57 protein-coding genes, 1 tRNA gene and 1 other RNA gene (1 of these 59 running past the window's edge) are annotated in these 57,671 nt (G+C 31.7%); 19 read left to right on the plus strand and 40 right to left on the minus strand.

The window, feature by feature from the left end:
• Positions 1-153: 153 nt before the first annotated feature.
• Entirely contained in the window at positions 154-2,373 is a 2,220-nt protein-coding gene (locus HZC47_08940) for a peptide transporter (protein ID MBI5681006.1), read from the minus strand.
• Between the two features lie 29 nt (positions 2,374-2,402).
• Positions 2,403-4,649, minus strand: coding sequence for a peptide transporter (locus HZC47_08945; GenBank protein MBI5681007.1), 2,247 nt, complete (start codon positions 4,647-4,649; stop codon positions 2,403-2,405).
• Between the two features lie 118 nt (positions 4,650-4,767).
• Between HZC47_08945 and HZC47_08950 the strand changes: the two genes are divergently transcribed.
• Positions 4,768-6,159: a glycosyltransferase family 39 protein gene (locus HZC47_08950; protein ID MBI5681008.1), complete on the plus strand. Its 1,392-nt coding sequence runs from the start codon at positions 4,768-4,770 to the stop codon at positions 6,157-6,159.
• Positions 6,160-6,232: 73 nt separating this feature from the next.
• Here HZC47_08950 and wecB read toward each other — a convergent pair whose 3' ends face one another.
• Complete coding sequence (gene wecB / locus HZC47_08955) at positions 6,233-7,309, minus strand: UDP-N-acetylglucosamine 2-epimerase (non-hydrolyzing) (GenBank protein ID MBI5681009.1); 1,077 nt, start codon at positions 7,307-7,309, stop codon at positions 6,233-6,235.
• Between the two features lie 51 nt (positions 7,310-7,360).
• Here wecB and HZC47_08960 point away from each other — a divergent pair, with 51 nt between their 5' ends.
• Positions 7,361-8,305: a glycosyltransferase family 2 protein gene (locus HZC47_08960; GenBank protein MBI5681010.1), complete on the plus strand. Its 945-nt coding sequence runs from the start codon at positions 7,361-7,363 to the stop codon at positions 8,303-8,305.
• Between the two features lie 8 nt (positions 8,306-8,313).
• Here the strand turns inward: HZC47_08960 and HZC47_08965 are convergent, their stop codons facing one another.
• From HZC47_08965 to HZC47_09000, 8 genes are all read right to left on the minus strand, one after another.
• Entirely contained in the window at positions 8,314-9,060 is a 747-nt protein-coding gene (locus tag HZC47_08965; GenBank protein MBI5681011.1) for a class I SAM-dependent methyltransferase, read from the minus strand.
• A gap of 4 nt (positions 9,061-9,064) precedes the next feature.
• Entirely contained in the window at positions 9,065-10,243 is a 1,179-nt protein-coding gene (locus HZC47_08970; protein ID MBI5681012.1) for a glycosyltransferase, read from the minus strand.
• A 27-nt stretch (positions 10,244-10,270) separates the two neighbouring features.
• Entirely contained in the window at positions 10,271-11,179 is a 909-nt protein-coding gene (locus HZC47_08975; protein ID MBI5681013.1) for a flippase-like domain-containing protein, read from the minus strand.
• Between the two features lie 32 nt (positions 11,180-11,211).
• Positions 11,212-12,852, minus strand: a complete 1,641-nt coding sequence (locus tag HZC47_08980; GenBank protein MBI5681014.1) for a glycosyltransferase family 39 protein — start codon at positions 12,850-12,852, stop codon at positions 11,212-11,214.
• Between the two features lie 218 nt (positions 12,853-13,070).
• A complete protein-coding gene (locus HZC47_08985; GenBank protein MBI5681015.1) occupies positions 13,071-14,762 on the minus strand; it encodes a glycosyltransferase family 39 protein in 1,692 nt (563 codons plus the stop codon).
• Positions 14,763-14,802: 40 nt separating this feature from the next.
• The gene (locus HZC47_08990; protein MBI5681016.1) at positions 14,803-16,275 is read right to left on the minus strand and encodes a hypothetical protein; all 1,473 of its coding nucleotides are present in this window, start codon (positions 16,273-16,275) and stop codon (positions 14,803-14,805) included.
• 136 nt (positions 16,276-16,411) lie between these two features.
• Positions 16,412-16,942 carry an inosine/xanthosine triphosphatase gene (yjjX, locus tag HZC47_08995; GenBank protein ID MBI5681017.1) on the minus strand — a complete coding sequence of 177 codons (531 nt, stop codon included), beginning with the start codon at positions 16,940-16,942 and terminating at the stop codon, positions 16,412-16,414.
• A 27-nt stretch (positions 16,943-16,969) separates the two neighbouring features.
• Positions 16,970-17,422 (minus strand): phosphopantetheine adenylyltransferase, encoded by a 453-nt coding sequence (locus HZC47_09000; protein ID MBI5681018.1) that lies wholly within the window; start codon positions 17,420-17,422, stop codon positions 16,970-16,972.
• A 108-nt stretch (positions 17,423-17,530) separates the two neighbouring features.
• On the opposite strand from HZC47_09000, the gene HZC47_09005 reads away from it, so the two are divergent.
• The 8 genes from HZC47_09005 (at position 17,531) to HZC47_09040 (ending at position 28,441) form a co-directional block, all read left to right on the plus strand.
• A complete protein-coding gene (locus tag HZC47_09005; GenBank protein MBI5681019.1) occupies positions 17,531-19,093 on the plus strand; it encodes a radical SAM protein in 1,563 nt (520 codons plus the stop codon).
• A gap of 209 nt (positions 19,094-19,302) precedes the next feature.
• Positions 19,303-20,418: a pyridoxal phosphate-dependent aminotransferase gene (locus tag HZC47_09010; protein MBI5681020.1), complete on the plus strand. Its 1,116-nt coding sequence runs from the start codon at positions 19,303-19,305 to the stop codon at positions 20,416-20,418.
• A 93-nt stretch (positions 20,419-20,511) separates the two neighbouring features.
• The gene (locus HZC47_09015; protein ID MBI5681021.1) at positions 20,512-21,090 is read left to right on the plus strand and encodes a cupin domain-containing protein; all 579 of its coding nucleotides are present in this window, start codon (positions 20,512-20,514) and stop codon (positions 21,088-21,090) included.
• Between the two features lie 50 nt (positions 21,091-21,140).
• On the plus strand, positions 21,141-21,551 hold the full coding sequence (locus HZC47_09020; protein MBI5681022.1) for an acyl-CoA thioesterase: 411 nt from the start codon (positions 21,141-21,143) through the stop codon (positions 21,549-21,551).
• A 26-nt stretch (positions 21,552-21,577) separates the two neighbouring features.
• Positions 21,578-23,227 (plus strand): AMP-binding protein, encoded by a 1,650-nt coding sequence (locus tag HZC47_09025; protein ID MBI5681023.1) that lies wholly within the window; start codon positions 21,578-21,580, stop codon positions 23,225-23,227.
• A 347-nt stretch (positions 23,228-23,574) separates the two neighbouring features.
• A complete protein-coding gene (locus HZC47_09030; protein MBI5681024.1) occupies positions 23,575-24,477 on the plus strand; it encodes a cation transporter in 903 nt (300 codons plus the stop codon).
• A 134-nt stretch (positions 24,478-24,611) separates the two neighbouring features.
• Complete coding sequence (locus tag HZC47_09035) at positions 24,612-27,176, plus strand: cation-translocating P-type ATPase (protein MBI5681025.1); 2,565 nt, start codon at positions 24,612-24,614, stop codon at positions 27,174-27,176.
• A gap of 86 nt (positions 27,177-27,262) precedes the next feature.
• Positions 27,263-28,441, plus strand: coding sequence for a PLP-dependent aminotransferase family protein (locus HZC47_09040; GenBank protein ID MBI5681026.1), 1,179 nt, complete (start codon positions 27,263-27,265; stop codon positions 28,439-28,441).
• A 275-nt stretch (positions 28,442-28,716) separates the two neighbouring features.
• Here HZC47_09040 and HZC47_09045 read toward each other — a convergent pair whose 3' ends face one another.
• Positions 28,717-29,211 (minus strand): hypothetical protein, encoded by a 495-nt coding sequence (locus HZC47_09045; protein MBI5681027.1) that lies wholly within the window; start codon positions 29,209-29,211, stop codon positions 28,717-28,719.
• A 162-nt stretch (positions 29,212-29,373) separates the two neighbouring features.
• On the opposite strand from HZC47_09045, the gene HZC47_09050 reads away from it, so the two are divergent.
• Positions 29,374-29,844, plus strand: a complete 471-nt coding sequence (locus HZC47_09050; protein MBI5681028.1) for a VOC family protein — start codon at positions 29,374-29,376, stop codon at positions 29,842-29,844.
• Positions 29,845-30,059: 215 nt separating this feature from the next.
• Positions 30,060-31,115 (plus strand): RDD family protein, encoded by a 1,056-nt coding sequence (locus HZC47_09055; protein MBI5681029.1) that lies wholly within the window; start codon positions 30,060-30,062, stop codon positions 31,113-31,115.
• A gap of 8 nt (positions 31,116-31,123) precedes the next feature.
• On the opposite strand, the gene HZC47_09060 is transcribed toward HZC47_09055, so the two are convergent.
• From HZC47_09060 to HZC47_09105, 10 genes are all read right to left on the minus strand, one after another.
• Positions 31,124-31,208 (minus strand) — tRNA-Ser (locus tag HZC47_09060).
• 98 nt (positions 31,209-31,306) lie between these two features.
• Positions 31,307-31,622, minus strand: an RNA gene (ffs, locus tag HZC47_09065) — signal recognition particle sRNA.
• 271 nt (positions 31,623-31,893) lie between these two features.
• A complete protein-coding gene (locus tag HZC47_09070; protein ID MBI5681030.1) occupies positions 31,894-32,289 on the minus strand; it encodes a CBS domain-containing protein in 396 nt (131 codons plus the stop codon).
• Positions 32,267-33,184 carry a 2-phosphoglycerate kinase gene (locus HZC47_09075; GenBank protein ID MBI5681031.1) on the minus strand — a complete coding sequence of 306 codons (918 nt, stop codon included), beginning with the start codon at positions 33,182-33,184 and terminating at the stop codon, positions 32,267-32,269. The genes HZC47_09070 and HZC47_09075 overlap by 23 nt, the downstream gene beginning before the upstream one ends.
• A 526-nt stretch (positions 33,185-33,710) precedes the next feature.
• On the minus strand, positions 33,711-34,379 hold the full coding sequence (locus HZC47_09080; protein ID MBI5681032.1) for a metallophosphoesterase: 669 nt from the start codon (positions 34,377-34,379) through the stop codon (positions 33,711-33,713).
• 75 nt (positions 34,380-34,454) lie between these two features.
• A complete protein-coding gene (locus HZC47_09085) occupies positions 34,455-34,982 on the minus strand; it encodes a DUF2096 domain-containing protein (protein ID MBI5681033.1) in 528 nt (175 codons plus the stop codon).
• The gene (locus HZC47_09090) at positions 34,979-35,245 is read right to left on the minus strand and encodes a DUF749 domain-containing protein (protein ID MBI5681034.1); all 267 of its coding nucleotides are present in this window, start codon (positions 35,243-35,245) and stop codon (positions 34,979-34,981) included. Before HZC47_09090 ends, HZC47_09085 begins: the two co-directional genes overlap by 4 nt.
• A 298-nt stretch (positions 35,246-35,543) precedes the next feature.
• The gene (gene hdrB / locus HZC47_09095; protein MBI5681035.1) at positions 35,544-36,467 is read right to left on the minus strand and encodes a CoB--CoM heterodisulfide reductase subunit B; all 924 of its coding nucleotides are present in this window, start codon (positions 36,465-36,467) and stop codon (positions 35,544-35,546) included.
• A gap of 12 nt (positions 36,468-36,479) precedes the next feature.
• Positions 36,480-37,322, minus strand: a complete 843-nt coding sequence (hdrC, locus tag HZC47_09100; protein MBI5681036.1) for a CoB--CoM heterodisulfide reductase subunit C — start codon at positions 37,320-37,322, stop codon at positions 36,480-36,482.
• Between the two features lie 146 nt (positions 37,323-37,468).
• On the minus strand, positions 37,469-37,984 hold the full coding sequence (locus HZC47_09105; protein MBI5681037.1) for a CDP-alcohol phosphatidyltransferase family protein: 516 nt from the start codon (positions 37,982-37,984) through the stop codon (positions 37,469-37,471).
• A gap of 128 nt (positions 37,985-38,112) precedes the next feature.
• On the opposite strand from HZC47_09105, the gene HZC47_09110 reads away from it, so the two are divergent.
• Positions 38,113-38,844: an archaeosine tRNA-ribosyltransferase gene (locus HZC47_09110; protein ID MBI5681038.1), complete on the plus strand. Its 732-nt coding sequence runs from the start codon at positions 38,113-38,115 to the stop codon at positions 38,842-38,844.
• Positions 38,845-38,864: 20 nt separating this feature from the next.
• Here HZC47_09110 and HZC47_09115 read toward each other — a convergent pair whose 3' ends face one another.
• Positions 38,865-39,431, minus strand: coding sequence for a methyltransferase domain-containing protein (locus tag HZC47_09115; protein MBI5681039.1), 567 nt, complete (start codon positions 39,429-39,431; stop codon positions 38,865-38,867).
• Between the two features lie 153 nt (positions 39,432-39,584).
• Between HZC47_09115 and HZC47_09120 the strand changes: the two genes are divergently transcribed.
• Positions 39,585-39,809 (plus strand): hypothetical protein, encoded by a 225-nt coding sequence (locus tag HZC47_09120; GenBank protein ID MBI5681040.1) that lies wholly within the window; start codon positions 39,585-39,587, stop codon positions 39,807-39,809.
• A gap of 30 nt (positions 39,810-39,839) precedes the next feature.
• Here HZC47_09120 and HZC47_09125 read toward each other — a convergent pair whose 3' ends face one another.
• Together HZC47_09125 and HZC47_09130 are read right to left on the minus strand one after the other, a co-directional pair.
• Positions 39,840-40,784 (minus strand): DNA adenine methylase, encoded by a 945-nt coding sequence (locus HZC47_09125; protein MBI5681041.1) that lies wholly within the window; start codon positions 40,782-40,784, stop codon positions 39,840-39,842.
• A gap of 21 nt (positions 40,785-40,805) precedes the next feature.
• Positions 40,806-41,615, minus strand: a complete 810-nt coding sequence (locus HZC47_09130) for a diphthine synthase (protein ID MBI5681042.1) — start codon at positions 41,613-41,615, stop codon at positions 40,806-40,808.
• A gap of 139 nt (positions 41,616-41,754) precedes the next feature.
• Here HZC47_09130 and HZC47_09135 point away from each other — a divergent pair, with 139 nt between their 5' ends.
• Both HZC47_09135 and HZC47_09140 read left to right on the plus strand, forming a co-directional pair.
• A complete protein-coding gene (locus tag HZC47_09135; GenBank protein ID MBI5681043.1) occupies positions 41,755-42,777 on the plus strand; it encodes a class I SAM-dependent methyltransferase family protein in 1,023 nt (340 codons plus the stop codon).
• Between the two features lie 60 nt (positions 42,778-42,837).
• Positions 42,838-43,383, plus strand: a complete 546-nt coding sequence (locus HZC47_09140; protein MBI5681044.1) for a hypothetical protein — start codon at positions 42,838-42,840, stop codon at positions 43,381-43,383.
• Positions 43,384-43,453: 70 nt separating this feature from the next.
• On the opposite strand, the gene mtnA is transcribed toward HZC47_09140, so the two are convergent.
• The 11 genes from mtnA to HZC47_09195 all read right to left on the minus strand — a co-directional run bounded on the left by mtnA (position 43,454) and on the right by HZC47_09195 (position 52,648).
• Positions 43,454-44,383, minus strand: a complete 930-nt coding sequence (gene mtnA, locus HZC47_09145) for an S-methyl-5-thioribose-1-phosphate isomerase (GenBank protein MBI5681045.1) — start codon at positions 44,381-44,383, stop codon at positions 43,454-43,456.
• Positions 44,384-44,435: 52 nt separating this feature from the next.
• On the minus strand, positions 44,436-45,287 hold the full coding sequence (locus tag HZC47_09150) for a radical SAM protein (protein MBI5681046.1): 852 nt from the start codon (positions 45,285-45,287) through the stop codon (positions 44,436-44,438).
• 48 nt (positions 45,288-45,335) lie between these two features.
• Positions 45,336-45,887 carry a methanogenesis marker 17 protein gene (locus HZC47_09155; protein MBI5681047.1) on the minus strand — a complete coding sequence of 184 codons (552 nt, stop codon included), beginning with the start codon at positions 45,885-45,887 and terminating at the stop codon, positions 45,336-45,338.
• A gap of 13 nt (positions 45,888-45,900) precedes the next feature.
• Positions 45,901-47,130 carry a methanogenesis marker 15 protein gene (locus HZC47_09160; protein MBI5681048.1) on the minus strand — a complete coding sequence of 410 codons (1,230 nt, stop codon included), beginning with the start codon at positions 47,128-47,130 and terminating at the stop codon, positions 45,901-45,903.
• A complete protein-coding gene (locus HZC47_09165; GenBank protein ID MBI5681049.1) occupies positions 47,123-47,569 on the minus strand; it encodes a methanogenesis marker 5 protein in 447 nt (148 codons plus the stop codon). Before HZC47_09165 ends, HZC47_09160 begins: the two co-directional genes overlap by 8 nt.
• A complete protein-coding gene (locus tag HZC47_09170; protein MBI5681050.1) occupies positions 47,566-47,949 on the minus strand; it encodes a DUF2111 domain-containing protein in 384 nt (127 codons plus the stop codon). Before HZC47_09170 ends, HZC47_09165 begins: the two co-directional genes overlap by 4 nt.
• A gap of 45 nt (positions 47,950-47,994) precedes the next feature.
• The gene (locus tag HZC47_09175; protein ID MBI5681051.1) at positions 47,995-48,423 is read right to left on the minus strand and encodes a methanogenesis marker 6 protein; all 429 of its coding nucleotides are present in this window, start codon (positions 48,421-48,423) and stop codon (positions 47,995-47,997) included.
• Positions 48,407-49,939, minus strand: coding sequence for a methanogenesis marker 3 protein (locus tag HZC47_09180; protein MBI5681052.1), 1,533 nt, complete (start codon positions 49,937-49,939; stop codon positions 48,407-48,409). The genes HZC47_09175 and HZC47_09180 overlap by 17 nt, the downstream gene beginning before the upstream one ends.
• Positions 49,940-49,951: 12 nt before the next feature.
• Complete coding sequence (locus HZC47_09185) at positions 49,952-50,938, minus strand: methanogenesis marker 2 protein (GenBank protein ID MBI5681053.1); 987 nt, start codon at positions 50,936-50,938, stop codon at positions 49,952-49,954.
• An 8-nt stretch (positions 50,939-50,946) separates the two neighbouring features.
• Positions 50,947-52,041, minus strand: coding sequence for a DUF2117 domain-containing protein (locus tag HZC47_09190; GenBank protein MBI5681054.1), 1,095 nt, complete (start codon positions 52,039-52,041; stop codon positions 50,947-50,949).
• 97 nt (positions 52,042-52,138) lie between these two features.
• A complete protein-coding gene (locus HZC47_09195; GenBank protein ID MBI5681055.1) occupies positions 52,139-52,648 on the minus strand; it encodes a ribonuclease VapC in 510 nt (169 codons plus the stop codon).
• Positions 52,649-53,052: 404 nt separating this feature from the next.
• Here HZC47_09195 and HZC47_09200 point away from each other — a divergent pair, with 404 nt between their 5' ends.
• Positions 53,053-53,577 (plus strand): molybdenum cofactor biosynthesis protein MoaB, encoded by a 525-nt coding sequence (locus tag HZC47_09200; protein MBI5681056.1) that lies wholly within the window; start codon positions 53,053-53,055, stop codon positions 53,575-53,577.
• A 61-nt stretch (positions 53,578-53,638) separates the two neighbouring features.
• Here HZC47_09200 and HZC47_09205 read toward each other — a convergent pair whose 3' ends face one another.
• On the minus strand, positions 53,639-54,169 hold the full coding sequence (locus HZC47_09205) for an orotate phosphoribosyltransferase (protein ID MBI5681057.1): 531 nt from the start codon (positions 54,167-54,169) through the stop codon (positions 53,639-53,641).
• A 291-nt stretch (positions 54,170-54,460) separates the two neighbouring features.
• Positions 54,461-54,727: a PRC-barrel domain-containing protein gene (locus HZC47_09210; GenBank protein ID MBI5681058.1), complete on the minus strand. Its 267-nt coding sequence runs from the start codon at positions 54,725-54,727 to the stop codon at positions 54,461-54,463.
• A 313-nt stretch (positions 54,728-55,040) separates the two neighbouring features.
• On the opposite strand from HZC47_09210, the gene HZC47_09215 reads away from it, so the two are divergent.
• Together HZC47_09215 and HZC47_09220 are read left to right on the plus strand one after the other, a co-directional pair.
• Positions 55,041-55,226, plus strand: a complete 186-nt coding sequence (locus HZC47_09215; GenBank protein MBI5681059.1) for a hypothetical protein — start codon at positions 55,041-55,043, stop codon at positions 55,224-55,226.
• A gap of 90 nt (positions 55,227-55,316) precedes the next feature.
• Positions 55,317-55,799 carry a hypothetical protein gene (locus HZC47_09220; protein ID MBI5681060.1) on the plus strand — a complete coding sequence of 161 codons (483 nt, stop codon included), beginning with the start codon at positions 55,317-55,319 and terminating at the stop codon, positions 55,797-55,799.
• A 239-nt stretch (positions 55,800-56,038) separates the two neighbouring features.
• On the opposite strand, the gene HZC47_09225 is transcribed toward HZC47_09220, so the two are convergent.
• Together HZC47_09225 and HZC47_09230 are read right to left on the minus strand one after the other, a co-directional pair.
• Entirely contained in the window at positions 56,039-57,637 is a 1,599-nt protein-coding gene (locus HZC47_09225; protein ID MBI5681061.1) for a sodium/solute symporter, read from the minus strand.
• 13 nt (positions 57,638-57,650) lie between these two features.
• A protein-coding gene (locus HZC47_09230) for a hypothetical protein (GenBank protein ID MBI5681062.1) crosses the window boundary here: on the minus strand, positions 57,651-57,671 show its 3' end. The gene runs 186 nt beyond the window's last position; only the last 21 of its 207 coding nucleotides appear in the window; the start codon falls outside the window, past its right edge; its stop codon occupies positions 57,651-57,653.

Here is a 57,671-nt window from a genome sequence, read left to right on the forward strand (position 1 = left end):
ATGGGTGCATTATTGGTGCTGGTAATTGTAGCTGGAATGTGGATATTTGATATTTCCAAAACAGTTGCAGAAAATGTGAACACGGTAGTGGATACTGCAAAGAATTCTGCAATTAATAAAATGTAGCCCCATATTTTTTTTCAATTTTTGATATTACCCGTTAGTTTTCCATATTGTAACATGTTTATTGGAATATATTGGTTTGAAATTTGTTGAATTCCTCTTTTCAATCACTAATTTTGTAAATAAAGATTTTTCAAACTGTTTATCTAAAACTACTGAATTTCCGTTATCTATATTCAATATAACACAAAATTTACTATTTTTATCAAGATAATATGTTTTTGTTTTATTATTTTCTATTATTGTTACACAATACGGTTTAACACCATTCCATTCAGCAGTATATGTATTCAAATCTATATTTATTCCGTCACTGGTTTTTAAAGTGTTATTATCTTTAATAATTTCTCCAAATGAATAAATAGGATCTCCTGGTTGTTTATTTTCAAAATCCCATTCACCAAATGAGAATATCCACCATCCATCATCAATCATTTTATCACAAGTTACAAGAACAAAGGGAACAGGATTATTAGGATGCGTGTACTCAATTATATTTGCAGCGATTTTTTGGTTTAAGTGGTAGTTATGAGTAAGTGTTTTCATAGCTAATTCTTTATTCTGGCCTAATATTATATTTAAAATTTCAATGCTTTTGGTACTATTCTCTGTGTAATTATAGAGAGTTAAATAAGCTAAATCTCCACTTGTAGCTAACATTCTAAAAATTCCCAGGGATAAACTTTCATTATTAGTTGAAAGAGCTTTATCTATCCAATATTCTCTTGAAGTGCTTGGAGATAAATTTTTATAGGAATATGCACTATCAAATTCGCGTATGGGTAATGTTTCAACATACCCTAATCTCCCATCCAAAACAACGGGACGATCTGCAATAGCAGCAAAGAAATGGCCATATACCCAGCTGGATATGATGACAGTATCATTAGAAGTGTCATTATTAATCCATAGAGCACTATCCCATAAATCATCATTCATTCGAGGAACTAAATTGGTAGACGCGTCATATATGGCCAAAAAGCTGAATGCGCAGATTATAATGATAAAAGATAAGGATAATAGTTTATTCAGATTTTTTTTATTAAACTGATCAAAGAATTCTGTAATAATCCCCACAGTTATTCCTGAAATTATTACTAATGGAGGGATTAAAAGAATTATGAACCTAAAACCTTCTGTTAATGCAAAAATACCAGTTATGGTCCAAAATAATAAAAATAAATAAAAAAACCAGCTCATTTTTTTTAAGAAATGTTCCTTTAATTTATCATTTATTAAAATTCTAAATATTAAAAAAATACCAAAAATAGAAATTCCCGATAATAAATAGCCTAAACCTCCTATTGCCGCTTTTATTGATGGAGGTTGTAGTTCAGTTATAAAAATGTATATATCTGGCCATGGACCCCATACTCCCTGATTTCCAGCTAATTTTACAAATTCTAAAACCCCGAAAACTAATTTAATAATGTTTAAAAAACCAGTGAAAATACAAATTAAAAAAATAGAACCAAAGATAAATATTCCGGATATGTAAGCGATTTTTTTAATGTTTTTACCTTTAATTTTGCTCCAAATCATATAAAAAATGCAAAAAAGAGATATTATATAAAAAAGGTATTGCCATCCATTCCATGCTGTGGCAAAAAGGAACATAGAAAACGCCGATAAGCAAGCAAAAACCATATTTTTCTTAATATTCTCACTTTTAAAGGCCTCAAAGAAGAATAGGATAATAAGAAGAGGAAATAAAACATTAAACATATCTGTATCAAACCAACCCGGAACACTCCTTACAAAATAAAGAGAGGAAGTAACAGCTAAAATTCCTGCAGCTATCCCTCCGTAATCATTTGTAAGTCTGCTCACGATTAAATAAGCGAGAACACCACATATGGGTGCTATAAATGCAGGTAACCAGAAACAGACGGTTAGTAGAGGGATGGCGGCGAATAAATTCACTATTTTGTAGATTAATGTTGTAATGTAAACTATTAGTGGCGGATAATCTAGGGGAACGCCGGGGGGGTAGTATGAATGTAAATCCCATTCTTTGTTATCTACTACTTTATCTCCTAAATAGCCGTGTTCTATGTAGTTTTTGGTTAATCGGTAATTATAATAAGAATCCATATCATACATATATAGGAGATTATTTTGATCCTCAAAAAAAGATTTTTCATTATCTGGAACTCCTGGAAGGTTAGCAGAATCTATCCTAAAGAAGAATCCAACACAGAAAATTATTAAAACTGCTGCAAACTTTATAATAAATTCTTTATTAGACATTTTATCCTCTTAAATCTAATAATGTAGCATTATATGGGTTTCCATACGGTTACATAGTTATTTTCATAAATTGATTTAAAATATGTTGAATTGCTCTTTTCAAGCACTGTTCTTGTAAACAGGGAGTTTTCAAATTGTTTATTCATTACAATTGACTTTTTTTTGTCCATAAGTAATATTACACATATGTCGCTATTTTTATTCATATGGATTTTTTTAACTTTACCTTGCTCAATAGTAATAACACAATAGGGTATTTCACCATTAAACGTTGTTTCGTTTTTTATGATATCCATAGAGATTCCATCACTGCTATTTAGATAATTGTTGTCAATTTTGATGTCACCAATGGAATATAAATAGTCTACATTTTTAGATTGCAGAGTTCCTGAATTAAAAATTAAATGCCCTATATTGGCCATTCCGTTGGTTGTAACAAGTATGAATGGCCGAGGATTATCTGGGTGTGTATAATTTAATGTCTTGTTTATTTGGGTTTCATTTAAATGATATTTTGTTTTAAGAACATCGCGGGCTGTTTTTTTATCCACTCCCAGTATGTTGTTTAGTATTTCAATGCTTTGGGTTGTGTTTTGAGTGTATTCATCTAAAGTTAACCATGCTAAATCGCCGCTTGTAGCTAACATCCTAAAAATACCGACTGATAAACTTTCATTGCTAGTTGAAAAAGCATTATCTATCCAGTATTCTCGAGAAGTGTTTGGAGAACGACTGCCAAATGTAAAAACAGGGTCATAAGATCTGATGGGCAATGTTTCAATATATCCAATTCTACCATCAAAAACAACAGGATGATCAGCAATTGCTGTAAAAAAGTGCCCATAGCTCCATTGAGATATTATTACGGTGTCTTGGGGAATATTACCATTTATCCATTCTGAAGCATTCCACAAATTATCATTTGCACTGGGAGTTATCGATGTGTCCTTTTGAATGTTTATAATCGCTGGAAGAGTAACTAAAATCAAAATAGATAATGAAATAACTCGGATGGTGTTTTCATTTTTAAATATTTTAAACCTTTTAATGTTTTTGAGCATACCAACATATTCAACACAAATTCCAACCATAATTCCAGAACTTATAATAAGTGGAGGTAAAAGTAGCATAATAAATCTTGAGCCTTTTAAAAGGGATAAAATCCCCGCTATGGTCCATAATACTAAAAATGAATAGAAAAACCAGTCCATTTTATTTAAAAAGCGCTTTTTAAGATCTTTATTTATTAAAATTCTAAAAATCCATAAAAGCCCGAAAATACCTCCAAAAAGGGCAAATCCTGCCCCTGAAATCACTTCTTCAATGGTGGGAATTGCAAGCTCAGAAACAGAGCTATAAACATTGGGCCACGGATATAACTGGCTTTGAGCACCATATAATTTTATAAACTCTAATGGGCCTAATAAAAGTTTAATAATATTTAATAGGCCTGTAAAAACAATTACTAATAAAATAGTAATGATAATAAGTGTTCCAAGACTATAAACTAAGATTTTTACGTCATGTCCTTTTATTTTACACCATATGGTGTAAAAAATGCTAAATAACACAATCAAATAGAAGAAATACTGCCACCCGTTCCACGCAGTTGCAAAAAGAAACATGGAAAAAGCAGATAATGCAGCGAAAAATATTTGCATTTTATTATTTTTGCTTTGCAAGGATTCAATAAAAAACCATGTAATTAAAAGAGGGAAAATAATATTGAACATATCAGTATCAAACCATCCAGGTAATGTTCTGATAAAATAAAAAGGAGCAGTAACAGTTATAATTCCTGCAGCAGCAGCTCCGTAATCATTTGTAAATCTACTAACAAAAAGATAAGCAATAAGTCCTGCAAGAGGCCCAATAAATAATGGAATCCAGAAACAGACTGTAAGCAAAGGTATATTAGCAAATATGTTTATTAATTTGTATATAAATGCTGTTAAATACACAATAAATGGGGGATAATCCATGGGCACGCCAGGAGGATAATAAGAATGCAAATCCCATTCTCTTCCATTTTTTATTGTATCTCCCAAATAACCGTGTTCAATATAGTTTTTTGTCAATCGGTAATTGTAATATGAGTCTAACTCATACATGTATGGTAATCCATTTTGATCTTGATAATAATCTTTTTGATCGTCTGGAATTCCTGGAAGATTTACAGAATCTACTCTAAGGATAAATCCCACCGAAAAAATGATTAAAATAATTGCAACTGAAGTTAGTGCTGATCTTTTATTTAGATGGTTATTTTGTGGCATTTTATCTTAAACTGTTTTTGCTTGAAATTAGTTATGTATAATGTTATTATATCATGATACAAATCTTATTTATTCAAAGTTAGCATTATAAATAAATAAATTTTAGGATAAGGTGGATATGTCATATAATGGATTAATAAGGAAGTTATTAGATCTTGATTGGACTAAAATGCCAAATATGCTTATATTGGTGTTATTATTTTTCATATCACGAACTCCTTTCTTGAATTTGGGATTTGGGACAGATCCTGATGCTTGGCGAATTGCTATTTCTGCTTTTAATTTGAATTATTTCCATATTTATCAAACGTCGAGATTTCCAGGGTATCCAGTTCCAGAATTTTTCAATTCATTAGTTATCAATCACGGCTGGTTTGCTACAAACAGCTTAACAATGTTATTGGCACTGATTTCTGTTATTGGATTTGCAATGATTTTAAAAGAGCTTAATATAAAAAATAAAGGGTTATTAGTAATCACATATGCATTTTTACCAGTTATATGGATAAACAGTACTAACACTATGGATTATATGTGGGCCGCTGCGTTCATTATGTTTGTATGGTATTTTATCATTAAAAAACAGTATGTATTGGCAGGTTTGATGATGGGTTTAGCAATAGGGTCCAGAATAACATCAATTATATTAATTTTTCCATTTATATACCTTATTTTAAACGATAACAATGAAAAAATTAGAAAAATAACTTATTTTCTGATGAGTATGAGTATAATGGCATTAATCTTGTTTTTGCCATTGTTAATTCAATATGGGCTTGGCTTTTTAAGTTATTATCCAACATCTGTGGGTACGAGCAAAATTTCAGAAGATTTGAATCAATTAGGGTTAATTGCATTGTTATGGGGAATATTGATTTTTTTGATTTCAACTGGAAATTTAGTGGATAAAGTCCGAAAAAATGATAAATTTTTCATATTTCTATTATTTGTGGTGTTTTTAGTTTCTATTATGTATATTGGGGCCCCTTATGATGCAGGATATCTTATTCCTGCTATTCCATTTGGGCTTGTACTTTTAAGTAGTATAAGTAAAAGGAAATTATTTACAATATTCTGCGCACTTCTTTTATTAAATTCATTTATTTCATTTGAACTTTCAAATGGAACAGCACCCACAATTAAAGAGGGTTTAGTACTAAAAGATGCAGAAATCAGAGATAAATTGACAAATGTGATGGAGAGGATGGTAGAAAGTAATATAAGTGATACAATTATTATTTCGGCAGAATACATTCCAATATTGCTTTATTTGGATGAAAAATCTCAGGAAAATCCTGAATTTATTGAAATGAATAATGATAAAATGTATTGGAATCTTAAAAAAAATAGAAGTTATATATATTTACTTTCCAGTGATAAAATAAAATATTGGCAAAAGAAAGGTTATAAAATATATTATATGGGAAGTTCTGCAATGGAAATTACTAGATTAAATTATAATTATAGTTTAACTGATTATAATTGTTCAAACATATTCGCTTTTTATTGATAATTTAAATCTAAATCCAACATTATTTCCCATAATTAAGTTATTGCACATCTATTCGATAAATTGGGAGATTTCATTGATATTGCATTAAGATATTGACTATCTTTTTAGATGCATTTTTTTTAAGAGGTGCTTTAATGTTCTTCATTTTCTCCAATTTCCAGTTATTATTAAGTAAATCGCTTACAGAACTAATAATGTTTTTATAATTTGTTCCAACCAACTGAGTTTTTCCCATGTTTACAAGATATTCCCATTCTGTATTATCCCTTAAAATTAGGCAGGGAACATTTAAAATCGCTGATTCTTCTTGTATTCCTCCAGAATCAGTCATTACAAATTTAGAATTCTTTAATAACCATATAAATTCTTTATAACCAACAGGATCAATTTGTAATATATTTTCGCTAATTTCAATGTTATTATCTTCTATAATCTTTTTTGTTCTTAAATGCAAAGGAAAAACAACCTTTATTCTATTAGAAATTTGATTTACAGCTTTTATAATTTCTTTTAGTTTATTATATTCTGTATTTTCCTGTCTGTGAATTGTTAATAAGATATAATTCTCTTTTTCCAGATTTAATTCAGTTAATCTGTTTAAATTGAATAAATCCATTATTCTTAAACATGCATCAACTGATGTGTTGCCTACAAGATGAATTGCCTCTTTTTGGATTCCTTCAGCAGCCAAATTTTTGACAGCATTTTCATCTGGAGCAAATAAAATATCAGAACAGTGATCAACTAAAATACGGTTTATCTCTTCTGGCATTTTTTTATCAAAGGATCTACAACCTGCTTCAACATGTGCAATTTTGATATTAAGCTTTGAAGCTGTAATTGCACCTGCAAGAGTGGAATTTGTGTCTCCTTGAACAATTACCCAGTCTGGGTTTTCATTTAAAAGCACATTTTCAATTTCAATCATCATTTTCCCAGTTTGCATGGAATGAGTTCCTGAACCTACATTAAGAGAATAATCACAGTTTCTAAGGCCTAATTCTTCAAAAAAGATTTTATCCATGTTATAGGAGTAATGCTGGCCCGTATGGATAAGGATATGGTCGAATTCTTTATCAATTAATGGAATAATTGGGGAAAGCTTAATTATTTCAGGTCTTGTTCCAAGGATTGTTACAATCTTCATTATCATTTATTTAGAAAAAAAATATAAATAAGTCTTTCCCAACCATTTATCATGAAAATTTCAGTAATTATTCCTATGTACAATGAGGAAGAAAATGCTTTAAATACACTGGCCAGAGTGAGCGCTGTTTTGAAAGAATATGAAAATTATGAAATATTAGCAATAGATGATGGAAGTAAAGACCATACTTTTAAATTAGCAAGTGAATATGCATCACAAAATTCAAATATTAAAGTCATACAACATTCTGTAAATATGGGGATGGGAAAGGCAATTAGAACAGGATTTGATAATTCAAACGGAGATATAATTGTAACAATTGATGCAGACTTAAGTTATAAGCCTGATCATATCCCTAAACTCGTGAATGAACTTATAAACGATGAAACAATCGATATTATAGTTGGATCTCCCTATATGGAAGGGGGAGAAGTAAGTAATGTTCCACTTTTTAGATTATTTGTAAGTAAAGTAGCTAACAAATTTGTAGGCTTTTCTATGGCTGAAAATTTGAATACTGTAACTGGAGTCTTACGTGCTTATAGGAGAGAAGTAATAGATTCTCTGGAGTTAGAATCAAACAGTACCGATATTAATCTTGAAATTTTATCAAAAGCAATTGCAACAAGATTTAAAATTAAAGAAATCCCTGCATTACTCGAAGGTAGAGAATTAGGTCAATCAAAACTAAAATTTAGATCTAAAACCATTTCTCATATATTATTCTCTTTATATGAAAAACCAATGATACTATTTGGAGCAATTGGAATAATTTTACTGTTAATTGGAATGATAAGTGCATTATACTTGTTTTATCAATATTTAATTGGCACTTTAGACCCTACAAGGCCATTAATGCTTTTTATGGCGTTGATGGTAATTTCAGGCATACAAATATTGATTTTTGGATTTGTAGCAACTCAGATAAGCCTTCTAAAGCGTGAAATCTATATAATTCAGAAAGAAAATAGGCTAATTAAGAAAAAATTGAAATAATAACAAATCTATATTTTTTTAGATACTGCAATTATGTCTATACCGTGATCTTTATTTATAAATAGGGTATCGATTTTACAGGCATTTTGTATAATTGTACTGGCGGTCCTGCTTAAAAAATTGTTTTTTGGAGGATTAATTTTTGATTTTTGCATTTTTTCGGCGGGAGCACAAAGTCTATTTGCAAAAAATCGAATAATTGGAAATCCATAATCAAATACATCTTCAACTTTAAATTCTGCGGATTCAAGTTTATTTTTTAAATCTTCTTTGGAGTATCTTCTGTAATGCCCTCCAATTTCATCAGTATAATTCCACATATCTTGTCTATGTGGAACACTTAAAATGAGTAAACCCTCTTTTTTAAGCCAACTATTAAACAACTTTAATACTCTTAAGTCATCTTCTATATGTTCTAAAACCTCTAAACATATGATAACATCATATTTATGTGGTGGATTTAATTCAAGCAAATTTTCATTATATAAATTGATATTAGGCGCATTATTTCTTTTAATTCGTCTTTCAGTTGCCTTAATTGCTTCTGGTGATACATCTGTAGCATCTACTTTATATCCTAAATTAAGTAGTTTAAGCGTAAAAAAGCCATCACCGCAGCCGACATCTAATACATGTTTTGGAGAATCTGTTTCCAAGAAAGGCTTCAGTAAACTCATTTTATATTCAAGAAACGGTCTTGGGCCATCTACTTCAATTTTTTCCCAAGTAACATCCCATATTTCATTATTATTCAAATAATCATCTTCCTGCAGCGTTTTTATATAAATTTATTAACTTTTCTACTTTTATATCATTATCGAATTCTGTATTTATAATTTCAATGGATTTATCCGCGAATTTATTCCTTAAACTTTGATTTTTAACTAAAATTTGTACTTTTGAGATTAACTCTATTTCATTTTGGGGAGTTATAATAAATCCATTTTTGTTATTTATAACAATTTCAGGTATTCCTCCAACATTGCTTGCTACAATAGGAAGGCCACAGGCCATAGCTTCTATGACTACAAGAGGAGTACCTTCTGTATGTGATGGTAAAACAAAAATATCTGAGGACTGGTAATATTCATGAATATCAGATGGTGATATTTTTCCTGCAAATATAACATGGGTTTCTAAACATAATCGAGATGCTATCTTTTTTAGTTCATTGTTTTTGGGCCCTTCTCCTACTATCATAAGTTTTACATTTACATTTTTTTTATTTATTTCATGAAACGAATTCATCAGTTCAAATACACCTTTAAATGTGTCTAAATATCCCACAAACAGAATCAATATGTCTTTATCATTAACTCCATAATAATTTCTTATTTTTCTATTTTTTAGGGGAATAAATCTTTTTGTATCAATAGCATTTCTTAAAACTATTATTTTATCTTCTTTAATCTCTAATTTTTCCATTTTTTCTGATAGATCCATACTTACTGCAACTGCTTTATTGCAATTATTTAAAGAAAATCTAATCAACCTTTTAAAAAATGGATTATTTTCAAAATTAGTTATATCCATTCCATGGACTGTAATAAAAACTGGTTTTCTAACAATGTTTGCTACAATAACTCCTATAAGTCCAGTAGGTACAACAGAATGAGCATGAATAATATCAATATCTAACTTCTTTATTATCCACATCAAATTAAAAAATAGAGAAATGAGATATGTTACCAATCTGAAATTATCTATTAATCCTTTAAAATGCACAAGAGCTTTAAATTTTTTTGGTTTCATCCATCTAAATCTGTGAACATGAATTCCGTCCATAATTTCCTCGTAGGGTATTCCAGTATTATGTTGAGTGACTACATGAACTTCAAATCCTTTATTTACGAGCATTTTAGCATCATCAAATATAAATGAACCATAATAATCACCTTTATACTTTGGAAACATTGTTGGAACTAAACAAATTTTCATAATATTACCTTTTTAAGGATTAAATATTTATTTTTTTAGAAGTATAATAAAGCCAAATATGCCTGGAATAACAGTATATAAAATTTGTGAAGTCAATGAAACTAAAATAGCTAAAGTAGGAGATATGTTTATTAAACTAAAAAGGTACATGGTAACGGCTTCTAAGGAGCCTAATCCATTTATTGTAAATGGAATTAGAACTGCAATATTCATTAATGGAGCTACTGCTAAAATATATATAAAATTTATTTCTGCAGAAAAAGATAAGCATATCAAATAAAACTGAAAATATAACATTATCCATGCAAATAAAGATATTAATAACACTTTAAGTTTAATTTTATTGGAAACTGTAAATGAAGAAGCTAATTTTTTTTCATCTAAATTTACTTTAATAAATAGTGAGAACACTTTATTTAGTAAATTCCATGGTACTATCTTAGGATAAAAAATTATTAAATATAATAAAGCTGTGACAATAACTGAAAAAATTGAAAGAAAGTAAAGTTTAATTACAAATGCAGTTATACTGCCTAGAATAAATAGAGAAAATAAAGCCATTATTTTATCTAATATGCTGGAAGACAACATTTCTTCTTTAAAACCATGCCATTTATAACCATAATACGATTTTGCAATGTCTCCAGAGCTCCCTGGTAAAAAAATATTTAAGGCCATTCCCGCTAAATTTAGATAACATGAGTCTTTAATTGAAATTAACTTTTTATCTTTATTTAGAATTATCATCCATCGCCATGCTCTTAAAAGGATTCCAAATGGAATTAAAGCTAAAGCAAATAAAATTAAATAATTAATATTTTTAATACTTTGAAAAAATAATTGGAAATCCACAAATTTTAGCAGAAAAATTATTATTAATAATGAAATGGCGATTTTAACGATGTTTTTGTTTTTCAAAGCTTTTTTTAGTTTCATATTATCTTTTTTATAATTTAATTGCCAGTAACTTAACTTTTAGATTTTTTTTCATATATAATAACGTTTCCAAACTTTTTAATTTGTTGGTATGATGTTAAATTTAAAGATATCCCGTAGGAAAGGTAATAATAAGCATTATTACTTTCCAAATAGTTGTTAAATGAGATAATATCTTGTTGACTAAAATTATAGTTTTTTAAACCGCCATAGTATGTTTGATTATCCTTAAAAAGGGGCATCATTTTAACGTCAGTTTTAAGATACCATCCAAAATATGGCCAGGCATTAGAATAAACTGCCTTATTTTTGTAATTAGGATCATAATTCATCAACCATTGACTTGATAAATCTATATTTTCGTCCATTATTTTAAGTTTATAATTCTTATTTTGTATACCTGGTAAATAAGATGCTGTAGCTGAAAGAATCATAAAAATTAGAATTAGTGAAAGCACGTATGATGTCACATTTATATTTCTAATTTTAAATCCTATTTTGGCGTATATCTCACTCAAGCCCCATATTAAAAAATATGAAACTGCGGGGGCCATTGTAACGAAGTATCTGTTGTCTTTAATCACGAAAATACTGTGGAATATGAAGAAAGCCATGAACCAGGCAAAAAATAGCAAATGTAGGTCTATATCTTTTATATTTAAATTTTTTATTAGACTATAAAAAATATAACATATTGCAAAAAATAGGGATTCGCTCACCATGTAAAATGCTTTGCCAAATGTTCCAAGAAAAATCAATGTCATAATCATTAATATTAATAATTTAATTCGTGTATTCTTATTTTTAATATTAATTGCATTAAATATGTTTATTTTAAGCTTTGAATCTCCTTTTAATCTATTTATTGTATAAAGTATGGTACCTAACATAATAATAGATATAATTGCAATGCTTTGAGCACCAATATATGCTGGTGTTTTTTCAACAAAGTATAAAAGGTTAGGGTCATATGAAAAGTTTTCTGCAGAGATGGTTGTTGAAGTCAAACCAAAAAAACTGAGGAATGAATAAAGTGGATTGCCAAATACTTTATAAAAGAATATGAAAACAGGGATCAATAGTAGGAGGGATACACCAATTCCTATTATGGCATCTCTTTTTTCAACTGTTCTAATGTTAATAAAAATGTAGAGTGCTGCAGGGAATATTAGGAGTGCAGAGGGGTACCGTGTTAAGAAAGCTAGCATCATAAAAGGAAATGACAAATAAAAATATTTTGAATTCTTTTTAACAGCTAAAGCCATGAAATAGAATGCCCAGATTGTGAAAGAAACACTTGCAATGTCTGAAAGACCAAACCCAACAAAAGAAATAACAATTGGAAAAGTTCCATAGATTAAACTGCCTAAAAAGCTCTCCATGTAATTAAAACGGAGATTTAAAAGTAGGAATAATCCAACAACTCCAAAAATAAACAATGCACCATCAACAAAAAATATTGTTGAAACTGAAACATAACCTAATCTGAATAAAACAGATGTTAAAAAAGAGATAAGCGGGGGGCGGGTTAAATCAGAATAACCTATGGGCTGACCTGCAAATACAAGTGCATTTGACAGAAAATCATAAGTGTCCCATATTGGGCCAATATTCATCTGGATTTTCATCCGAAAGTAAGTTATTATGCTTATGATTATTACCAAAATGATCATTGAAATCAATGGATACTTATTTCTATTTATAATGTATGTGAATTTCTTATATTTATCTTCAAATTCTTTAGAATAGGTTTTCAAATGATCACCACTATCGGAGTTTATAATAAACTTACAATTCTTTTTATTTTGTGTATATAGTTTTAATTACTGGCTATTCTAATTATTCCATAAGTTAAATTTTAACAATTCTTACAACAGCATATTAAAATGTTTTAAGCTATTCTTCTATATATAATGACTTTTCCAAACTGTTTAATGGAGTAATAGTGAGTTAAATTAAGCCCCTGTCGGATAGAAAAATAATAATCGGCTTTATTATTATCTAATTCTTTGTTATATTGTATATTGTCTTGAGTTGTTATATTAAACTCTTTTACTCCCCCATAATATGTTTGATTATCTTTAAACACAGGCATTGGGTTTACATTAGTTTGTAGATACCAGCTGAAAGTAGGCCATAGATCTGAGTATATAATTTTATTTTTATAATTTGGGTCGTAATTTATAAACCATTCGCTTGCCAGTGATATTTCTTCATTTAAAACTTTAGTTTTGTTGTTGGCTTGATTTATACTGGGTAAAAAAGATGTAGTAGATAAAATTATGGTTATTGTTAAAACTATGGCGATTATTGGAAACGTTAAATTATTTTTTTTAATTTTTAAGGGTAATATGTTTGAAAGTTCACTCAAGCCCAATATTAAAAAATATGAAACCGAAGGGGCCATTACAACAAAATATCTATTATCCTTAATTGCAAAAACACTGTGGAATATAAAAAATGCCATAAACCAGGCAAAAAATAGCAAATGCATATCTAAATTTTTTATATTAAAGTTTTTAGATAAATTATATAATAAATAGCTCAAAATAAAGAACAAAATTTCACTAAACATATATGCTGTCTGATCGAAACTAAATATAAAAACAAATAACAGAACTATAAATAGTGTTAATTTTAATTTAGTGCCCATATTTCCTACATTAAATTCATTAGGCAACATTTTTTTGTTTTTAGATTTTTTTAATAATTTAAAAGCCCCATAGGTAAAAAAACAAAATCCAATGATTAATATAATAAAAAAATATTCAAATCCGATGAATAAAGGAAATTTTTCAATGAAAAAGAACAAATTGGGGTTGTATGCGGCACTTTCTGTCAAACGAGGGGTAGAAGTTGTAACAAAATTTGATGTAAATGGATATAATATATTGCTAAATTTTTGATAGAAAAAAATAAACACAGGAATGATGAGTAATAGTGATACAAGCATCCCAGTTAAAATATTTTTGATATTTTTGATTTCAGCTCTATTTATCAAGATATAAAGGAAAATAGGAAAGATTATAAGTGCATTGTTGTATCTGGTTAAAAAAGCTAGCATAGCTACGGGAAATACGAGATAAAAATATTTTGAATCTTTTTTAACGGCTAAAACCAGGAAATAAAATGTCCAAATGGTGAAAGAAACGCTTGCAAGGTCTGAAAATCCTGCACCCATAATTACAAGGACAATAGGAAAAGTAGCATATAGTAAAGCACCTAAAATACTTTCTAATTCATTAAAACGTAATTTTAAAAGATAATATAGTCCAATAACTCCGAAAAGATATAGTAATCCGTCCAGAATGAAAATTACATTTGTAGATACATAACCAGTCATAAATATAATGGAAATCAGAAATGAAAAAAATGGTGGTCTTGTTAAATCGGAATAGCCCATACCTTGCCCTGCAAAAACCAGCGCATTAGAAAGAAAGTCGCAGCTATCTGAAAATGGCCCGATATCGAGCTGAACCAACACACGGTAATATGCAATAATGCTTATAATTAGTATTAGGCTGGCTAATACTATATGGTCAGAATATTTACTGATTATTGTTAATTTAGATGAATTAAACATTTTAACCCTCAATATGAATATAAATTTCCTGTTGAATATATTAAGTGGTTATAGAATAAATTTTTAGACCTTTTATAGTCCCATTGGTCATTTCTTTATAAAATTTAGATAAATAAAAATTTTCGTTTGATTCGCCCCAAACCATGTAATAATTGATATTATTCTCTTCAATTTCAGTTTTTAATTTTGTATAATCATCCGTTTTTTTAGTCATTCCAAAATATTTAGTACCAGTATAAAATGCTATGCTATTGGATATTACCCAATTTTTATTAGATGCTAAATTACCATGTAAATTATTATCTTTTTTTAAGTTCACACTTAAATCATATATTTTTTCTCCGGCATTTAAATCTTGGATTAAGCCACTAATTGGCGTTATTATGAATGAAAGGATTAAAAATACTATTAAAATATTTTTTTGAGTTTTATTTAGAAAATTCATTTTAAACAGCAGGCTAAGTACATAACCTCCTGTAATTAATAATAAAATATCAATTAACCATAAATATCGTGTTTCAACAAAAATTAAGCTATATCCTCCAGAATATAATAATATGGTGGTTAATAAATAAATTATTTTGTTTTTGTCTAGAGTATTAGAACCTGATTTGAAAAGCAGTATAATTGCAGTAATTATAATTATAATTGAAAATATAGAAAATAATTCGAATATATTAATGATTTTAAGTATATTATCTAAAATAATTTTCATTTGAAACTTTAAATAATCCCATGATTCAAAAGGACTCCATGATTCCATTTTAAAGTAAGAAGGATCTTCCCATGAGCTAACTGCAGATTCATTTGGGGGTTTAACAAGGCCCATGTAGTAATCATAATGGCCATTTGACTCTGGACCTACAAAATTATAATTATATTCTCCTGCGGTTCCAATTGTTAGTTTATCATATTTATCACTAATTAAACCAATCCACAATCCGCTTACTGTAAAAAATATTAGCAAACCTAAAAAAAGATTTTTAAGTATGGTAGCATGTTTTTTTTTATTTTCACTTTGAAAATAAAAAAATAGATTAAATATAATAAAATGGGTTAAAAAGAAAGCTAAAGCGTAACTCTTACTTAAATAAGATAATGCTCCACTTAATCCGCATAAAATTCCCATTAATAGGTTATTACAGTAGTTAGGGCTAAATATGAAATATAGGTAATATACAATTGTGCATGTAATTAATAAATCAGGAGTAGTTATAAAAAATGAAAAATATAAGATTGTTGGGATTAGAGAGAATACTATTGCAGTTTTAATTGTTTTTTCTATTTCAAAATTGTTTATTAGTAATCTTATTCCAATTATAGTAAAAAATCCGGTGATCAAAGAGAGTATTTTCATTAAATAAACTGAAGATTGGGGACTTGAACTAAATTGTAATAATGGAATCAAAAGCCATGATAAAAGGGGACCCCAGTATCCATTAATTGCATTTATAAAGTCTCCATTAATATATTTTTGAGCAATAGTTATATAAGAAATACCATCAGAATTCAAAATATATTGACAACTGTTTATTAAAAGTAACCCAAAAAACAAATAAAAAATTAGAACAAAGAGTATATCACTATTATTTTTTAGTTTAAAGTTAATTATAGTCATTATATCACAGAACTTGTATTAAAGTTAATTTTTATTTATTAAAATAAATCCTCTCATTCATCCTTGGGATCATGGCCATTAAAACGCACTGCTCTGTATTTCCTGTTCGATCAAGCATTCCTTTTGAAAGATAACTAACAGCACCTGTTTTTTGCCCCAGTCTATCTACACCAGTTACTTTATCCATCACATCTCCCACTTCAACACCCTTTAAAACCTCTTCAATTACGTCAGGAGGATATTCAAAACCAGCACTTACTCCTAAAGTAATTTTTTCTCCATCAAATATAGCACACCACTGTAAATCAATGTAACCTGTTATTGAATTTGGTGTTTCCATTAAACCAGATTCAATACCTATACTCAAGTTAAAATCATCAGAGTATGCATTTTTTGCACGGTTTATAGCTCCTTGGATGGTTTCTTCCTTTCCAAATGGTTGATGGGGCACTTGGGAGTCTGCATCGACTGATACAATGTTTACTTTGCCATAAATTTTATTTAAAATATTTTTAGTAGCATTGGCTTTTACTGGGTTTTTAGATCCTACAACAACATTCATGCTATCAACTTCTAAAAACTGAATTGATTATTTCAGTACTTTACCGTCTCTGTCTATTTCTCCTTTCCTTATTCGTGTTGATGAAATTGGTTTTCCATCATCTGCAAGTACCCAGTCAATAATGAAAATTTCAAGGGGTTTCATTCCTTTTTCAACCCGTATTTCATTAATTTTATCTGCTGTGGGCTTGGTTTCGCGGCTCACGACAATTGCATCAATAGAATGGTCATAAATTGTTGGTCCGTAAGGTTCTTCTAATTTTGCAACAGTATATTGTGATTTGAATTTCTTTAAAAATTGTTCCAGGCCAGACATTCTCATTGAACAAGGGTCAATAAGGCCTTTTTCTCCTCCAAATTCATCAGAAGTAACGCCTATTAGTACATTATTGCCAATGCTAAATGCTTTAGTTATTAATTTTTCATGGCCTTTGTGAAATCTATCGAATGTCCCGCCAACAGCTACTTTATCAAATTTCATTTATTTAACCTGTTAATTCGTATAATTGTTATAATCATTTATTAAAAATGATTTTTTCAAAAATTATTTTAGATATTGTTATTTATGCTTTAAATTAAATTATACATTATGCTAACTGAGCAAAATGTAGTGATAAAAAATCCAAGAAAAGTGGATTTAAGGTTTGCATCCTGTTATCCTAACCTTTATAAAGCAGCAATGTCCTCACTTGGTTTTCATATTATATATGATTTCCTAAATTCAAGGGAAGATATATACTGTGAAAGAGTGGTTTATCCCTATATTGAAAGCTTAGAATCAAATACAAAGCTCTCTGAATTTGATATTGTCAGTTTTTCCCTTCAATATGAACAGGATTATTTTAATGTGCTTAAAATGTTAGATAAATCTGGAATTAATATTCAAAAAGATAATAGAAATGCTGATGATCCGTTTATAATTGCTGGTGGGCCTTGTGCAAGCTCAAACCCATTACCTATGAGCAAATTCATCGATCTTTTTGTTATTGGAGAGGCTGAAGCAGTTCTGGACGAAGTAATAGATAAATATATGGAACTTGACAATCCTAAAAAAGAAATAGACGCGTTTTTGGATATAGATGGAGTTTATGTGCCGGATAATCCTGCAAAAATGGTTATTGTTAATGATATGGACAATGCATGCCATCCGATAAGGCAAATTGTCCCAAAAACCGATGATAAAAGATTTGTTCCTGCATTTAAGGATGCATTTCTCCTGGGAGTTTCGCGGGGATGCACAAGGGGTTGTAGATTTTGCATGGCAGGATGTATTTATAGACCTCGAAGGGAAACACCCCTTAAAAAATTGTTTAAAGTTGCAGAAAAAGGTATAAAAGCTACAGGATTTGAAAAAGTCGCACTTATTGGTGCTGATGTTTCAGGGTATTCAAAAATAGAAGAACTATGTGAAGGCTTGCTTGAGAGGGGATTTAAAATTACAAGTCCTTCCATGAGAATAGAATCAATAACAGAGAATTTGCTGGATATTTTGCATGGAAGCGGGCTTAAAACTATAACCATAGCTCCAGAATCAACTTGGAAACTTAGAACAGTTCTAAATAAACCTATAACTGATTCAGACATTTATAAAGTCATGGAAATGGCATTTAAAAGAAATATGAATGTAAAACTCTATTTTTTAGTGGGTTTACCAACAGAAACCACTGAAGATGTTTACAAAATTGTTGAATATATAAAAAATTTGAATAAAATGACCAAAAAGAAAAATGCGATTAGAATCAGCGTAAATTCATTTATTCCCAAGCCCCATACTCCATTTCAATGGGAAAAATTTGATTTTGATGATTTAAATGTGAAATATGATTATTTAAATCAGAATTTAAAAAATATTAATTTAAAGATTGAGGATTTAAAAGGAGCCCACATACAGCATGTATTATCTGTTGGGGATGTTGAAATAGGTGATTTAATTGAAAAAACTTACAAAAAGAAATTTAAATTTGGGGAATGGAAAAATATTAAAATTAAACGGGATTTAAATGATTATTTGCCTTGGAAAAATATAGATGTTGGTGTTGGTTCGAAATTTTTAAAGAATGAATATCAAAAGGCGTTAAAGGGAGATATAACTCCATGGTGTGAAACTTTTGGATGTTATGAATGTGGAGCATGTGATAAACTTAATTCATAATCTGGAAATCTCTTAATTTTAGTTTTAAATCCATAAAATTATTTTTTTATATTTATCCCTTAAATTTATAAAATTCAAAGATAAAAACAGATATGATACAAACTACAAGTGTACATAAAACTATATTTGAAATATAAAAACAGATAAAAATGGCCCTATTTTTAAATATAGTTCATTAGATGGTTTAAAGTAAAAGAGTGGTAATAATAATGTTTCAACCAGCCAAAAGATGTGAATCAATACAGCTTTCAGAAATAAGAAAAATGTTCGATCTTAATTTGGAAGATGCCATAAATTTAAGTCTTGGAGAACCTGACTTTGACACACCATATCATATAAGAGAAGCAGTAAAAATTGCATTAGATGAAGGTTTTACTCATTATACTCCAAATAAAGGTATTTTAGAGCTTAGAGAAGCTATATCTTCTAAATTGGATCGTGAAAATGGTGTAAAAGCTGATCCAGAATCAATTATTGTCACCGTTGGGGCCAGCGAAGCCCTGCACATAGCTCTTCAAGCCATAGTAAATAGAGGAGATGAGGTTTTAATTCCTGATCCTGGATTCCTTTCTTATGATCCATGTGTAAAGCTTGCAGAAGGTAGAATGGTTCCAGTTGAACTTCAAGAAGAGAATGAATTTAGAATGACGGCAGAAAATGTACTTGACAACATTACGGATAAAACAAAGGCAATAATTTTGAATTCTCCTGCAAATCCAACTGGAAGTGTCATGAAAAAAGAGGATATAAAAGGAATTAGTGAAATTGCAGAAGATAAGGGTATATTTTTGATATCTGACGAAATTTATGAGAAAATAATTTATGAAGGGAAACATCATAGTCCTGGAAAGTATACTGACAACGCAATAACTATAAATGGCTTTTCAAAAACATATGCAATGACCGGATTTAGAATAGGGTACGTGGCTGCAAAACAGGAGATAATTGAGGAAATGATTAAGATACATCAGTATAATGCTGCATGTGCAAGTTCTTTATCACAAATAGCAGGACTTGAAGCATTAAATGGACCTCAAAATTGTGTAGCTGAGATGTTAAATGAATTTAGAAAGCGACGTGACCTGGTTGTAAAAAGATTGAATGAAATGGGAATATCACTTAAAAAACCTAAAGGTGCATTTTACGTGTTTCCAAAAGTCCAAAATTCAGTTAAATTTGTAAATGAATCCATAAAAAAGGGAGTTATAATTGTTAATGGCAGTGGATTCGGAAAATGTGGAGAAAACCACTTTAGAATATCATACGCTACTTCATATGATAAATTAGTTGAAGCTATGAATAAATTAGAAACAATAAAAATTTAATTATAATTTAATTACAATCCAAATAAGTATTTCAAAAAATAAGGATCAACTAATATTTAAATTCTTTAAAAAGGAATAGGGAGAAGTTTGAAAATGGCAGAGGAAAACCAACTTGGAAACAAAATCAAACAAATAAGAGAAAACAATGAAATGTCTGTTGAGGAATTGGCTTCAAAAAGCCATTGTAGTAGTGAAATTATAGAAAGTATCGAAAGTGGGGATTTAATTCCTTCATTAACACCATTAATAAAAATTGCAAGGGTATTGGGAGTTAGATTAGGTACTTTTCTCGATGATGCCCCTCAAACAGGACCTATAATGGTAAAATCGGGTAAATCGAATCATGTGATTCATTTTTCAGGAAAAGAGGATCATCCGGATACAAGTGCTCTTGATTTCTATTCGCTGGCTTCAGGAAAAGCAGATAGGCATATGGAACCTTTTATTATTGATGTTCATCCACATGAAACAGAAGAGTATAAACTTTCTTCACATGAAGGAGAAGAATTTATTTATGTTATTAACGGGGAAATTGAGATATTATACGGTCAGGACAGTTATTTGCTTTCAGCAGGCGATAGTATTTATTATGATTCAATTGTACCTCATGATTTACATACTTATGGAAAACAAGATGCAAAAATACTTGCAATTGTTTACACACCCTTTTAAAAAGGTAATAAAATGTTAATTAGCTATTCAAAGTGGAAGTGAATTTAAAAATGTTTATAGAGAAAGTAACACCAAGATTTGGGGACGCTGACGGACTCCGCCACATAAACAACATAGCACTTGTAGAATGGTTTGAAGTTGGAAGAAACCCTATATTTCGAATGTTTACACCAGATCTCGATTTAAACTATGAGAACTGGAAATTAATCCTTGTTAGAACAGAATTTGATTACTTAGGTCAGATGTACTATGGGCACGATGTCGAAATTAGAAGTTACATAACACATATTGGAAACACATCCTTTATAATTGGACATGAGGCATGGCAAGATGAAAAGCTTAAGGCTAAAGGGAAAGCCGTTCTTGTACACTATGATTTTCTAAATCAAAATACTATGCCAATTCCAGATGATATAAGAGCTCAATTAAAGGAACATTTAATAATTGAAGATAAAAAATAAATAATAAAAAAATAAAGGGGATTTAAATGCTTTTTACAGAAGATACAATTGGTGATTTCCTTGAAAAAATGGTAGAAAAGGATCCAGATAGGGAATTTGTTGTTTATCCAGATAGAGACCTTCGCTTTACATATAAGCAATTTGATGAACGTGTTAATATGCTTGCAAAGGGAATGCTTTCTATTGGAATAACAAAAGGTGATCATGTGGGAATGTGGGCTCTTAATGTCCCGGATTGGCTCACATTCTTTTTTGCTACTGCAAAAATAGGTGCAGTTCTTGTAACTGTAAATACATCCTATAAAAGTCATGAACTGGATTATGTTTTAAAACAATCAGATATGAAAGCCATTGCAATAACAGATGGATTTAGGGATGTAAATTACTTAGATATATTATATGAGCTTGTTCCAGAGCTTAAAACAAGTAATAGGAGTAATCTAAGTAGCAGAGAATATTCTTATCTCAAAAATGTAATCTTTGTTGGTCCAGAAAAGCACCGAGGACTTTATAATACCAATGAATTACTGCTCCTTGGAAAACATACTGACGATAAAATACTTTCAGATATTAAAAAGACTTTCAACAGTGATGATGTAGTTTGCATGCAATATACATCAGGGACAACTGGTTTCCCTAAAGGAGTTATGCTTTCCCATAAAAATATCATTAATAATGGATATTACATTGGAGAAAGGATGAAGTATACAGAAGAAGATAGGGTCTGTTTACCTGTGCCATTATTTCACTGTTTCGGGATTACTCTGGGGGTTATGGCAATATTAACTCATGGTGCAACTCATGTAATGCTTGAACAGTTCGATCCATTAATGGTTCTTGCAGCAGTTCAAAAAGAGAAGTGCACATCACTTTATGGTGTTCCAACAATGTTCATTGCTGAATTCTCACATCCAATGTTTGATATGTTTGATCTATCGTCTCTTAGAACAGGTATAATGGCTGGTTCCACATGTCCAATAGAGGCCATGAAAAAAGTAATGAAAGATATGTACATGAAAGATGTAACTATTGTCTACGGCCTTACTGAAGGTTCTCCGGGATTTACACAGACAAGTGTAGATGATCCAGTGGAAATAAAGGTGGAAACTGTGGGAAGAAAACTACCTGAATGTGAGGTTAAATTAGTCGATCCAGAAACAGGTGAAGATATTGGACCAGGAAAAGTTGGTGAGATTTGTAGTCGAGGCTACAATGTTATGAAAGGATACTATAAAATGCCTGAAAAGACTGCAGAAACAATTGATAAGGATGGATGGCTTCACAGTGGAGATTTAGCTACAGTAGACGAAGAGGGTAATTACACAATTGTGGGACGAATCAAAGATATGATTATTAGGGGCGGAGAAAATATTTACCCTCGTGAAATAGAAGAATTTTATTATACGATGCCGGGAGTTAAGGATGTGCAAGTTGTGGGGATTCCTGATGAAAAATACGGCGAAATTGTAGGTGCATTTGTTATATTGGAGGAGGATGCCGATATTTGCGAAGAAGATGTTAGGGATTATGGAATCGCAAAAATGGCACGCTTTAAAGTACCTAAACATGTTTTCTTTGTTGATGAATTTCCACTTACTGCAAGTGGGAAAATACAAAAATTTAAACTACGTGAAGATGCAGTGGAGCTTCTTAAAAGTAGATTAGATGAAGAATAAATTTTTAATTAAGGAAATATGGTATTTATTAAGATATTTTCAAATAAAATAACTCAAAATGTGTTGATCTTATTTATTATACCTATTTTTTCTATTTTCTTAATTTGATCATCTCTTAAAAAAATGAAAACATTTAATACATATTATATCAATAAATAACATTGTATTCTCTGCACTGACGGATTATTTATATCCAGGCATCTCCATTGGTCAGTGCAGGGGAATAGATGTATTCAACTTATTTTAACGGCAATATTATTTTGACATCATAATTTAATTCAAAACAAATAAATATATCAAAGCTTAAACTATTTGATAAATTTATAATGTTTATTGGAGAAATTAGATTGAATATTGAAGAGAGAAAGAAATTAGGTCGAAGAGCAGTTTTAATTGCAATATTCGGAAATGTTGGGCTAACTATTTTCAACTTTGTTGTGGGAATTTTATCTGGAAGTACAGCACTTATTGCAGAAGCAGCCCACACGTTTTCTGACATTTTAACTTCCATAATAACATTCATTGGATTTAGAATTAGCTTAAAACCTCCAGACAAACTGCATCCTTACGGACATGGAAGAGCGGAGCCTCTTGTGGGATTGGTTATTGTTGTATTTCTAGGGATCATTGCATTTGAGATATTATCTGAAGTTTACAAAAAAGTTCTTTTAGGAGGTCCGATTACTCCGCCAGAAACAATTGCAGCTGTAATGGCCCTTGTTGGAGTGTTTGTTAATTTTGTAATGACCACATATATCATGAAAACAGGTAAAAAAATAAACAGCCCTGCAATAATTGCAGACGCACAGCACCAAAAAGTGGACATATTTTCCAGTGCAGCCATATTTGTAGGTGTAATTGGGGCGCAGTTAGGATTTCCTATTTTAGACCCAATAGTAGCTATTTTTATTGCAATAATGGTTTTAAAAACAGCATTTGATGTGGGCAGAGAAAATATAAATAATATATTAGGAACAGTTCCCTCAAAAGAAATCTTGGACAACATTCAAAAGTCAGCTTTATATATTAACGGCGCGTTAGGTGTTCATAATGTTAGAATCAATTATTTAGGGCCGTATGCATCTGTTGAACTCCATGTTACTGTAACAGAAGATTTAAGTTTAAAAGAAGCTCATGAAATAGCACATAATGTGGAAAAAAAGGTAATTGAAGACGTTGAGATTGTATCTATGGTCACGGTTCATATTTGTCCTGATGTGGAAGATGAAGTATATTGTGTAGATAAATGAATAAAAAGTGCTTAAATGAGGTTTAATTTTTTAATCTGGCCGGGCGGAAATCCAATAATTTTATATATGATCATGTGAATAGTCATTCATCTAAGATTGTGGACATTTACTCATAGCGTTGATTAAATTAAAAAATGGACAGTATATGGAGAGATAAAGTGATAGATGACCTTGATGTCAAAAACATCTCTGGACTTTCAAATGATGAAGTAATCCTTAAAATAAAGGAAGAAGGATACAATGAACTACCTTCAACCAAAAAAAGAGGCATAACTACTATTTTACTGGAAGTAGTCCGTGAACCAATGTTTCTGCTTTTAATTGCCAGTGGAACAATATATCTCTTTCTTGGAAGTCTTGAAGAGGCTTTAATGCTCCTTGGATTTGTTTTTGTTATAATTGGAATCACATTTTATCAGGAACGTAAAACAGAACGCACATTAGAGGCGCTTCGAGATTTATCAAGCCCACGTGCATTAGTAATTCGCGAAGGCCAAAAAAAGAGGATTCCCGGACGTGAAGTGGTTAGAGACGATATTTTAATTTTAGAAGAAGGTGATAGAGTGCCTGCAGATGCAGTAGTCCTTTCATGCACTCATCTTCTAATAAATGAATCATTACTTACAGGCGAAGCTGTTCCTGTACGTAAAGTGCCATGTGGCGGAGTTATGGACATGCATCCTCCTGGTGGAGAAGGATTACCATCGGTTTATTCAGGTACACTCATTGTGCAGGGTCAGGGAATAGCTCAAGTACAAAGCACTGGTTTATACACAGAGATGGGTAAAATCGGTAGAAGATTAGAAACATTGGAAGATGAAGACACATCATTACAAAAAGAAACCCGTAAACTGGTTAAAAACTTCGCAATTTTAGGGGTGTTTCTTTGTGCTGCAGTAGTTATTATATATGGTTTTACACGATTGGATTGGCTTAATGGATTTTTAGCAGGTATAACTCTGGCAATGGCAATTTTACCTGAAGAAATTCCAGTAGTACTTACTGTTTTTCTTGCCCTTGGAGCATGGCGTATATCACAAAAAAAAGTGCTTACAAGGAGATCACAGGCAATACAAGCTCTTGGATCAGCTACGGTATTATGTGTAGATAAAACAGGTACTCTCACTGTAAATCAGATGTCAGTTAGTAAAATATTTGCAAATAGCGATTTTTTTGATGTGAATTTGGATGAACAGGATTCACTTCCCGAAAACTTCCATGAAATTGTGGAGTTCAGCATACTGGCGAGCCACAGAGATCCCTTCGATCCAATGGAAAAAGCCTTAAAAAAACTTGGAAAAGATACATTATCAGATACTGAGCATTTACATGATGATTGGACAATAGTACGTGAATATCCGTTATCTCAAGAACTGTTAGCTATGTCTCATGTCTGGAAATCGCCTGATGGTGAAGATTATATTATTGCATCGAAAGGTGCTCCTGAAGCGATTGCTGATTTATGCCACTTAAACCAAACACAAACTCAAAAAATGTTAAAAAACATAAAATCAATGGCAGGCGATGGTTTAAGGATAATAGCTGTAGCCAAAGCAGATTTTAAACAAATAGACTTACCTATTAAACAACATGATTTTAAATTTGAATTTTTAGGACTTATTGGATTTATAGACCCTGTAAGGCCAGGTGTACCAAATGCAATCAAAGAATGTCATGATGCAGGTATAAGGGTGGTAATGATCACTGGAGACTATCCAGGGACTGCAAAAAAGATTGCTCAAGAAATAGGACTTACATCACGAGATGAAATTATAACTGGACAGGAACTGGATAGTATAGATGATTCTAAGCTCCAAGAAAGGGTAAAAAATGTAAATATATTTGCAAGAGTTGTGCCTGAACAAAAATTACGCCTTGTAAATGCCCTCAAATTAAATAATGAAGTAGTAGTAATGACAGGAGATGGTGTAAATGATGCACCAGCACTAAAATCAGCACAAATCGGGATAAGCATGGGGGATAGGGGCACTGATGTAGCAAGAGAAGCATCTTCACTTGTATTACTTAATGACGACTTTTCATCCATAGTAGATGCTGTAAAAATGGGAAGAAGAATATTTGATAATTTAAAAAAGGCTATTGCATATATTTTTGCAGTTCATATTCCAATTATAGGTATGTCGCTAATTCCAGTGATTTTTAACATGCCTCTAGTTCTTTTACCAGTTCAAATCGTTTTTCTAGAACTAATAATTGATCCTGCATGCTCTATTGTATTTGAAGCAGAGCCTGCTGAGGCAAATATAATGAATCGTCCGCCACGCAGTATGAAAGAACCATTGTTTGATAGAAAAATTATTAGTTTGAGTATTTTACAAGGAGTAAGCGTGCTTATAATAGTTTTAAGTGTTTATTTATGGGCATTATATAATGGGCAGGGCGATATGGAAGCCCGTGCATTAAGTTTCACCACTTTAATCGTGGCTAATCTTGGATTGATATTAACAAACCGTTCATGGTCAAGAACCATTTTTTCCACATTAAATTCTCCAAACAAAGCATTATGGTGGGTAATTGGCGGAGCATTGTTATTCCTGGGATTGGTCTTATATGTGGAACCACTGCGTAATCTCTTTGGTTTCAGTGTATTACATTTAAACGACTTGATAGTTTGTTTAATAGCAGGAATTATAAGTATTCTGTGGTTTGAGGCCTTAAAAATGGTAGGTAGGCTGTGAATATATACTTGGAGATATATTTGAAATAATATGAGGGTCAATTAACTTTTTTAAGTTTTAAAATAAGTAAATTAAAAGGTGATTAAATGAAGAATTTATTTGCAGATAGAATGAATAAAGTTCACAAATCATTTATAAGGGAAATATTAAAGGTTACAGAAGACCCCAACATCATATCATTTGGTGGAGGCCTACCCAACCCTAAATCATTTCCAGTAACAGAAATAAAGGAAGTAGTATCTAAAGTTCTGTCTGAAAATGGTGAAGAAGTTCTTCAATACAGCACAACAGAAGGATATCTACCACTTAGAGAGTATATAGCTCAAAGATATGCAAAAGAAGGTTTAATGGTTCATGCAGATGAAATTTTGATTACCAATGGCTCACAACAGGGGATTGACTTAATAAGCAAAGTTTTTTTAAATAAAGGTGATAATGTTTTGGTTGAAAAACCAACATATCTTGCTGCAATACAATCATTTGGATTATTCGAGCCAAAATTTAAATCTGTACCTTTACTTGAAGATGGAGCAGATATTAATGCATTTCAGAGAGTATTAGACGAAAATAAAATCAAAATTTTCTATTCAGTTACAAATTTCCAGAATCCAACTGGAATAACCTATTCTAAGGAAAAAAGACAACAAGTAGCTGAAATACTCCAAAATACAGATACCATCTTTGTAGAAGACAACCCTTATGGAGAAATACGGTTTATGGGCGAGGATATACCTCCAGTTAAATCATATCTTGAAGATGGGATACTTTTAGGCTCTTTTTCAAAGATAGTATCTCCTGGAATGAGGTTAGGATGGATAGTAGCTAATAAAGAGATAATGGACAAAATAATCATAGCAAAACAGGCTTCAGACCTGCATTCTAATTATTTTACCCAAAGAGTTGTTTATCAATACTTAATTGACAATGATGTGGATGAACATATTGAAAAAATAAAAAAAATGTATAAAAAACAGAGAAATCTAATGGTTAAAATGATAGAACAGCATTTTCCAGATGATGTTAACTATACAAAGCCGGAGGGAGGAATGTTTTTATGGGTAACTCTTCCAGAAGGTTTATCTTCTCTTGATCTGTTTGACATTGCAATAAAAGAAAATGTTGCTTTTGTCCCTGGCAAGGCATTTTTTGCTGATGGAAGTGGAAATAACACTTTAAGGCTTAATTTCTCCAATTCTAATGAGGAAAAGATTGAAGAAGGTATAAAAAGGTTAGGAAAGGCTATTTATGAGTTAATGGGTAAATAATATTTTATTTATAAACCGATTTATAATTCTTTTTTAGGATAATTAATAAAATGAGATTATACCAAAACTTTTGCATCTAATTTAATTAATGGAAGGGTAATTTATTAGATATTTAAAACAATCAAGCAATTAAATAATGAATCAATAAACCAATTAACTGAATGCAGCATCTATCTTAAAAAGTATAGTGCATTCTGAGGGTATACTAACTGACTAAAAAGTAGTTACTATTAAATTAGTGGCTAAAAATAAAAAAAATATTGGTGGTTTTTGAATTAGGAACTTTTTGGCTGCTCACTTTCCATGGTCAATTTATACGCTGTAAAGAGGCATATAAGTATTATTGGAATTAAAACGTCAATATAAAGCGCGAAACCAGCATTTCCAGGTGCAATATTTCCTGTTTGCATTATATCTGTAATGTGTATATATGCAGCTCCAAGATAAAATACAGATACTGCTATTATGGTCGCAAGCCAGAAGTTATCCCTGAATTTCAAGCATAGAATTCCTAAAAGTCCATAAGATAAATTTGCAACTCCAACTTCCAGTTGGAATGGATTGCCTGCTGGCCAACCAATCATCGCAGCAATGGTATTTGACAGGAATACATGACCAACGAATGCCCATATTGAGCCAATTCCCACCATTATAAATAAAAACCATAATGAAAATACTTCAAAAACTCTATTTTTTGTTTTAGGCGATTTACTCAAAAGTAAATGTAAAACAGCTCCAATTAATGTTATCAATAAAAAAATATATGTCATTTCCATATTTAAACCCCCAATTTAAATCTAAATAATGGTATTTGTGGTTAAATTATTTAAATATATGGTTAAAATTCCCTAATATTTAAAAATAAATCTTATCTGGAAGTTAAGTTTTTAAATATTTAAATTCAATATTATAGTAATAGGGAGGAAATATAAATGGAAATAAAATATATTTGCCCGCTTATAACGGTCAAAGATATTAAAAAGTCAAAAGAATTCTATGAAAATGTGTTAAAACAGGAAGTAGAGATAGATCACGGTGAAAATGTTACATTTAAAGGAGGGTTTGCGTTACACGACATTGATCACTTCCAGAAGTTAACACTTAAACCCATTAAAACTACTGATTCTCCAAAGGACTTTATGGAACTTTATTTTGAATCGGAAGAGATTATAGAATTAGAATCCATTTTAAATTCTTTAAATGTTAAATTTGTGCATAATATCAAAGAACAGCCATGGGGACAGAGAGTAATGCGTTTTTATGACCTTGATGGTTATATTATTGAGGTAGGGGAGCCTTTGGAATTTGTAATAAAAAGATTCGAGGCTTACGGTCTTTCTGTTGAAGAAATTTCAGAAAGGACTTCCATGCCCGTTGAATTTGTGCAGATGGTTCTAGAATAAGATTTAAAAGAATTTAAAAATATTTTCAACAGATATTTTTATTTTTGTCACTTTATCTGTGATAATCTTTTTTTAAGGATTAGTAGTAAAATATATATCTTGCTTTCGATAATTGAGTATTGTATTACTTGAATCTCCTTAACAATCATTTAATTATAACAATAATGCTCAATGATGGATTTTTTTGGAATTAAGGGTTTAAGGAAGTATTTAATATGAATATAACGAGATTAGAACGAAGAGTAAAATTATATAGTCACTTAACTATTATTTATTTTTTAATAGCAGCTATATTTCTTTATTTCATTAATGGCAGTGTATCTATTGCTTACTTCATTATTTTAATTGTAACTATCATATTTGGAGGGCATAATTGCTGTAATTGTGAATTTTATAAAAATGGTTGTTACAATAAATATTTTGTTTTTACAAAAAAAGAATCTGAAAAAGAAATCTCAAGTTTATTTAAATATATAGGCTTGTTGTTGGGATGTATTCTTGTTTTTTTACCTATAATTGCTTTAATCTACTTGGGAATGACTGGAAAACTTACTGGATGGGCTCTGATTTTAATGATCATGATCGTTGTTGTTACAATATCTATGTCTGTAGTTAGAAGTAGCATTAAAAAGGAGTATGGGGAAATAAAGTTTTGTTCTAAGTATCATGGTCTTAAAAAATTGAATAGAATCTCAGAGGAAGTTAGAATCGAAAATAAGGATAAAAAACCTAAAATAAACTATGCTGAAATTAATCGTTGCCCCGCTTGCAATGTAACTAATGAAGATGATGCAAAATTCTGTTTTGAATGTGGCGTCAATTTAATAACATTTGCATCGTCCAATGATAGATTTTTAGCATTTTTATTGGATGGAATATTTTTAAGTTTGATGTGTTTTTTTGTATTGCTAGTTTTAACAATTATTTTTTCAGATTTTAATGGTGTAAGCCATGATTTAATATTAAAGACCGCATTTTTTTTGAGTATTCTTGTTGTATTTGGCTATTTTGTAATATTAGGAGGTCCATTCAATCAAGGACAGACTTTAGGGAAGATGGTATCATCAATGAAAGTGGTTAATCACTCAGACAAAAAAACAGTAACTTATAAGCAAAGTTTCATCAGAACTATCTTACTTTTCATGGATTTGATACCTTACATAGTTCCGGGCTTGTTAGGTACACTAAAGATAAAACGTTCCAATGAAAACCAAAGAATAGGAGATACCGTCGCTAAAACAATAGTTATCATTGAAAAATTAAATAGATAAATTTTAAACGCCGGGGACGGGATTTGAACCCGCGTGATCCAAAGGATCATGGGATTAGCAGTCCCACGCCGTACCAGACTGGGCCACCCCGGCAAATGAATTTAAAAAAGATTATTCAGTAAAAAAGATGATTGTTTTTAATTGTTTATAATAGTTTTGGTTTTGATTCCATAAAAGGATTTCTTTTTATTGAATGGGCGTGTTCAGGAGTGGACAAACATCCTGAAAACTGGTTATCCAAAATCCCAACTCCGCCCCGTTGCTCCACAAGCATCAGCTGTCCACAGTAGAGCTGCTTCTTTCCAGACCTGACCCGTTCCCATGGTTAAAGCAATTAATTCAAGCCCTACAGCCTGAACCCTGCTACCACTAATCCTGCGGGACGAGGTTTCTACGTTGAGATTATGGGCCAGTATTCGTTCAGCTTGCCGCCTCCTGAACTTCGACCGCGCCGTATAGGGGATATGCGCTTACAGAGGACCCCTGACCCTCCAGTCTAGCCCATCATAGTTATCGCTATTATAGTATTTGAACCTTTTGATCAAAAATTTATTTGAATATTATGCCTTTCTTTACAGTTCTTTTTAGAAATTAAACTTAATTATTTAAAATAGAGTATTTTTAATGTCGTTAAGGACTGATTACAACAATTTGCTCTATTTAATATCTTTTATTTTATTATCTATTTTAAGTAATCTAATTAGAAAAAACAATTTTTCCAAATAGAAATTGAATTTTAGAGGTAGAGAATTTAAATTTAAAAAGCAAATTGGAGTTATTAACAGCGTATAACTCTTATGATATCTCCATCAGAGATTATTCCCTTTAGTTCATCACCATCTACAACAGCTAATTGATTTACTATACCTTCTTCTGCACCATGTTCTTTCATTTTTTCTACAGCTATATTTAAACTATCTTCAGGTTTTACGCAGACCACATCTGTAACCATTACCTGTGAAACGGTTGTTCCCAGTGCATATTTGTCAAGAATCAAGTTATGTCCAAGATCAGTTGCAGTTACAATGCCTACAAGTTTTCCGTTATCAACAATAGGTAATGCACTTACTTTGTGTTTCATGAGCTTTTCAAAGGCAAATACAACATCTTCTGTTGGGGGAACGGTTATAACGTTTTTTGTCATTACATCTTTAACTTTCTGTTTCTCTAACATCTTCATCACTTCCATAAGTTTTGGTAAGAGTTTCTATTATAAAATCGATGGTTGTTGTTACATCAATATTTTCAATAACAGGGATATCATACTTTTGGGCCTGGCTTTCGAAGTATTTATGGGTTCTTCTTATTGCTCCAAAGTAATTCATATATCGTTTAAGTGGTCTTCTGGCCCATAATTGTCTGCATCGTGAATAGAATCGTCCTCTATGAACTTCTTCGTCTTGTAATGTTAAAACGAACATTGCAACGTTGTGCTTATTTACCAACTCTTCATTTATAAATCCGGGCACAATATGCACACCTTCAATAACTATACTTATCCCTTCTTTGAGTGCTCTTTCAATAACGGCTTCAACGCCCACGCTCACCGTATCCACGTGATCACGGAATCCAATAAGTACTTCATCAAGTTCTGGCGGCGGTGGGATTCTTAAAGATTTATATGCAGTGTAACTTGACTCAAATATGGTTGGAAGAAGCTCTTTGGATACCATTTTACGCATAACTTCTCTTATAATATCGGTACTGGTCATATTTCTTATTCCCAGCCGATTAGCCACTTCAAAAGCGATTGAAGATGTTCCAACACCTGATGCACCACCTATTAATATAATGAGCGGTTCTCTGCATTTACGAATACTTCTCCAAAGCCTATACTTTTCAGCGATTTCTTCATCTTCTCTTTTCAGTTTTCCACGAACTATACCTATCAAATCATCTAAATTAATAACTTTAATTCCTTCTTTTCTTAAATGATCTTCTATTTGGGATGCAAATTCATATGCTTTGTTTGGATCCATTTCTGCTCGAGTTAGAGATCTTGCTAAAACACCTTTAGAAAATGGTTCTCTATATATTTTCCCGCTTACTTCTCCTTCAACCATTATCATTTTCAAATTTTCACCTCAAAAAAATTCTTTATTTTTTTGTGGCCATAGAACATTTACATGTTCGGGGCATGCAAAGACTGAAAGTCGTTGCGGTTACAAAACCAAAGGTTTTGCAAATATCGAAATCAAAGATTTCGAATGTTCGAAAATCATAGCTTACGAAACCGAAGGTTTCGTGCTCCAAAAATTCTGTCAAAAATCTATGATTTTTGATGCCACGAAAATTATCAATTCTCACAAATTTCATTTGTGAGTTTGAAAATCTTTGATTTTCAATTTTCGCAGGCTTCGAATTTTTGAGAGATTTTCTCAACCTCAAATAGGATGGTAGGCATATATTAATTTAAATACAGAGAATCAACTAATCATTCACTTTTAAATCGTATAGCTTAATGAGTCTTTAAAAAGATTATGTAATGATAATTTAGCCAACTCTCTGTTGTTTATATGTTCATTTTTATGATCAGTGCTTTAAATAGTTATACTATTAATTTGAAAAATTTCTAAGTTGTATAACTCCATGGATTTAAAGATTAATGAGTTTTGGAGTTATTTCCACATTATCTTCAGTTTCATTTATTTTTATTATGCTTGCAAGGCCCTGTGAAGATTCTCCAGAATTGATTATAATGGTTTTCCCTATTTTATCAATTGCTTTAGCTTCATGTATATGTCCGCAGAGATTTAATGATGGTTGAAACTCTTCTATTATCTTTCGGATGCTTTTACTTCCTACATGGTCTCCTGAAGGAATAACATCCGTTTTTGTGTTGTATGGTGGAGCGTGAGTAACTAATATTTTAATAGGTTGGGTTTCTATTTGTTTCATTAATTTTTCAAGCTCTTGATATATTTGCATCTCTGCAAATTCAAGGGGAGTGTTAAAAGGCGTTGTATTTGAACCTCCAAGGCCACATATGCCTATATTTTTAATAATTAATGTTTTGTTATGTATATTTATGGCGTTGGAGTTTTCTATTTCTCCATAAATACATGTTTGGTCACAATTACCAGGTATTGCAAGGGTAGGGATATCAAACATGCAGATTTCATTTAATATTTCTTCACCTAACTTATCTGGACCAAAATTGGTTATATCTCCGGTTAAAATTATTAGATCTACATCGTTTTTTTGTAGATAATTTAAAATATTTTGGCATTGACCATGTAAATCACCTATAGCAAGAATTTTCATGTTTTATTCTCCTTAAAAAAAGATTTAAAAATGATATAATCAAAAAATAGGATGTATTCTGAATTTTTTTAGAGTTTATTCCTTAAAAAATGTCGATATCTCTTTTAAACTTCCTTTAACAGAATCTTTATCTCCATAAATTGCAACGATGTTGTCTTCTTCATATTCCATTATAATACCATATTCTTCTGCAATATCATTTAGTCTTTCTTCAGATATCGGCTCTTTGAAAGTGATCCTTACAGTTGTAAATCCAGCTGGAGCTCCAACAACAAATTTTGGTGCAGCATCTTCTTTTTCAATTACGATTTCTCCTCTTGAAGCTCTTTTAAGCTTTTCAATCCATTTGTTGCTATAATCTTCCCCTATTTCTTCAGCAAGGTCTAAAAGAGAATCCTGTATTAAATTAAGGAAATCATTAATTCTTTTTAGCTCTTTCATCATTTCTGGATTTGTGGGGTCTGCTTTATAGAAATTAATGGAGCTTTTTGCTAATCTAACATTTTTAGTTACATCAGTTGGAATGTGTTTTTCATTCTTTCTTAGATCAGTTAGAAGTTCAACTAGGATTAGCCAAGTTTGTTCTAGGGGTAAATCGTTCATAAATGCCCTTCCAGAATTTTCTTAGTGTTATAATTAAGTTTTGCATCAGCTTGCTTTAATTCTTCTTTTATTTCTTCAATATTTTTGTATGAGTTTAGGAACAGTACATGATGGCTTTGAGTACCGCTTATATTTAAAATAGCAATTTCTTCAGTCTCATCAATTGTTTTATTTTCGACAGATGCCTTGTATCTTACAAATGGGCCGTATTGTTGAGGTATTTCCTCAAATTTAAATATTCCAACCAGTGTAGCAATAAACATAAAAACACCTCAGATTGTTAATTTTCAAACTTAATAATATTATAATTCTAGTTTAAATATAATTTTCAAAATATTTAAAATTATATATAAAGTAATTTATGTTAAAACTAGTTAAATATTAGATTGAATGTTAAATAATTAAATAAATAATTTATTATTAAAAATAGCAGGACGATATGATTAAAATAATTAATTAACTTGGTTATAAATAATAATTCATTAAAAACAGCTGTTAGAATGATTTTAGCTTATTTTTTTTAAATAATTTTAAAAATAAATAAAGTAGGGAGAATTAATTTTATTCTCCGCCAGTTACTTTGTCCAGTTCTTCAATGTCCTTAATTGAACATTTTTCTAGAGCTGAATCTACACAAATTTGGTGAACATCTACTGTTAGATCTTCAGGTTTGTATCCCATTGCTAGACCTAAGAACTGAGCAAGGTGGAAAACAGGTATGTTGAATTCATCACCGAATTTTTGTTTGATTTCGGTTTGACCTACATCAAACTGTAAGTGACAGAATGGACATACATTTACTATAACATCTACACCAGCGTCTGTCATGTTGGTTAATTTCTCTTTTGTGAAGTCTAAAGCGTTTTCTATGTCTCTTGAACGTACTCCACCACCAGCACCACAACATAACATTTTGTCTCGGTAATTTACAGATTTTGCACCAGTTGCTTCTACAAGCTCATCTAAAATTGTTGGTTTTTCAGCGTTGTCTATTCCAATGTCTGCTGTTGGCCTTAAAAAGTGGCATCCGTAGTGAACACCGACGTTAAGATCATCTAAAGGAGTGGTTACAGCTTCAGCTATTTTGTCAAGACCTACATCATTGTATAATACTTCAGCAAAGTGTCTTACGTTAATGTTACCTTTGTATTCTCTGCCTACTTCAGCGAGAACTTCGTTAATTTTTGCCTTAGCTTCTTCGTCTCCATGTAATTCGTGGTTAGTTTCAAATAATGTACCGAAACATCCGTTACATTCGGTCATTATATCCATATCCATATCTTCTGCTATGGTTATGTTTCTTGCAGCTACAGAAAGCCAGCTGGTCTTATCAAATGATCCAAATACACCCGGTGCTGGGCAGCATGATGCTCCTTCCATGTCGTGAAGTGTGATACCGAATTTTTCAAACATTACTCTTGATGATTTTTCGATTCCAGGGTATCTGTTGTTCATTATACATCCTAAGAAATATGCGAGATCCATTTTCATTCCTCCTTATTCTAGTTCTCCGGTTTTCCAGTTGTATCCAATTAAACTGTCAAACCCTGTTTTCTTGAGTATTTTTTGTACTTCTTCTAATGCTTCTGGGTATTCGTGTGTGGTTGGAGGTAATTCGTTTAATCCAACTCTTTTTCTAAGTGCCATTGTGGCATCGTTAATTGGCACACCGTGGCCTGTTTTTAATACGAAGGTTCCAGTCATTTTGTGTGCTTGTGCCATTTTTCCTGCTTGGGATTGCATGTTTCTTATGGTTTTAACAACATCTACAATCTCAACGCCTCTTGGGCACCTTTCTTGGCAGGTGTAGCATGTAACACATTCCCAGATAGTTTCGTCTTCCATAACTTCGTTTTTAAGTCCGTTAATGGATTTTCTTATTATGCTTCTTATTCTGTAAGGAGTTCTCCTTCCTGAAGGACATGATCCTGTACATGTACCACATTGGTAACATAATGCTACGCTTTCTGCGCCTGCGTCCATTATATCCTGTTTGAAGGTTGTATCTATATCTTCGCTACGTACTAGATTTTCTTCTTTATTAAGTAAAGTCATACTCACACTTCCTTTATTTTTACTTTCCTCTTTTTTTGTTTCTTTAACGACTTCTTTTTCTTTTTTCGCTGTTTTTTTCTTTTTTCGCTGTTTTTTAGGTTTTTTCTTTTCCGCAGTAGCTTCTTTTTCTACTGCAGGGGTGGTTTCTTGTTTTGTCTCTGTATCAACTGGTTTTCCTTCTTCGGAGTTTTCTGGTACTTCGGATTCAGGTGTTTCTTTGTTTTTACCTTTCTCCTCTGATTCTTCCCCTGTTAAAAAATCTTTTAAACGTTTCAAGCTTTTCATTCATTCCCCACATCCTTTTAAGTTAAGGGATTGTGTGAAAACATATAATTTTCATACCTAGGTTGATGATCAGTGTATATATAGGTTGCGGAAATATCGCATACTGTAACCTTTTTGTTGACACGATTTGCATTGAATATTTTAAATCATTCTGCAACTGATTTTCGAAAAATAAAAAATAGATACCGACTCATTAAAGATATAACTGTGAAAATAATTATAAAATAAAGTAAAAAATCATAAAAAGCAGATGTTGGAACAATTAATGTAATTAAAATCATTAAAAACAGAAATGCACCATAATATTTTCCTATTGGGTCATAAATCAGCAATTTATACTTGGAAGTAACTATGAATTGTAAAAAAACAAGGCTAATAAGGATTAATAACCAGTAAGGATAAATTCCATGGAGTATAAATGCAGTAAATGCGATTAAAACCAGAATAAAATCTGCAATTATGTCAAAATATGCTCCAGCAGATGATGATAAATCGAATTTCCTTGCAAAATAACCATCAAAAACGTCAGTAAGGATTGCAACTAAAAAAACAGCAATTGATTCTATTTTTAGGCCGTTAACGAATAGATAAAGAAATATAAAAGCAAATACTATCCGGGATGTAGTTATTCCATTTAAAATAGAGGATTTATTGATTTTCATTTTATCAAAGTTAATATAATGATATTAGCAATACTCAATCTTAATAATTAAAATATATTGAGGTCATACTATATTTTTTATACTAATATTTTAAATACATTAATTAAGTGAATAAGGAAACCGATTTTATGCTCTTAGTAAAACAACATGACGGCCCAGCAAGACTTGGAAAATATGAAGAAGTAATTACTCCTGCTATTTTCAAGTCAGAAGAAAATCTATTTATTATAAAAGATGAACCTATGCCATTTGATGTTCCTAAGGAATTAGCAGAATGGTCTGTTAAAAGAACAATCCAAAATGCATCCAAAAGCGAAGAAAAGGGTATTGCAGTTATTCACGGCAGTAAATATGTGGATTTAAGAGTTAAATGTGCTTTAAAGTTAGATGAACTTGGATATACAACATTATTAGTTGCAAATTCAGAAATGCTTCTAAAAAATCCTCGAGATCTTGTTGATATACTTGTAAATTTAAGGGAAACCATAAATCCCAATATAGCACTATATTTTCCATTTGCAGACGTTAATTTTATTCCAATACTGGCTTATATGGGTATTGATTTCTTTGGAGAGTTTACAGCAGATTATTATGCGCAATTAAACGTTATTTTAACTCCGACTGCAAAATATAATCTTGAAGAGTATAAAATATATGATTTGAACTTTGATGAACTTAAAAAATACAATAAAAACAGTATGGATTTTGTAGTTAGAGAAGTAAGGGAAAATATAAAAAATGGAACACTTAGAAATTTAGTTGAAGAGCGATGTTGCACTTCTCCCGAGGCCATGTCCACGCTAAGACTACTTGATAAGAAATATCCTGATTTTTTAGAGAAATATATGCCTTTATATTAGAGTTTAAATAAGTAAGATTATTATTTAACTGTAATGACTACATAATGATGTTTTCCTACTTCTTCCACATTTTTAAAAGTCAAATGATACTTTTCAATTATTTCTCTAACATTTTTTGGATTTATTTTAATTTTCATTGGAGGACCTGGTGTATTTTCAATCTTTTTAAATTCAACAACTGCAAAAATACCTTCTGGTCTTAATATTCTCCTAATTTCACTCATTACCTTATCTAAGTTATCATTTTCTACGAAGCCGTGTAAAACATTGGCCATGTAGCATATATCTACTGTTTCATCTTTTATGGGGATTTTTTTGCTTATATCTGCAATAATGGGCTCTATATTGCTGATTTCGCTGTTTTGAATTTCTTTTTTTAAAATATTCATGGATTCTTCCCAAACATCCACTGCGTATACTTTCCCTTTTTCTCCAACAATTTTTGATGCGGCAAGGGACATGTAGCCGTCTCCAGAACCTGCGTCTAAAAATATATCTCCTTTTTTAAGTCCAATTGCATTTAAAACCTTTTTTGAATCTAAAATATCTTTACTAGATTTGCCATGATGAAAATGTTTTCCTGTCATTTTAACTCCTCTTTAATGTCTATTTATTTGTGGTTTAAATCATTTAAACACTTTTGAAAAGTATATTTTACAATTTTATTTAAAATATCTTGCAATACTCAAAATACTTGAATAAGAATTAACATAATATAAGTAACATCGAGGTGGATAAAAATGATTGAGAAACTTGAAGTAAGTTTAATCAATGAAAATGTGCATAATTTTAAAAAAGGGGAGTTTGGAGTGGAAAAAATTGAGATAGACCAGGATAAAGGTTTAATTGAGATAATATACGCACCTAAAGAGGATGGAATTAAAAAAGTCATAATACCTCTACAGAACATTGAAAAAGTAGATTTCACCGAAAAAGAGGATATATTAGATAAATTAACTGAATAAAAAGATTATAACTTTTATTTTAATTTTAGATTAAAATTGGAGATAATTAGTTATAATTAATTCTTTAATTTCTCCCCTTTTTGAAGCATCACAATTAATATTCCGTTTTGCAGTGATCCTCTCTATATTATAATTGTTATAGAGATTATCAAAGAATTCATCATGAATATCTTGATTTTTAGGATCAGAATTACTAAGCATCAAATATGCGCCTTGTTCATCAGTTATTTTGAAAAATTGAGCTAATCTTGTTTGATCTTCATCATTAAATCCATTTTTTGCATAGCTTGTAAAATTAGATGTTTTGTTTAATGGCCGATATGGAGGATCAAGATAAATAAAGCTTTCTTTTTCTATATAGTTGCAGGCTTCAGTAAAATCTCCACAAAAAACTTCTGTATCTTGCAATGCTTCATATATTCCTATAATATTCTTTTTACTGTGAATTTTAGGATTTTTATAACGTCCAAATGGTACATTGAATTCTCCTTTTTGATTTTGACGGAAAAGACCATTAAAACATGTTTTATTTAAAAAAATTAGAAAGCTGGTTCTTTTAACCCATTCATCACTATAATTGACATAATCAAAACCATCCATCTGTCGGTTATATTCGTTTCTAATTTTGTAGTAGTATTCTTTTCGTTTATCCTCTGATTTTTGAAGGTGTTTATCCTCTATTTCACTTAATTTATCCATTAACCCTTTATGATTTATTTGCAGGGTTTTATAGGCAATTACAAGTTCTTTATTAATGTCAAAGAGATAAGATTCTTCAATGTTATAATCTCTTTTTAAATGGAAAAATAACGCTCCGCCACCAACAAATGGCTCAATATACCTTTTAATTCTTTTAGTTCTAATTATTTTTGGAGGGAACCGTTTTTCCAGTTCATTTAGTAGTTGTGTTTTCCCGCCAGCCCATTTTATAAATGGTTTGGCAGTAACAGGCTCTACTTTAGAATTTTTATCCATTTTTTATCCCAAAACCATTTATTATAATTCGTCAAGAAGGTTTTCTGGTGCTCCACAGATTTTAACTAGATACTCTGCTTCCATAAAATGTAAATCTCCAGGGATAATCAGACAATGCAACGGACCGCCAAAATCTTCCATAATAAGCTTTTTTACAGTATCTGCACGCACCAATGGTTTGATTGAGCCAGCACGTGCAAGCGCAACAGCTAATGAGTCTTCTGTCACTATTTCTTCACCAAGCTCTTTTTCAACCTTTAAAAGATATTCCAATCCCTGATTTACAGTCATATATCTATCTGCATCGGCGCGAATGTCTAAAAGCACCAGTGTATGGGCTTTTAATTTTTTATTTGCTTTTATGGCATGGTAGGGGGAATGCGGAAAATAATTTTCCTCCGTAAAAGGTATTGTAGTTACTTTTCCAAATTTGTAAGCTTGAAGACCAGCTAAACCTGGAGCTGCTGATAAAATAGAAGAGGAATGGATAACTCGTGTTTCAATATTCCATTTTTTAGCTTCTATCATCATATCCGTATGCGTTGTTGCAATTAAAGGATCTCCTGCAGCTAAAAATGCAACATCTTTTTTCATAGCTGCATTTAAAGGTATGTTAAATTCTTCTACCTCTTCTCTGGTTAAAACGCTAATTTCTTTACTTATTATATCTTCAACAGCAGATAATGTTGTTCCAAATAAATTTGCAGTGTAAAACTCGGCATAAATATCATCAACTTTTTTAAGGGCTTCAATTCCCTTTAAAGAAATGTCTTTTTCATCATAAAGTCCCAAACCAATAAAATAAAGCATAAAACCACTCCTACACTCCATATATAACATTATTTAATTAAATAAAACATTTAATTTACCTTTAGGTACCTGTTTTAAATATTATTTTTTAACAATGATTATATTTTAATCTTGATAATATTTAGATATATTAGTTAAAATCTGGTTTATGAGGATATTTATGATTGGCCTAAAAATTCCAAAAGATATAGCAAATGATGTGCGTAAATCATTATTAAAAAATTCATTAATTAATCTTGATTTTAAAATAGAGCGTGAAAAGGATTATGTTATTATTCCACTTTTAAATGAGCCTAAAATGGATTTATTTAGTGAAATTTGTCAGGATAAATGTGAAATTATTGATACTGACTTTGAAATGCAAAAAAGAAGTCCAAGAAGTCTAAAGGAGTATCTGGAAGGTAAAATTGACCCTAAAAAAATTGAAGAAATCAGGGGATCCTTTGATATAATTGGGGATATTGTTATTTTAGAGATCCCTGAAGATTTAGATGAATATAAACACTTGATTGGAGAGGCTGCGCTTAAATTCACGGGAAGAAAGGCAGTTTTTAAAAAGCAAAGCGAAATAAAGGGAATTATAAGAACAAGAGACTTAGAACACATTGCAGGAGAAGATATATCAGAAACTGTTCACCAGGAATTTGGATGTAAATTGATGCTTGATGTTAAAAAAGTTTATTTTAGCCCTCGGCTTGCAACTGAGCGAAAAAGAGTAGCTGATCAAGTTCAAGATGGTGAAATAATAGTTGATATGTTTGCAGGGGTTGCTCCGTTTCCTGTGCTTATTGCAAAAAATCATAATGTTAAGATTTATGCAATTGACATAAATAATGATGCTTATGAATATATTAAACGAAATATGGAGCTTAATAAAGTTTCAGATAAAATAATTCCAATTTCAGGTGACGTAAGAGAAGTTTTAGGTGATAAAAATATTCGGGCAGATCGTATTATAATGAACTTACCTGGAACTGCCTATGAATTTTTAGATTCAGCTATAGAAACTGTCAACGAGGGAGGAATTGTTCATTACTATGAATTTTCAGATGATTTCCAAAAACCGGTTGAAAGAATTAAAATAGCAGCTTATCCTCGGAAAATTGAAGTTTTAGGTAAAAGAAAAGTAAGATCAAGAAGCCCGGGTATGTGGCATATGGGAATTGATGCAAGAATATTTTAAAAAGCAATATCTATATATGAAAATATATATTGAAGATGATTAATAAAGGGGGTTTAATTAATGGAACTAAAAAATGTTTTGAAGATATTTTTGGTTTTAATATTTGTTTTTGGAGTTTTTAGTGTAGTATATGCGGATTCTGGACCTACTTTGGGTGCTAATCAGGCTCAAAAGATAGCTCAAAGTTATTTAAAGACAAATAATTTGCCTTATACTGCTGTAACTCCGGGGTGGAGTGACTGGAAAGCAAAGGTTACTGATACTAAAACAGGCGCTCAAAAATGGATACCTGTAAGTGAAGCTAAAGCAGATGACCCTGGTTTTGGCGGACCTGGAAGATACACAGCTGTTGAAGGTTATAATTCCGCATGGGTTGTGCAGGTTAATAATCAAAATGGAAAAAATGTGGGAAGAATATATGTGGACGCTGAAACTGGTAAAGTCTTAAAAGCCATCATCGACCAGGGTAGCAATACTAATGATGCAGATATAAATGCAACACCTCTAAATCAAACAGCAACACAAGATCAGGGGATATTAGGCTCAATAATAAATAGTATTATGTCATTTCTCCAGCAGATATGGACTTCAATCTTTGGAAAATAACTCATAAAACAGTAATATGTAATAAATAACCCATTAATGGTTATTTATTTAGTTTATTTTTTTTAAATTATTAAAATGGCTTTAATATTCCTTCTTCAGTAATTATGCCTGTAATTAAATCACTGGGCACAATATCAAATGAAGGGTTCTCCACGTCAGTTCCTTCAGGCGCAACACGGCATTCTCTAAAATATAACACTTCTTTAGGGTTGCGCTCTTCAATTTCAGTATCATATATTGAATTTTCAAAATCAAATGTACTTTTTGGTGCTGCCACATAAAATGGCACATTAAACCGTTTTGCAGCAAGTGCAACCATTAAAGACCCTATTTTATTTGCAACGCCGCCTTTTGCAACTCTATCTGCACCAATTACGACTTTATTTACTTTTCCTTCCTGCATCATGCGTCCTGCAGCGCTATCCACAATCAATTTAACTGGAATTTTTTCTTGTTGCATCTCAAAGACACTGAGCTTTGCTCCTTGGCAAAATGGCCGTGTTTCATCACATATCACTTTAATTTTTTTACCTTCATGGAATGCAGCTCTTATAACACCTAAAGCTGTTCCATAATCAACGCAGGCCAATGCACCAGCGTTGCAATGAGTTAAAATAGTATCGCCATCACCAATAACTGCAGCGCCGTGTTTTCCAATGGATTTATTGGTTTCTATGTCTTCATCGTACATTTTTAAAGCTTCATCAAGTGCATTATCAGATTTGAGCACTCTGTCTACTGCCCAGAACAGATTTACTGCAGTGGGACGTGCTGCTTTAATTTCATCTGCAGCTTTTTGGAGGTCTTCACCCGCTAACTCTGCAAGTGTCATTCCAAAGGCAGCAGCTACACCTATTGCAGGTGCGCCACGAACTACCATGGTTTTAATGGCGTAAATTACATCTTGATAGTTTTTACAGGTGAAATAAGTGATTTCATCAGGTAATTTTGTTTGATCGATGAGTAAAAGTTGATTGTCTTTCCAAAGCATAGTTTTCATGTTTATTACCCTTAAAAAAGTAATTAATTTTCAATAAATTAAAAAAATAGAGTTAATAATGACTTGCAGGAGTCATATCTAAATGTTTATCTTCTTTACCAGGAACACCGTATGCATCAGCCCTGCATTGGGTGCATGCTCTAAATACGGGAATGATTTCTTCTACTTTATCTCTTACTTCACTGATTTGGGCACAATTCGGTTTTTCAAGGTCTTTAAACTTGTTAAGAGGTATAAGTGGAATTACATTCATAAGGGATGCGCCTCGTTTTTTAACTTCTTTGGCTATATCCACAATATGTTCGTCATTTAATCCAGGAATCAGCACTGCATTTACTTTAACAACAATACCCTTTTCGGATATCTTTTCTATGCCTTCAAGCTGATTTTTAGAGAGTAATTTGAATCCTTCTTCTCCTTTATAGATTTTCCCATCATAAAAGACCCCAGCATAAATTTCTTTACCTATTTCAGGGTCAATGGCGTTTACTGTTACTGTTATGGTGTTTATATGTATATCTGCAAGTATATCAGCTTTATCAGGTAACAAAAGCCCGTTTGTACTCATACATTTAATTAAATCAGGGAATTCTTCATCAACCCTTTTAAAGAATTCAAATGTTTCTTCATTAAATAGTGCATCGCCAGGACCTGCAACACCAACAACAGAAATTGGCATTTCGCCTGTAACTTTTCTAACATGCTCTATTGCATCTTCAACATTCATTACTCTTGCTGTGACTCCAGGACGGACTTCACATTTGTTAATGTCTCTTGTGCAGAAATTACATTGAATATTACATTTAGGGGCGATTGGAACGTGGATTCTTCCAACTTTATCGTGCATTTTTTCATTAAAACAGGGGTGTACTTTAGTCATGTGGGCAAATTTACTTTCTTTCATTTTCTAATTCCTCCAAAGGAAAATTTCATCACCATTTGGTTTAATTCATCATGTTAGGTCTTTAATCATTTTTTCTTCTTTTTTAATCCATTCATCCTTGATTATTTCGTCAGAACATACCATTGCAATGATATCTTCCTTAGAATTGTGTCTGATAACCTTAAAACCTTCTGGAATAATTCTAAATATAGCGTCGTATATCTTCTTTTTTAAATCATCTTTAGGGTCATGGATGACTATACCTTTAATTTCACTCTTAGGACCGTTTATTGTCACTTCAAATCTGCTGGGCTGCTGTATTTTTTCTCTGCCTTCTGTTTCCCATAGTTTTTTCAGTAGTTCTGGAAGATATGTTTCATCTTTAACTTTTATATAAATTTTATTTTCATTTTTATCATATTTATATTCAGTAAAATCATCAATAGTAATGGGGGATGCAGCTTTTTTAAATTTAACTACAATAATAAATACAGGTTCTCTGGGGTCTACAAAGACTTTCATGTCGTCTATTGCTCTTGAAACTTGCACGTCTTGTATGATTTGTTTTATGATCATCTCATAAACTTCTGCACCATCTTCATCGTAACATTCAACTAACATTTCATTCTCCCAACTATTTTTTCCCTAAACCAGATACTAATAATGCCGCACCAACAGCACCGATATATTGTGAGTTTTCAGGCACAATAATTTCAATACCGCCCAGAACAGTGCTTACAGCATCTACAAGACCTTCTATAAGTGATGTTCCTCCAACTTGAATCAGAGGCTCACGAACGTCAATTTCTTGAAGTTGCTGCTCATAAACCTGTTCTGCAACAGAATAACATGCAGCAGCAGCCACATCTGCCTTTGTACCTCCAGCAGCAAGTGAAGTAACTAGATCTTGAATACCAAACACTATACAGTAACTGTTTAAGAGAGCGTGCTTGTAATTTCCTTTTAAGGCTAATCCTCCCAGTTCACTTATGTCAACGCCCAGTCTTCGCGATGTTATTTCTAAAAACCGGCCTGATGCTCCCGCACAGATTCCACCCATAGTGAAATTATCCGGAATTCCATCATTAACTGTTATAACTTTGTTATCCATTCCACCAATATCTAAGACAGTTGCTTCGCCTCTCTGGCGGTCTGCAAGATAAACTGCTCCTTTGGAGTTTACACTGAGTTCTTCTTGAATTAAAGCAGCGTTAAAGTGTTTTCCTATGGTTAATCTTCCGTATCCTGTCACTCCCATACCGTCAATGTCATCTAATTTGTATCCTGTGCCTTCAAATGCACTTTTCATTCCTTCTTCAGCAGATCCAATAACATCGGTTGTTGGAAGCCAACCAGTTCCTATTATTTTGTTATTTTCCATTAAAACAACTTTGGTGGTTGTTGAACCTGAATCTACACCAATTGTTAGGCCTTCCTGTTTTTCACGTGCCAGTAAACTCTTTCTATCAACAATGGTGGATAATGCTTCCATTCTTATGAAAAGCTCATCAGCTTTGGTTCTTTCAGTGAAAGAGTATGTAACAACAGGTAAATTTGTGTTTTGTTGTATAAATCGTCTTAATTCGTTTCTAACAAGTGCTCCTTCAGCACATCTAAAGCATGAAGCGATGAATACTGCATCTGCATCTGCTTTCCCTTCAACAATGGACATGGCTCTTGCTATCATTAGTCTTATACTTGAACTTGCAGCGTTAAAACCGAATTTTTTGTAAGCTTCGTCAATATAATCTAGATCTGCTTCGGGAATAGTAATTTCTGCACCAAAAGTTGCTGCAGCTTTTTCTATTTCCTTCTGAACACCACTGTATTCAGTTCCACAGGATATTTGGGCTATTTTAACCATTTTTTTCCTCCAGTTCATCTAGGAAAGTGTTAATCTTGTTTACTATGTCTATTGCTTCTTCCTGGTTTGTAGGATATTGAAGCTCTAAAATGGGGATATTTTTCTTTCTTAAATAAAACATTGAAAGTTCATTTGTTCTTGCACAGCCTATACATCCAAATCCATAGGGTGCTTCTTCCATAATTATTGCAGCTTCAGCTTCATCAATTAATGGTCCGAATATGGCCATTCTTCCCCTTACACCTGATGGAACTTCAATTGCAGCATATTTTAAACCTTTTATTGGTTCGTCTTGGGTAATATTAAATGGAGGTGAATCTATTTCTGGATCTATTACTTTTTTTCTTATTTCTTTTTGTAATGCGAGGGCTTCATGCCCATGTCTTTCCACTAAATCAGCTAAAATTAGTGAATTTGGAGGAAATATAGCTATTTTCAATAAAACTCCCCCTTTTGTGTGTTGGGTTTTATAAGTTCGGGTCTTCTTGTAATTTCTTTAAGGTCACTGAATATTCCTTTTGTTATATCAACAATACCTATTACACCAATAACTTTGTCATGTTCTTTTATTGGAACGACCACAACTGGAATACCTGAGTAAGCACCGCTTTCAGGAATTTCCCGCATTGATTTGCCGTTATTAAGTACTTTTTCCAGTACAGGGCCGGTATAATCAAAATCTATTACTTTACCGTCCTCTATTCTAACTCCCTTAGCGTTTTTTGTACGCATTGTTGTGGGTAATTTATTTAAAAGCTTGTGAATAGCAAGTGCCATTGGTGCTATCTCTTTTCCCTTTGAAGAAGATGTTATTTGCATTTTTATCATTCCCCTATTTAATTATAAAGCTTAAAAATGGATTTACTATTTTTCAGCTTCTTTTATTATTTTTTTAAATAAATCTGGCGAAATTTGCTTTGGTTTTTCTACATGAACTTTTCTGGGATGTTCAAATGCTTCTCTTAGGCAATCAAGTAATTCATATTCTTTTTCAAGCTGGTGAAATCCTTCTCTTGCCGCTCCTCTTTTAGCTCTGCAACGTCTGGGGTCTCCTGGTGGAAATCCTCTGTCTTTTGTGAAAATGTTAAATGGGTCTAATTCCCTTATTCTTTTTACAGCATCCATAACAACATCCTCATCTCCATGAATTATGGCCCCATAACACGTTGATTTTATAGTAAGGGGTAATTCCAGCATATGGAGTTTCTGGACGAGTTCTGCAGGATTAATATTTGAAGAAGGCCCCAATATTATCATGCGAGTGACTTCAGAATTTTCAGTTTTTGGCGACATAAACTATATCTCCCTCTTTCAGTTTTTCCAGATTTTCAAGCCCTTTAACAACTCTACCAACTATGTTAGTCCCGCCAAATGGCTCTCCTGTAGGTCCAAATTCGTCATTATCTTCAAATCTTACGCCTATCATTCCAACATGTCGGCGTGACATATTGGTTATTCCAATTTGCCCAGCAGTTACGCATTTAGGAGGAGTGTTTTCAGGGGTAAGTCCCTTTGCATCTTTAGAGTTCCCTTCAAACATCATCACCTTCATTCCCGGAAATGCAAAATGCACTTTAAGGGAGCCTATCGGTGAATCAATAATCCCTGTGAGTTTTTGGAAATACCAGGATGATCTTGGAGCATTATCATTTATATCTACATATATTATTTCATTTTTATTGATTCCAAATGTTTTTACCTTTTTGTTACCAATAATGTCCATTGAAAACTGAGGATTCTGGCTTACAATTATTGCATCATCATCTTTTAAGCCGTCACGTATATGTTCTATGCCTTTTGAAGATAAATATTCTTCTGCATCCTTTTGAGTCATTGAAATGGTTATTATTCGTTCTGGATCTGATTTAACCGTTACATAATCTCCTGAATTTGCAATATCCAAGAGTTGCATTCCTTTATCGACATGACCTATAAGAGTGTGGGATGGTGTGGAAACCCTATCTTCCCTGTAGATATAAACACGTCCCATTCCTTTACCGCTATTTCTAAGGGTAACTGCACCACGTTTACGCTGATCTATGTATTCAGCGTTCTTTTCAAGTCCCTGTAACTTGTAAAATCCTACAAATGAATTTGATTCATAATCCACTTTGATTTTACCATCTTCAGACAATGCAAAAAAGTGTTCAACAGAATTAGGGGATTTAGATTCTGTTTTAACAAGAATATGGGTAAATATTTCATTTCCATCACTAACAGGAGTATCTAAATTGGTTATAGTGGCACTTTTAATTGTACTTTTTCTTTCTACAACTGGTTTTATTTCAGTTATAGCATCGTCATCAGTGAGATTAACCAGAGTCCTTTTACCTCCAACTACTTGGGCAAATATCCCATTAGTTCCTTCAGGAACTCCATACACAGATTTATGCCGGCTTTTACTGAATATTATGTGGGTTGCATCTGAAGTAAAGCCTGAAAGACTTATTATAACGTCCCATTTTTCATATTTATGCTCTGTTTTTGTTGGAATGAGGTTAGTCTTAACTGGCCCCATAGAAACCTCATTTGAGGTGGTCCATCGGACTCTATGATTTTCAAACTCTTTATAGAGCTTTTTCCATGTTTGGATCAAATTTGAAGGGTCTTTTTCTAATAATTCAATTATTATGCTTCCTTTAGAAGTTTTTATTTTGTATTTATTCACATATTTTTCGATTTCTTCTTTACCTTTAACTACGCCAAGGACACAACCTTCTATATATGGTGCATTCGCTGCTTCAATTGCATCTTTAATTGTAGAACCTTCAGAAAGGTTTATTTTTTCACCATTGACCCTTACAATCATATAATTCCTCATTTATGATAGTTCATCATTAATACCAGTTATTCCATCTTTTTTAAAGTCGAAAAGAACTTCTTTTTGATTTTTATGAGTTATATAAAATTTTCTTTCTTCAATAATATTTCCAACAACTGCCGCTGTAATATTAACTTCTTTAAGTAACTCAATACATTCTGGTGCCGTTTTACTTCTAGCAGTTAAAACAAAACCTGCTCCAGGATATAATTTAAGCCATTGCTCCCAATCTACGGTTTCATTTCGTGGGATCTTTTCAATTTCAACAGTTGCACCTACACCAGATGTTTCAAGCAACATTCCCAGTGTGCCTAACGTTCCAGGATTACTTATGTCTTTACCGGATGTCACAAGTTTTTTCCTGCCTATCATGTTCATCACATCAATTTGGGCCTGAACAAGCTTGGAACTTTTCATTGTAGTTGTATCCCAATTTAAATTGAATTTTGGATGTAATTGGCCGTCAATGTCAATTGCAACTATAATTTCATCACCAATATTTGCATCGCAGCTTGTAATAATCTCATCTTTACCTACAATCCCGGTAATTGACACATCTAATGCGTTGTAAGGAGTATCGGGGTGTAAATGTCCTCCCACCATGGGAACACCGAATTTTTTAACTCCATCATTTATGCCTTCCATAATTTGATGGCATATTTCATCGTCAGGGGTTGATATAACGTTGGTCATTCCAATAGGTTTGCCTCCCATTGCTGCAATGTCGTTGACGTTAACTAAAACAGAACAGTAACCCGCCCAGTAAGGATCGGCTTCCATTAACTTTCCCCACATTCCATCTGCTGCAAGAAGAGCTAATTTCCCATCTCCAATGTCTATTGCAGATGCATCATCACCAAAACTTAAAATTGTTTTCCCTGCAATATTGTAGGTGTCCTTTAAGATGTCTGTTACATCTTTTATATGGTTTTTCCTTGTAATTCCTTCAAAATTCCTTAAAGAATCAATAAGTGTGGTTAAATCCATTGTCCACCTCAGTTTTCTTTTATTTTATAGTAAGTGGATGTATGGTTAATGATTTGTAGTATTTCATTTTTAAAATTTTCGATATTTTCTATTTCTATGATTTCTTCTTCATTAAAAAGCTCATGAAAGATTTTTTTACCAATAACATCGTCTAATCCATTTTCAAGTTCAATTATCAAAGATTCACTTGCTTTAAATCCTTTTTCAACAACTTTATCAATATCTCCATCGGTGATACCGATTATAGGCACATTAAATCTATATAAAATATCTCCCGCAACAAGTGTGGTATCATCACCAACTGTAACGACCATATCAACATCTTTTAATTTGTAAATATCCTCTGCTGCATGATCTAAAAATGCCACACAAAAATTATGGCTATTTCTACATGATTTAAGCACTCTAGGAGTGATTTCTGATCTTCTAAGTAATCCTGTTTTTATTATGGCTTTCTGGAGGTCTATTTTACCTAATTTTTTCACGCCGTGCTCTTTAAGGTCTCCTCCAATTATTTTGGTTATTAAACCATTTTCTGCAACTAAAATAACCTCAGATGAAGTGGATTTACCCACAACAATTCCATTAACAAATATATTTTCATTAGAAGAAACTCCGGCAATGCTTCTTTCAGTCTTAGTTACTTTATTAAATGCCATTTGTTCTTCAATTTCAAGGGGAGAAACTATTTTTAAGTTTAAAATCTCAGATATATCTTCTGCAAGTTTATTTAAGCTATTATCCCACGATATAATGCTTCCATCGGATTCTCCTGGCCTTTCAATTTGAATTAATGGAGGTTTACTCTTGCAATGATTGAATACTTTAAATCCAAAGGCATGGCCAGTTACACTGGATTTTCCATAATTAATTAGAAAAATAACATCACATTCGGGGGTGAACTTGTCAACTGATTCACTTGGAAGTAATTTTTGGCTTATATCAATTCTATCTTCAAGATGAGCATCATGCACCGCGGTTCTGCCCATTGTACCGCCAAGCCGTGCACTTACTTCGCCATAATCTCCAAGTAAGTTCAAAATTTTCTCTGCATAGCCAGAATCAACTATATAAGGGCCATGTACAACAACACCAATTTTCATTACCTAATTTTATGATGATTAATCTATTAAAATTATCGTTAAATTTGGTAAATTAAAAGAAAAAAGTCAATTAATTATTTTAATGCCAAAAATGCCTCTACTTTTTAGTTTTTATCCTCTTTTTCATAATTGGAGAACCACAGATCTCACAATCCTCAAACTGGTAGTTGTAAGAATATTTTTTTTTACAACCTTTACAAATTTTAACCCAATTATATATTTCTTTAATCCCGTCAGTTAAAATACTTTTATAACCTATATTTGCAGTTTTTAATGCATTTTGCATGGAATAATCATCAGTCATTACCACAGGCTTAAAACTATTCCTTTTAAATTTCAATGCAAGGGCAACAATACTTTTATCCACATCTGAAAGTCGTAGAATATCTCCAGAAGATTTAATTATTTTATCACATTCAATCAAATCTTCCATGTCAGGTTCTTCTATCTTAATTCTCCCCTCTTTCAAGGCAGTTTCTAATAATAAGCTTGATTTTAAGTCTTTAATTTCTAAAAGGGCACTACTTGTTGTAAAATTGGATTCTAATTTAGAATAAAAGCCACCTATGATTGAGGAGGCATCAAGTACAAATATTTTTTTATGCATAATTTATTTTCCTTTTTTTAAAATAATAAATATTTCTCATTTTTTAGAATAAATACAGGCGGAAAAACGGTTTTTAATACTAAACACAAAATGCTTATGTTATAAAAGTTATAAAATAGACATGTAGGGAGGGTAAAATAGAAAAATTTTCTTTAAGTTTTACAAATCAAAAACCGCCTTTGATTTGGACATGATACCCTCCCCGTTCCTAAATACTAATTTTAATGATTTTATGTATTTAAATCTTTTTATCTGGATTTAACCTTATTTTCATTATTGTAAAAATATATACAAAAATAAAAATAAAGTATAGAAAGTATATCAATTGCAAGATTAAATCCTAAATTAGATTATTAAACATAAATAGAGGATTATTTAAAAATTATTTTCATAGCGGTGATTTTATGAAAAGTAAAAGTATGGATGAGCATAAGAAAAAAGCTCCAAAATCTGTAAATTGTGCAGTTATAACTTTAAGCGACTCAAAATATAATGATTTTCTAAAACAGGATAATAATGACATCTCTGGAGGCATAATAAAAGATGCATTAAGCGAAAAACACAACATCGTGTTTTATTCAATCATACCTGACGATGCAGAACTCCTTTATTCAACAATTAATCAAATAACAGAAGATCATGAAGCTGATGTTATTATAACAACTGGTGGCACAGGAATTGGGCCTCGAGACATAACAATTGAAACTTTAAAGGAAATATTTGATAAAGAATTAAATGGATTTGGAGAAATATTTAGATATGAATCATATAAAGAACTGGGAACTGGGGCTATTTTAAGCAGGGCAACAGCAGGTGTTTATAATGGTGTATTAATAGTTTCAATGCCGGGATCGCCAAATGCAGTTAATTTAGGTTTAAAAATTGTATTGCCTGAGCTAGGACATCTTGTCAAACATTTAAAAGAATAGAACATGCCTATAATTTTTAAAAGAATTAATGCGTGAATGAATAAAAAAAGATTAATATATTTTATTTATTGAAGTCATTTATTGAAATTAAAGGTTCTAAAACAATTCCCTCATTTTTAAGATTTTCAATCGCACCTTCAGCCCTATCAACAACCACAACTGCCTTTTTAACCTTTCCGCCATTTTCTTCAAGGGCTTTAATGGCTTTTATAAGGGAATTACCAGTTGTAGTTACATCTTCAACCACAATTATAGAGTCTCCTTCTTTTAGTTCTCCTTCTATAAGTTGTGATGTGCCATATCCTTTTTTAGCTTTCCGCACCATTAGCATTGGAATTTCTGATTCAAGAGAAACTGCTGTGGCAATGGGAACGGCACCTAAAGCAGGTCCTGCTACTTTATTTATATTATCATCAATTATTTGGCTGGACACGATTATTGCAATGGCTTTAAGGATTTGAGGGTTGGTTATAGCCATTTTCATGTTAACATAATAATCGCTTTCTTTTCCAGATGAGAGTATAAATTTGCCAAATTTTACAACTTCTTTTTCTTTAAGGAGTTCTATGAGCTCGTTTTTTTTGTTTTTCATTATTCCTCACTTAATTAATTGGATTTTATGAATGAAGATTAATATTTACATAATTTTCTGTGGATTTATTTTACATTGTTTGCAAATACTATTTTTGAGGTCATAGCAGTTTATGCACACGATATTTCCACATAAGGAGCATGTATGCATTTTTCCTGGCTTCCCACATATGTTGCAGATCCCTATTACTTCCAAACAAACACCACAAAGGTATTATATGAAATAAAAAAATAGATGGGCTTTTTAAGGCTCCCGAACATGAAATGTTTGGTGCATAAAAACCTTTGGTTTTTATAACCCTAAATCTTGGGTTTCTAACCCTGGTTCGTCTATATGTTCTTTAAGGAGTATTTTGTCTCCTATTTGTTTAACCATCTCATAAGGAATAACATTTTCTTCCTTAGATATCCCAATACTTTCAGAAAAACTTCCTTTGTTTATTACGATTGCTTCAATCTTTTTAGTGCCTAGATTTACTTCCATATCTTTTACTTTACCAATAACAGTCGCTGAACTATCTAAAACTTCTTTTCCAATAATATCGTTGGCTACTCTCATTTTATCACCATTTTTTTTATATATCACCACTATTTTGTAGATAATGGTGACTTCACTTTATGGTTATTATTTACTAAGTTTTGCATGATATTTATATTTTTATATGTCATTTAAGGAGAATAATCACAAAAAATAATTTTTTAATTCTTTTTTTTAGTTTATAAGTGAAAATAAAGATTAAATTACTATTTTATCCTTAATTAAGCATTTTTAGTGATTTTTCCTATAAACCGAAAACTTTATATACTAAAAATAAAACATAGAACATATAACACAAAACATTTAAAATATCAAATTAAAGGTTGAGGAGTGAATGGGAGCAATAACAGTATGCATTCCTGATGAATTAGAAATTGCATTTCGAAGGATTACAAGACAAAAATACGGCGATAAACAGGGAAGATTATCTCGTGGAGCGGCTGAAGCTCTCTTTGACTGGTGCAGGAAGGAAGGATTTGAATACCAGCATCCAGAAGATGAAAACATTCCATGTGAATGATTTCAAATTCATCCTCTTAGATAAAATGAGGTTGAAGAAAATCAAATGATTTTCTGAACCACAAAAATTGAAAATTTTTGAGGTGATTAAATGATTGATTTAGGAATTCAAAATGGAAATGCAAATTTTAAAGATGAAGACTACGAAACAATTTATTTATCCCAGCTTGAACCTGAAAGTCAAATTACAGGCGAAATTTATCTATCTGAGATAAAAACAAAGGAACTAAAAGGAAACGAAATTCAACAGTTCTATTTAATAATAACAGACCACAAAAACAAACAAAAATGGGTATGTGGAATCACAACTTCAGCTTACACTAATGACGAAATAATTTCCATTTATGGAGAAAAAGGCGGTAGAGTTTACCAGTTAATTGATAGTTTAAGTCACGCTTTAAACGGCACTGAATTAGAGCATCTTGAGAGTTATTCAGTAGTTTTTGACACTTTAAGGAAAACTGTTAATGAAAAAGTGGAAAAAGTAACTGTAAAAACAGTCCAATCAAATAATCCTAATGCCAAAACTCCTAATTTGAGTGTAGTTAAAGCAAAAGCATTCGAACAAGAATAACTTGTTCGATGCATCAAAAAATAGCAAGCTATTTTTTGATAGCATTTGAAAAAGCATAGCTTTTTCTATGCAGCCAAAATAGTAGATTTTGGCAAGCATTCGAACAAGAATAATTTGTTCGTTATGTCAAAAAATAGCTTGCTATTTTTTGAAGGCATTTGAAGATGTGGAATAATCAATTATTTCTTTTATTTTTACTTAATTTAAAAACTAAAAATAGAAAAATAAGGAGTATTAAATTAAACTCCTTTAAATATTTTATCTAACTGTTCTTTTGCCTGTGGTTTAGTCAATAAGCTCACTACAACTGTAATTATAAAGGCTATTGGTAGTGCTATTACTATTGAATCAACTGTAGGCCATGGGGCAGTGGTTATAAGTATTGTTTTACCAGTAAGTGCCTTACAAATACCTAATGCTTCTGCTGATTTTTTGTATTCAAATACCAGCCAGAAAACACTTAGTAATGTTCCAATAACTAAACCGGAGATAACTCCTGCTTTGGTGGATCGTTTCCAGAATAGGGCAAATGCATACATTGAAAGAAATGCAGCTGCAGTTATACTAAACCAAATAGCGGTTCCAACTGCTATGATATTTGCTGGAAGGATCAATCCCAAAATAACAGCTATTACAACTGCTACAGTGATTCCTAATCTTGCAACTAATACTGATGATTTACCTTTTGTTCCAGTAACTGTTTCGTATATGTCACGACCTAAAGCAGTTCCTTGAACGTGGAACTGGGCTGAAAGGGTGGACATTGCTGCTGAAAGCAAGGTAATCATGAATAAGTATGCAAACCATAAGGGCATTGCTGCAGTGATAAATGCAGGAATTATCTTGTCTGCATTACCTCCGGCAACTTGCATAGCTATTTTTCCAACAGTATCAAAGAAGTACACATTAGATAATGCACCTACAATGAATGCTGTACCGGTCATCATGAATATGAATATTCCACCGATAAGTACAGCTCTGTTAAGCTCTTTGTTTGATTTTACTGTCATAAATCTTACTGCAAGCTGTGGCTGTGAGAGAACACCAATTCCCACTCCAAGTATAAGTGTACTAACCAACGTCCACCAGAATGGACTGCCCAATGCAGGCATTGATGTCCAACCCGTAAATCCTGTGGCAGTGGCAGCGGCCGTAGCATTGGAAGGAATTACATGTATTAAGTTTGTAAGGGCTTGATTACCGCCAGTTATTCCTCCGGTTAACCAGTAGATTGCACCTAATAAAATAACCATTCCTACAAACATGATTGTTCCTTGCAAGGCGTCAGTGTACATAACTCCCCGTATTCCTCCAAAAATTACATAGACAGCTACTATAATTGCCATTGCAATTAATGCTACGGTGTAATTTATTTGAAGAGTTGTTTCCACGAATCTGGCCATTCCAATTAAAACTACTGAAGCATATAATGGCATTCCAACGAATATAACTGCTCCAGAGAAATATTGGATAAATTTACTGTTAAAACGCCGTGATAAAAATTCTGGAAATGTTAGGGCACTTAAATTGTGTCCCATTTTCCTTGTTCTTTTTCCGAATAATACAAACGCTATAAAGATACCTACAAGAATATTTAAGACTGTAAGCCATAGAAGACCCATTCCATAGACTCCGGCTGTTCCACCAAAACCTACAATTGCCGCAGTACTAATAAACGTTGCACCATAACTTAAAGCCATAATAAATGGGTGGGTTTCTCTTCCTGCTACCATGTAATCATCAGCGCTCTTTGTACGTTTCCAGGCCACATATCCGACGTAACCCACCATTAAAAGGTATATTAAAACTACAATACTAAGCATAACTATGTTATCCATTTAATTCACAACCTTATCCTTCTTCATCCCATAA

This window comes from Methanobacterium sp., from assembly GCA_016222945.1.
GTDB lineage: Archaea > Methanobacteriota > Methanobacteria > Methanobacteriales > Methanobacteriaceae > Methanobacterium_D.

Coding starts and splice junctions, on each gene's coding strand:
- HZC47_08940 (MBI5681006.1), bottom strand. CDS start 2,373: ATGTCTAATAAAGAATTTATTATAAAGTTTGCAGCAGTTTTAATAATT.
- HZC47_08945 (MBI5681007.1), bottom strand. CDS start 4,649: ATGCCACAAAATAACCATCTAAATAAAAGATCAGCACTAACTTCAGTT.
- HZC47_08950 (MBI5681008.1), top strand. CDS start 4,768: ATGTCATATAATGGATTAATAAGGAAGTTATTAGATCTTGATTGGACT.
- wecB (MBI5681009.1), bottom strand. CDS start 7,309: ATGAAGATTGTAACAATCCTTGGAACAAGACCTGAAATAATTAAGCTT.
- HZC47_08960 (MBI5681010.1), top strand. CDS start 7,361: ATGAAAATTTCAGTAATTATTCCTATGTACAATGAGGAAGAAAATGCT.
- HZC47_08970 (MBI5681012.1), bottom strand. CDS start 10,243: ATGAAAATTTGTTTAGTTCCAACAATGTTTCCAAAGTATAAAGGTGAT.
- HZC47_08975 (MBI5681013.1), bottom strand. CDS start 11,179: ATGAAACTAAAAAAAGCTTTGAAAAACAAAAACATCGTTAAAATCGCC.
- HZC47_08980 (MBI5681014.1), bottom strand. CDS start 12,852: ATGATCATTTTGGTAATAATCATAAGCATAATAACTTACTTTCGGATG.
- HZC47_08985 (MBI5681015.1), bottom strand. CDS start 14,762: ATGTTTAATTCATCTAAATTAACAATAATCAGTAAATATTCTGACCAT.
- yjjX (MBI5681017.1), bottom strand. CDS start 16,942: ATGAATGTTGTTGTAGGATCTAAAAACCCAGTAAAAGCCAATGCTACT.
- HZC47_09000 (MBI5681018.1), bottom strand. CDS start 17,422: ATGAAATTTGATAAAGTAGCTGTTGGCGGGACATTCGATAGATTTCAC.
- HZC47_09005 (MBI5681019.1), top strand. CDS start 17,531: ATGCTAACTGAGCAAAATGTAGTGATAAAAAATCCAAGAAAAGTGGAT.
- HZC47_09010 (MBI5681020.1), top strand. CDS start 19,303: ATGTTTCAACCAGCCAAAAGATGTGAATCAATACAGCTTTCAGAAATA.
- HZC47_09015 (MBI5681021.1), top strand. CDS start 20,512: ATGGCAGAGGAAAACCAACTTGGAAACAAAATCAAACAAATAAGAGAA.
- HZC47_09020 (MBI5681022.1), top strand. CDS start 21,141: ATGTTTATAGAGAAAGTAACACCAAGATTTGGGGACGCTGACGGACTC.
- HZC47_09025 (MBI5681023.1), top strand. CDS start 21,578: ATGCTTTTTACAGAAGATACAATTGGTGATTTCCTTGAAAAAATGGTA.
- HZC47_09035 (MBI5681025.1), top strand. CDS start 24,612: ATGGACAGTATATGGAGAGATAAAGTGATAGATGACCTTGATGTCAAA.
- HZC47_09040 (MBI5681026.1), top strand. CDS start 27,263: ATGAAGAATTTATTTGCAGATAGAATGAATAAAGTTCACAAATCATTT.
- HZC47_09045 (MBI5681027.1), bottom strand. CDS start 29,211: ATGACATATATTTTTTTATTGATAACATTAATTGGAGCTGTTTTACAT.
- HZC47_09050 (MBI5681028.1), top strand. CDS start 29,374: ATGGAAATAAAATATATTTGCCCGCTTATAACGGTCAAAGATATTAAA.
- HZC47_09055 (MBI5681029.1), top strand. CDS start 30,060: ATGAATATAACGAGATTAGAACGAAGAGTAAAATTATATAGTCACTTA.
- HZC47_09070 (MBI5681030.1), bottom strand. CDS start 32,289: ATGTTAGAGAAACAGAAAGTTAAAGATGTAATGACAAAAAACGTTATA.
- HZC47_09075 (MBI5681031.1), bottom strand. CDS start 33,184: ATGATAATGGTTGAAGGAGAAGTAAGCGGGAAAATATATAGAGAACCA.
- HZC47_09080 (MBI5681032.1), bottom strand. CDS start 34,379: ATGAAAATTCTTGCTATAGGTGATTTACATGGTCAATGCCAAAATATT.
- HZC47_09085 (MBI5681033.1), bottom strand. CDS start 34,982: ATGAACGATTTACCCCTAGAACAAACTTGGCTAATCCTAGTTGAACTT.
- HZC47_09090 (MBI5681034.1), bottom strand. CDS start 35,245: ATGTTTATTGCTACACTGGTTGGAATATTTAAATTTGAGGAAATACCT.
- hdrB (MBI5681035.1), bottom strand. CDS start 36,467: ATGGATCTCGCATATTTCTTAGGATGTATAATGAACAACAGATACCCT.
- hdrC (MBI5681036.1), bottom strand. CDS start 37,322: ATGAAAAGCTTGAAACGTTTAAAAGATTTTTTAACAGGGGAAGAATCA.
- HZC47_09105 (MBI5681037.1), bottom strand. CDS start 37,984: ATGAAAATCAATAAATCCTCTATTTTAAATGGAATAACTACATCCCGG.
- HZC47_09110 (MBI5681038.1), top strand. CDS start 38,113: ATGCTCTTAGTAAAACAACATGACGGCCCAGCAAGACTTGGAAAATAT.
- HZC47_09115 (MBI5681039.1), bottom strand. CDS start 39,431: ATGACAGGAAAACATTTTCATCATGGCAAATCTAGTAAAGATATTTTA.
- HZC47_09120 (MBI5681040.1), top strand. CDS start 39,585: ATGATTGAGAAACTTGAAGTAAGTTTAATCAATGAAAATGTGCATAAT.
- HZC47_09125 (MBI5681041.1), bottom strand. CDS start 40,784: ATGGATAAAAATTCTAAAGTAGAGCCTGTTACTGCCAAACCATTTATA.
- HZC47_09130 (MBI5681042.1), bottom strand. CDS start 41,615: ATGGAGTGTAGGAGTGGTTTTATGCTTTATTTTATTGGTTTGGGACTT.
- HZC47_09135 (MBI5681043.1), top strand. CDS start 41,755: ATGATTGGCCTAAAAATTCCAAAAGATATAGCAAATGATGTGCGTAAA.
- HZC47_09140 (MBI5681044.1), top strand. CDS start 42,838: ATGGAACTAAAAAATGTTTTGAAGATATTTTTGGTTTTAATATTTGTT.
- mtnA (MBI5681045.1), bottom strand. CDS start 44,383: ATGAAAACTATGCTTTGGAAAGACAATCAACTTTTACTCATCGATCAA.
- HZC47_09150 (MBI5681046.1), bottom strand. CDS start 45,287: ATGAAAGAAAGTAAATTTGCCCACATGACTAAAGTACACCCCTGTTTT.
- HZC47_09155 (MBI5681047.1), bottom strand. CDS start 45,887: ATGTTAGTTGAATGTTACGATGAAGATGGTGCAGAAGTTTATGAGATG.
- HZC47_09160 (MBI5681048.1), bottom strand. CDS start 47,130: ATGGTTAAAATAGCCCAAATATCCTGTGGAACTGAATACAGTGGTGTT.
- HZC47_09170 (MBI5681050.1), bottom strand. CDS start 47,949: ATGCAAATAACATCTTCTTCAAAGGGAAAAGAGATAGCACCAATGGCA.
- HZC47_09175 (MBI5681051.1), bottom strand. CDS start 48,423: ATGTCGCCAAAAACTGAAAATTCTGAAGTCACTCGCATGATAATATTG.
- HZC47_09180 (MBI5681052.1), bottom strand. CDS start 49,939: ATGATTGTAAGGGTCAATGGTGAAAAAATAAACCTTTCTGAAGGTTCT.
- HZC47_09185 (MBI5681053.1), bottom strand. CDS start 50,938: ATGGATTTAACCACACTTATTGATTCTTTAAGGAATTTTGAAGGAATT.
- HZC47_09190 (MBI5681054.1), bottom strand. CDS start 52,041: ATGAAAATTGGTGTTGTTGTACATGGCCCTTATATAGTTGATTCTGGC.
- HZC47_09195 (MBI5681055.1), bottom strand. CDS start 52,648: ATGCATAAAAAAATATTTGTACTTGATGCCTCCTCAATCATAGGTGGC.
- HZC47_09200 (MBI5681056.1), top strand. CDS start 53,053: ATGAAAAGTAAAAGTATGGATGAGCATAAGAAAAAAGCTCCAAAATCT.
- HZC47_09205 (MBI5681057.1), bottom strand. CDS start 54,169: ATGAAAAACAAAAAAAACGAGCTCATAGAACTCCTTAAAGAAAAAGAA.
- HZC47_09210 (MBI5681058.1), bottom strand. CDS start 54,727: ATGAGAGTAGCCAACGATATTATTGGAAAAGAAGTTTTAGATAGTTCA.
- HZC47_09215 (MBI5681059.1), top strand. CDS start 55,041: ATGGGAGCAATAACAGTATGCATTCCTGATGAATTAGAAATTGCATTT.
- HZC47_09220 (MBI5681060.1), top strand. CDS start 55,317: ATGATTGATTTAGGAATTCAAAATGGAAATGCAAATTTTAAAGATGAA.
- HZC47_09225 (MBI5681061.1), bottom strand. CDS start 57,637: ATGGATAACATAGTTATGCTTAGTATTGTAGTTTTAATATACCTTTTA.